This is a genomic window from Streptomyces sp. NPDC104202 (assembly GCF_055584185.1).
On the sequence record NZ_JBVJMN010000023.1, the window covers coordinates 1 to 57,388 of the forward strand.

The 57,388-nt window shown below is 73.4% G+C and carries 49 protein-coding genes and 2 riboswitches (1 of these 51 cut by a window edge); of the genes, 29 read left to right on the forward strand and 20 right to left on the reverse strand.

Features of this window, described 5'->3' with window-relative positions; genetic code table 11:
- The first annotated feature begins 192 nt into the window (after positions 1-192).
- Both ACZ60W_RS16965 and ACZ60W_RS16970 read left to right on the forward strand, forming a co-directional pair.
- Positions 193-3,297 carry a DEAD/DEAH box helicase gene (locus ACZ60W_RS16965; protein WP_469756102.1) on the forward strand — a complete coding sequence of 1,035 codons (3,105 nt, stop codon included), beginning with the start codon at positions 193-195 and terminating at the stop codon, positions 3,295-3,297.
- On the forward strand, positions 3,294-4,799 hold the full coding sequence (locus ACZ60W_RS16970) for an SWIM zinc finger family protein (RefSeq protein ID WP_469756103.1): 1,506 nt from the start codon (positions 3,294-3,296) through the stop codon (positions 4,797-4,799). The genes ACZ60W_RS16965 and ACZ60W_RS16970 overlap by 4 nt, the downstream gene beginning before the upstream one ends.
- 241 nt (positions 4,800-5,040) lie before the next feature.
- Here the strand turns inward: ACZ60W_RS16970 and ACZ60W_RS16975 are convergent, their stop codons facing one another.
- A complete protein-coding gene (locus tag ACZ60W_RS16975; RefSeq protein WP_469756104.1) occupies positions 5,041-5,895 on the reverse strand; it encodes a bifunctional 5,10-methylenetetrahydrofolate dehydrogenase/5,10-methenyltetrahydrofolate cyclohydrolase in 855 nt (284 codons plus the stop codon).
- A 28-nt stretch (positions 5,896-5,923) separates the two neighbouring features.
- Positions 5,924-6,031, reverse strand: a riboswitch (ZMP/ZTP riboswitch).
- A 92-nt stretch (positions 6,032-6,123) separates the two neighbouring features.
- On the opposite strand from ACZ60W_RS16975, the gene ACZ60W_RS16980 reads away from it, so the two are divergent.
- From ACZ60W_RS16980 to ACZ60W_RS17010, 7 genes are all read left to right on the forward strand, one after another.
- Positions 6,124-7,518: a GAF domain-containing protein gene (locus ACZ60W_RS16980; protein ID WP_469756179.1), complete on the forward strand. Its 1,395-nt coding sequence runs from the start codon at positions 6,124-6,126 to the stop codon at positions 7,516-7,518.
- 44 nt (positions 7,519-7,562) lie between these two features.
- A complete protein-coding gene (gene exaC, locus ACZ60W_RS16985; protein WP_469756105.1) occupies positions 7,563-9,086 on the forward strand; it encodes an acetaldehyde dehydrogenase ExaC in 1,524 nt (507 codons plus the stop codon).
- Positions 9,087-9,508: 422 nt separating this feature from the next.
- Positions 9,509-10,388 (forward strand): IS5 family transposase gene (locus ACZ60W_RS16990; RefSeq protein WP_469756180.1). Its coding sequence is split into 2 segments (ribosomal slippage): positions 9,509-10,153 and positions 10,155-10,388, totalling 879 coding nucleotides; the frame shifts between segments, so codons are not numbered across the junction.
- 1,689 nt (positions 10,389-12,077) lie between these two features.
- Positions 12,078-13,298: a chitosanase gene (locus tag ACZ60W_RS16995; RefSeq protein ID WP_469756106.1), complete on the forward strand. Its 1,221-nt coding sequence runs from the start codon at positions 12,078-12,080 to the stop codon at positions 13,296-13,298.
- A gap of 1,385 nt (positions 13,299-14,683) precedes the next feature.
- A complete protein-coding gene (locus ACZ60W_RS17000; protein WP_469756107.1) occupies positions 14,684-16,867 on the forward strand; it encodes an alpha/beta fold hydrolase in 2,184 nt (727 codons plus the stop codon).
- Between the two features lie 432 nt (positions 16,868-17,299).
- Positions 17,300-18,142 carry a PP2C family protein-serine/threonine phosphatase gene (locus ACZ60W_RS17005; protein WP_469756108.1) on the forward strand — a complete coding sequence of 281 codons (843 nt, stop codon included), beginning with the start codon at positions 17,300-17,302 and terminating at the stop codon, positions 18,140-18,142.
- Between the two features lie 166 nt (positions 18,143-18,308).
- Complete coding sequence (locus tag ACZ60W_RS17010; RefSeq protein ID WP_469756109.1) at positions 18,309-19,274, forward strand: MASE1 domain-containing protein; 966 nt, start codon at positions 18,309-18,311, stop codon at positions 19,272-19,274.
- Between the two features lie 131 nt (positions 19,275-19,405).
- Here the strand turns inward: ACZ60W_RS17010 and ACZ60W_RS17015 are convergent, their stop codons facing one another.
- Both ACZ60W_RS17015 and ACZ60W_RS17020 read right to left on the reverse strand, forming a co-directional pair.
- Complete coding sequence (locus tag ACZ60W_RS17015) at positions 19,406-20,170, reverse strand: D-Ala-D-Ala carboxypeptidase family metallohydrolase (protein ID WP_469756110.1); 765 nt, start codon at positions 20,168-20,170, stop codon at positions 19,406-19,408.
- 17 nt (positions 20,171-20,187) lie between these two features.
- Entirely contained in the window at positions 20,188-20,934 is a 747-nt protein-coding gene (locus ACZ60W_RS17020; protein WP_469756111.1) for a peptidoglycan-binding domain-containing protein, read from the reverse strand.
- A 324-nt stretch (positions 20,935-21,258) separates the two neighbouring features.
- On the opposite strand from ACZ60W_RS17020, the gene ACZ60W_RS17025 reads away from it, so the two are divergent.
- Positions 21,259-22,506 (forward strand): helix-turn-helix domain-containing protein, encoded by a 1,248-nt coding sequence (locus tag ACZ60W_RS17025; protein ID WP_469756112.1) that lies wholly within the window; start codon positions 21,259-21,261, stop codon positions 22,504-22,506.
- Positions 22,507-22,661: 155 nt separating this feature from the next.
- Positions 22,662-23,750: a peptidoglycan recognition protein family protein gene (locus tag ACZ60W_RS17030; RefSeq protein ID WP_469756113.1), complete on the forward strand. Its 1,089-nt coding sequence runs from the start codon at positions 22,662-22,664 to the stop codon at positions 23,748-23,750.
- A 130-nt stretch (positions 23,751-23,880) separates the two neighbouring features.
- Here the strand turns inward: ACZ60W_RS17030 and cobC are convergent, their stop codons facing one another.
- Entirely contained in the window at positions 23,881-25,464 is a 1,584-nt protein-coding gene (gene cobC / locus ACZ60W_RS17035; protein WP_469756114.1) for an Rv2231c family pyridoxal phosphate-dependent protein CobC, read from the reverse strand.
- 6 nt (positions 25,465-25,470) lie between these two features.
- Here cobC and ACZ60W_RS17040 point away from each other — a divergent pair, with 6 nt between their 5' ends.
- Positions 25,471-26,199, forward strand: coding sequence for a ZIP family metal transporter (locus ACZ60W_RS17040; protein WP_469756115.1), 729 nt, complete (start codon positions 25,471-25,473; stop codon positions 26,197-26,199).
- 2 nt (positions 26,200-26,201) lie between these two features.
- Here ACZ60W_RS17040 and ACZ60W_RS17045 read toward each other — a convergent pair whose 3' ends face one another.
- The 7 genes from ACZ60W_RS17045 to ACZ60W_RS17075 all read right to left on the reverse strand — a co-directional run bounded on the left by ACZ60W_RS17045 (position 26,202) and on the right by ACZ60W_RS17075 (position 34,584).
- Positions 26,202-27,557, reverse strand: a complete 1,356-nt coding sequence (locus tag ACZ60W_RS17045) for a cobyrinate a,c-diamide synthase (RefSeq protein WP_469756116.1) — start codon at positions 27,555-27,557, stop codon at positions 26,202-26,204.
- Positions 27,551-28,159, reverse strand: a complete 609-nt coding sequence (cobO, locus tag ACZ60W_RS17050; RefSeq protein WP_355964920.1) for a cob(I)yrinic acid a,c-diamide adenosyltransferase — start codon at positions 28,157-28,159, stop codon at positions 27,551-27,553. Before cobO ends, ACZ60W_RS17045 begins: the two co-directional genes overlap by 7 nt.
- Positions 28,159-30,258, reverse strand: a complete 2,100-nt coding sequence (locus tag ACZ60W_RS17055; RefSeq protein WP_469756117.1) for a putative cobaltochelatase — start codon at positions 30,256-30,258, stop codon at positions 28,159-28,161. Before ACZ60W_RS17055 ends, cobO begins: the two co-directional genes overlap by 1 nt.
- Positions 30,259-30,313: 55 nt before the next feature.
- The gene (locus ACZ60W_RS17060; protein ID WP_469756118.1) at positions 30,314-31,822 is read right to left on the reverse strand and encodes a cobyric acid synthase; all 1,509 of its coding nucleotides are present in this window, start codon (positions 31,820-31,822) and stop codon (positions 30,314-30,316) included.
- A complete protein-coding gene (locus ACZ60W_RS17065; RefSeq protein ID WP_469756119.1) occupies positions 31,819-32,793 on the reverse strand; it encodes a cobalamin biosynthesis protein in 975 nt (324 codons plus the stop codon). The genes ACZ60W_RS17060 and ACZ60W_RS17065 overlap by 4 nt, the downstream gene beginning before the upstream one ends.
- Positions 32,794-32,828: 35 nt before the next feature.
- Positions 32,829-32,968: riboswitch (cobalamin riboswitch) on the reverse strand.
- A 113-nt stretch (positions 32,969-33,081) separates the two neighbouring features.
- Positions 33,082-33,303 carry a hypothetical protein gene (locus ACZ60W_RS17070; RefSeq protein WP_469756120.1) on the reverse strand — a complete coding sequence of 74 codons (222 nt, stop codon included), beginning with the start codon at positions 33,301-33,303 and terminating at the stop codon, positions 33,082-33,084.
- 12 nt (positions 33,304-33,315) lie between these two features.
- Complete coding sequence (locus tag ACZ60W_RS17075) at positions 33,316-34,584, reverse strand: inorganic phosphate transporter (RefSeq protein WP_469756121.1); 1,269 nt, start codon at positions 34,582-34,584, stop codon at positions 33,316-33,318.
- Positions 34,585-34,971: 387 nt separating this feature from the next.
- On the opposite strand from ACZ60W_RS17075, the gene ACZ60W_RS17080 reads away from it, so the two are divergent.
- Both ACZ60W_RS17080 and ACZ60W_RS17085 read left to right on the forward strand, forming a co-directional pair.
- A complete protein-coding gene (locus ACZ60W_RS17080; protein WP_469756122.1) occupies positions 34,972-36,099 on the forward strand; it encodes an alpha/beta hydrolase in 1,128 nt (375 codons plus the stop codon).
- 148 nt (positions 36,100-36,247) lie between these two features.
- Complete coding sequence (locus tag ACZ60W_RS17085; protein WP_469756123.1) at positions 36,248-37,657, forward strand: hypothetical protein; 1,410 nt, start codon at positions 36,248-36,250, stop codon at positions 37,655-37,657.
- 104 nt (positions 37,658-37,761) lie between these two features.
- Here ACZ60W_RS17085 and ACZ60W_RS17090 read toward each other — a convergent pair whose 3' ends face one another.
- Both ACZ60W_RS17090 and ypfJ read right to left on the reverse strand, forming a co-directional pair.
- A complete protein-coding gene (locus ACZ60W_RS17090; RefSeq protein ID WP_469756124.1) occupies positions 37,762-38,163 on the reverse strand; it encodes a VOC family protein in 402 nt (133 codons plus the stop codon).
- A gap of 69 nt (positions 38,164-38,232) precedes the next feature.
- The gene (gene ypfJ, locus ACZ60W_RS17095) at positions 38,233-39,123 is read right to left on the reverse strand and encodes a KPN_02809 family neutral zinc metallopeptidase (protein WP_469756125.1); all 891 of its coding nucleotides are present in this window, start codon (positions 39,121-39,123) and stop codon (positions 38,233-38,235) included.
- Positions 39,124-39,391: 268 nt separating this feature from the next.
- On the opposite strand from ypfJ, the gene ACZ60W_RS17100 reads away from it, so the two are divergent.
- The 3 genes from ACZ60W_RS17100 (at position 39,392) to ACZ60W_RS17110 (ending at position 42,524) form a co-directional block, all read left to right on the forward strand.
- Entirely contained in the window at positions 39,392-40,990 is a 1,599-nt protein-coding gene (locus ACZ60W_RS17100) for an ABC-F family ATP-binding cassette domain-containing protein (RefSeq protein ID WP_366301958.1), read from the forward strand.
- A 378-nt stretch (positions 40,991-41,368) separates the two neighbouring features.
- Positions 41,369-41,590: a helix-turn-helix domain-containing protein gene (locus ACZ60W_RS17105; RefSeq protein ID WP_024756249.1), complete on the forward strand. Its 222-nt coding sequence runs from the start codon at positions 41,369-41,371 to the stop codon at positions 41,588-41,590.
- Between the two features lie 133 nt (positions 41,591-41,723).
- Entirely contained in the window at positions 41,724-42,524 is an 801-nt protein-coding gene (locus tag ACZ60W_RS17110; RefSeq protein WP_469756126.1) for an enoyl-CoA hydratase/isomerase family protein, read from the forward strand.
- Positions 42,525-42,658: 134 nt separating this feature from the next.
- Here ACZ60W_RS17110 and ACZ60W_RS17115 read toward each other — a convergent pair whose 3' ends face one another.
- Positions 42,659-43,342, reverse strand: a complete 684-nt coding sequence (locus tag ACZ60W_RS17115; RefSeq protein ID WP_469756127.1) for a hypothetical protein — start codon at positions 43,340-43,342, stop codon at positions 42,659-42,661.
- A gap of 93 nt (positions 43,343-43,435) precedes the next feature.
- On the opposite strand from ACZ60W_RS17115, the gene ACZ60W_RS17120 reads away from it, so the two are divergent.
- From ACZ60W_RS17120 to amaP, 5 genes are read left to right on the forward strand one after another with little or no spacing between them, the layout of a single operon-like run.
- Entirely contained in the window at positions 43,436-43,912 is a 477-nt protein-coding gene (locus ACZ60W_RS17120; RefSeq protein ID WP_469756128.1) for an Asp23/Gls24 family envelope stress response protein, read from the forward strand.
- A gap of 42 nt (positions 43,913-43,954) precedes the next feature.
- Positions 43,955-44,146: a hypothetical protein gene (locus ACZ60W_RS17125; protein ID WP_366301951.1), complete on the forward strand. Its 192-nt coding sequence runs from the start codon at positions 43,955-43,957 to the stop codon at positions 44,144-44,146.
- 6 nt (positions 44,147-44,152) lie between these two features.
- Positions 44,153-44,497: an Asp23/Gls24 family envelope stress response protein gene (locus ACZ60W_RS17130; RefSeq protein ID WP_469756129.1), complete on the forward strand. Its 345-nt coding sequence runs from the start codon at positions 44,153-44,155 to the stop codon at positions 44,495-44,497.
- Complete coding sequence (locus ACZ60W_RS17135) at positions 44,494-45,153, forward strand: DUF6286 domain-containing protein (protein WP_469756130.1); 660 nt, start codon at positions 44,494-44,496, stop codon at positions 45,151-45,153. Before ACZ60W_RS17130 ends, ACZ60W_RS17135 begins: the two co-directional genes overlap by 4 nt.
- Before the next feature lie 36 nt (positions 45,154-45,189).
- Positions 45,190-45,777, forward strand: coding sequence for an alkaline shock response membrane anchor protein AmaP (gene amaP / locus ACZ60W_RS17140; RefSeq protein WP_469756131.1), 588 nt, complete (start codon positions 45,190-45,192; stop codon positions 45,775-45,777).
- 24 nt (positions 45,778-45,801) lie between these two features.
- On the opposite strand, the gene ACZ60W_RS17145 is transcribed toward amaP, so the two are convergent.
- From ACZ60W_RS17145 to ACZ60W_RS17170, 6 genes are all read right to left on the reverse strand, one after another.
- Positions 45,802-46,557, reverse strand: coding sequence for an SDR family oxidoreductase (locus ACZ60W_RS17145; RefSeq protein ID WP_469756132.1), 756 nt, complete (start codon positions 46,555-46,557; stop codon positions 45,802-45,804).
- Between the two features lie 4 nt (positions 46,558-46,561).
- Complete coding sequence (locus tag ACZ60W_RS17150) at positions 46,562-48,346, reverse strand: glycoside hydrolase family 15 protein (RefSeq protein ID WP_469756133.1); 1,785 nt, start codon at positions 48,344-48,346, stop codon at positions 46,562-46,564.
- Positions 48,347-48,380: 34 nt separating this feature from the next.
- Positions 48,381-49,196 carry an SURF1 family cytochrome oxidase biogenesis protein gene (locus ACZ60W_RS17155; RefSeq protein ID WP_469756134.1) on the reverse strand — a complete coding sequence of 272 codons (816 nt, stop codon included), beginning with the start codon at positions 49,194-49,196 and terminating at the stop codon, positions 48,381-48,383.
- 95 nt (positions 49,197-49,291) lie between these two features.
- Positions 49,292-49,525: a hypothetical protein gene (locus tag ACZ60W_RS17160; protein WP_366301940.1), complete on the reverse strand. Its 234-nt coding sequence runs from the start codon at positions 49,523-49,525 to the stop codon at positions 49,292-49,294.
- A gap of 64 nt (positions 49,526-49,589) precedes the next feature.
- Positions 49,590-50,576 (reverse strand): DEDDh family exonuclease, encoded by a 987-nt coding sequence (locus ACZ60W_RS17165; protein WP_469756135.1) that lies wholly within the window; start codon positions 50,574-50,576, stop codon positions 49,590-49,592.
- A complete protein-coding gene (locus tag ACZ60W_RS17170; RefSeq protein ID WP_469756136.1) occupies positions 50,573-51,241 on the reverse strand; it encodes a TetR/AcrR family transcriptional regulator in 669 nt (222 codons plus the stop codon). Before ACZ60W_RS17170 ends, ACZ60W_RS17165 begins: the two co-directional genes overlap by 4 nt.
- A gap of 96 nt (positions 51,242-51,337) precedes the next feature.
- Here ACZ60W_RS17170 and ACZ60W_RS17175 point away from each other — a divergent pair, with 96 nt between their 5' ends.
- From ACZ60W_RS17175 to ACZ60W_RS17205, 7 genes are all read left to right on the forward strand, one after another.
- Positions 51,338-52,135 (forward strand): acetoacetate decarboxylase family protein, encoded by a 798-nt coding sequence (locus ACZ60W_RS17175; protein WP_469756137.1) that lies wholly within the window; start codon positions 51,338-51,340, stop codon positions 52,133-52,135.
- Complete coding sequence (locus ACZ60W_RS17180) at positions 52,135-53,019, forward strand: SDR family NAD(P)-dependent oxidoreductase (protein WP_469756138.1); 885 nt, start codon at positions 52,135-52,137, stop codon at positions 53,017-53,019. Before ACZ60W_RS17175 ends, ACZ60W_RS17180 begins: the two co-directional genes overlap by 1 nt.
- Positions 53,020-53,037: 18 nt before the next feature.
- Entirely contained in the window at positions 53,038-54,318 is a 1,281-nt protein-coding gene (locus ACZ60W_RS17185; protein WP_469756139.1) for an amidohydrolase family protein, read from the forward strand.
- Entirely contained in the window at positions 54,318-55,541 is a 1,224-nt protein-coding gene (locus tag ACZ60W_RS17190) for an amidohydrolase family protein (protein ID WP_469756140.1), read from the forward strand. The genes ACZ60W_RS17185 and ACZ60W_RS17190 overlap by 1 nt, the downstream gene beginning before the upstream one ends.
- Before the next feature lie 24 nt (positions 55,542-55,565).
- Positions 55,566-56,288: a VIT1/CCC1 transporter family protein gene (locus ACZ60W_RS17195; RefSeq protein WP_469756141.1), complete on the forward strand. Its 723-nt coding sequence runs from the start codon at positions 55,566-55,568 to the stop codon at positions 56,286-56,288.
- A gap of 125 nt (positions 56,289-56,413) precedes the next feature.
- Positions 56,414-57,301: a sterol desaturase family protein gene (locus ACZ60W_RS17200; RefSeq protein WP_469756142.1), complete on the forward strand. Its 888-nt coding sequence runs from the start codon at positions 56,414-56,416 to the stop codon at positions 57,299-57,301.
- Positions 57,298-57,388 carry the 5' portion of a lysoplasmalogenase gene (locus tag ACZ60W_RS17205; protein WP_469756143.1) on the forward strand. The gene runs 575 nt beyond the window's last position, so only the first 91 of its 666 coding nucleotides appear in the window; the start codon lies at positions 57,298-57,300; its stop codon lies beyond the right edge, outside the window. The genes ACZ60W_RS17200 and ACZ60W_RS17205 overlap by 4 nt, the downstream gene beginning before the upstream one ends.

Here is a 57,388-nt window from a genome sequence, read left to right on the forward strand (position 1 = left end):
AACAAAAAATGGGCGGATCTGGGGTCGTCTAGGCCCAGGGCCCCACCCCCCCTCCGGGGGGGGGGTGGGCCGGGGGGGGGGGGGGGGGCCCACCCCCACCCCCGCACCTGTGAGCCGGATCACGGGGGTTGATGGCACGTCAGGCGCATGGCGTGAGGTAGCCTCGGCGGCTCGGTCCCCCGGTAGTCAAATTTGAGGAATGCGTTGTCGCTGTCGCACGGACCCGATGACTCGGCCCGCGAACCTGCTCCCCCGTCCGTCCGAGAACCCGCACCCGAGACCGCATCGGAACCCGCGCCCGGGTTCCCCCTCTCGCTCGCCCGCCACGCCGCCGTCTTCCTTCCGGCGGACCCGCCCCGGGCCGGCCGGATCGCCTTCTGGTCGCCGGACGGGGAAGCCCTGCCCGAAGGCGGCCCCCCCGAAGGCTCCGCCCTGCGGAACTGGCCCGCCGATGCCTCCGACGTCTCAGAGGTCTCAGAGGTCTCAGAGGCATCCGACACCTCCGAGGTCCTCGCGTCTCCGCGCGGCGAGGCATCGCCGCACGTCGAGATCACGGTCGTGGACGGGGACGGCCTCCAGACCGTGGCCGTGCCCGCCTACAGCGTCTCCCTCCGCGAGGCCCTCCCGCTGCTCGCCCACGCGCGGTTCTCGGAGTCCGCCTCCCCCGCGGCGGCGTTCTGGGGCGCCGCGTCGCTCCTCGCGCTCGACCTCGTCTCGCGCGGACTCCTCCTGCCCGGCCTCACCACCGGCGACCACGACGCATGGCGGGTCGGCCCCCTCGGCCCGGACGAGCTCGCGGGACTCCGCACCCTCGCCGCGTCCATGCCGCCCGACGCCCACGCCGTCCCGCTCACGTCGGACGAACCGCTGCTGCTCCCCGATCCCGAGGCGCTGCTCCGGGCCTTCGCCGACGCCGTCGCGGACACCCTGCCCCGTACCCCGGCGGCTCCCCTCGCGGCCGGTGGCCCCGCCTTCGCCGCGGACGAGCCGCGGCGGATCCCCGAACAGCGGGCGTGGGCCGCCGACGTCGCCGCCGTCCACGACGCGGGCGTCCGGCTGTCCCTCCGGCTCGAACTGCCCGGTTTCAGCCCCGAGGCAGCGGACGCGCCGGCCTTCCGCGCCGTGCTCCAGCTGCACGGCGTCGCCGACCCGACCCTGGTCGCGGACGCGGCGCAGGTGTGGGCGGGTGCGGGTCCGACGGGAGCGGCGTTCGGCCCGCGGGCCCGCATGGACGCCCTGCTCGCCCTGCGGCGCGCCGCGCGCGCCTGGCCGCCGCTCGCCCCGCTGCTCGCGGCGGCCGTCCCCGACACGGTCGAACTCGCCGACGAGGAGGTCGCCGAGCTCCTGGGCCCGGCCGCACGCGCCCTCGCGGCGGTCGGCGTGCAGATCCACTGGCCGCGCGAGCTGGCCGACCGGCTGACGGCCCGCGCGGCGATCGGTCCGATCGGTGCCGAGCCGGGCGGAAGCGCGCCCTCGTTCGCAGCCGACGCTGGGGGAACGAGCTCGGGTGCCGGCACCTCGGCCCTTCCGTCCTTCCTCTCCGCCGACGCCCTGCTCGGGTTCCACTGGCGCTTCGCCGTCGGCGACCACGAGCTGACCAGGGCCGAGCTCGACGCCCTCGCCGAGGCAGGCAGGCCGCTCGTCCGGCTGCGCGACCGGTGGGTGCTCGTCGACCCCGCCGAGGTGCGGGAGGCGACCGCCCGGCAGGACCACAAGGTGACCCCGGTCGACGCCCTCGCCGCCGTACTCACCGGCACGACGGAGATCGGCGGGCGCACCGTCGAGGTGGCGGCGACGGGCTGGCTGGAACGGCTGCGCGAGCGGCTGGCCGACCCGGAGGGTGGCCGGCCCGAGATCGCCCAGCCCGCCGCGCTCACCGCGACGCTGCGCGACTACCAACTGCGCGGCCTCGACTGGCTGCACCGCATGACCTCGCTCGGACTCGGCGGCTGCCTCGCCGACGACATGGGTCTGGGCAAGACGATCACCGTCATCGCCCTCCATCTGCACCGGCAGACCGACCCGGAGGCCGCCGGACCGACGCTGGTGGTCTGCCCCACCTCCCTCATGGGCAACTGGCAGCGGGAGATCGAGAAGTTCGCACCCGGCACACCGGTACGGCGCTTCCACGGCGCGACCCGCGACCTGGACGCTCTCCCCGAGGGCGGCTTCGTCCTCACCACCTACGGCACCATGCGCCGCGACGCCGAGCGGCTCGCCGCGCGGAGCTGGGGACTCGTCGTGGCGGACGAGGCCCAGCACGTCAAGAACCCGTACTCGGCGACGGCACGGCAGCTGCGGACCATCGGGGCACGCGCACGCGTAGCCCTGTCCGGCACCCCGGTCGAGAACAACCTCTCGGAGCTGTGGGCGATCCTCGACTGGACCACGCCGGGACTGCTCGGCAGCCTGGGCACGTTCCGGACCCGCTTCGCCACCGCCGTCGAGGGCGGCACGGACCCGGCCGCCGCCGAGCGGCTGGCCGCCCTCGTCCGCCCGTTCCTGCTGCGCCGCCGCAAGTCCGACCCCGGTATCGCGCCCGAACTGCCGCCGAAGACCGAGACCGACCGGGCCGTCTCCCTGACGCCCGAACAGGCCGGACTGTACGAAGCGGTGGTACGGGAGACCCTGGCCGCGATCGCCGACGCCGACGGCATGGAGCGCCGGGGACTGGTCATGCAGCTCCTGACGGCCCTCAAGCAGATCTGCAACCACCCCGCCCAGTACCTCAAGGAGGAGCGACCGCGCGTCGAGGGACGCTCGGGCAAGCTGGAACTGCTCGACGAACTCCTCGACACCATCCTCGCCGAGGGCGCGCGGACCCTGGTCTTCACCCAGTACGTGGCGATGGCCCGGCTCCTGGAGACGCATCTGGGGGCGCGCGGCGTGCGGACGCAGTTCCTGCACGGCGGCACGCCCGTCGCCGACCGGGAGGCGATGGTCGCCCGCTTCCAGGAGGGCGAGGTGCCCGTCTTCCTGCTCTCCCTCAAGGCCGCCGGGACGGGGCTCAACCTCACCCGGGCCGAGCACGTCGTCCACTACGACCGCTGGTGGAACCCGGCCGTCGAGGCCCAGGCCACGGACCGCGCCTACCGGATCGGACAGGACCGGCCGGTGCAGGTCCACCGGCTGATCGCCGAGGGCACCGTCGAGGACCGGATCGCGGCCATGCTGGACCGCAAGAAGGAGCTCGCGGACAGCGTCCTCGGCACCGACGCCGACGCTCCGCGCGAGCTGACCGAACTCACCGACGCCGAACTGGCGGAGCTGGTGCGACTGCGAGGGGACGGACGATGAGCGCGACCGGGCGAGGCCACGGCGACGGAACCCCGGGCGGACGCGGACACGCTGGGGGCGGCGGACACGGCGACGAGCGGACGTTCGCGGCACTGCCGCCGACGCAGGGCACGTCGTTCGCCCGGACCTGGTGGGGCCGGTCGTGGCTCAAGGCCCTGGAGGACACCGCGCTCGACAACGTGCAGCTCAAGGCCGGACGGCGGCACGCGCGCGCGGGAGCGGTGGGCGCCGTGACCGTGCGGCCCGGACGGCTGACGGCGATCGTCAAGGACCGCGACGGCACGGCGTACCGCAGCGACGTCCTGGTGCGAGAGCTGTCCGTGGACGAGTGGGAGCGGCTGCTCGACCTCGCGGTGGACAGCGCGGGGCACATCGCGGCGCTCCTCGACCGCGAGATGCCGCCCCACCTGGTGGAGGACGCGGCGGCCGTCGGGCTCGACCTGCTGCCGGGTGTCGGCGACCTCGACCCCGAGTGCGGCTGTGACGCCTGGGACCACTGCCCGCACACGTCGGCGCTCTGCTACCAGGTGGCGCGTCTGCTCGACGAGGACCCCTTCGTGCTGCTGCTGATGCGCGGGCGCGGCGAGCGCACCCTGCTGGACCAGCTCCAGGCGCGCAGCGCCGCGCGTGCCTCCGCGCCCGCGTCACGTGGCGGGCGGGGCGGGGACGGCCCGCAGGACACGGACGCCCCGGTGGGTGCCGGCGGCATGCCGGGCGTGCCGGCGGCCGAGGCGTACGCCGAGGGGTTCCTGCTGCCTCCGCTGCCGGCGCCTCCGACCGCCGCCACCGCTCCGGGGCAGTCGCCCGCCCTGGACACGGAGACGGACCCGGAGCCCGGAGTCGATCCGACGGCGCTGGAGTTCCTGGCGACGGACGCGGCGGCCCGCGCCCATCGCCTGCTCGCCGCCGTACTCGGCGCCTCCTCGGAAGCTCACCGGGCACCCGGGGCCACCGCCACGCCCGACGCCCCCACCGTGAGCGCGGCGAGCAACGGCAGCACCTTCGCGGGCGGTAGCGCCTTCGCGGGCGGCACGCTCGCCGGAGCGGCCACGACCGAGGCACAACTGACGGCCGCTCAGGACGCCGTGCGGCTCGCGGTGGACTCCCCCGCCCCATGGATCACGGCACGGCTCGCGTCCGGCTCCGGCCGCACACCGGCGGAGCTGGACCTGGCCACGCGCGCGTGGCGGCTGGGCGGCGCCGCCGCACTGTCCGTCCTGGAGGACCCGTGGGACCCGGACTCCGAGACCCTCACCCGGGCGGGCGCCCGGCTGTCCGAGGCGTGGGAGGACGACGAACGGCCCGTGCTGCTGCGGTCGGGTTCCCACTGGTCGGCCGAGGGAACCGACGCACAGCTCCGGCTCGGCGCCGACGGCCGCTGGTGGCCGTACGCCCGCGCGCATGCGGTCTGGGCCCCGGCGGGACCGGCGGACCGTGACCCGGCGGTGGCGCTGGCGACGGCGCTGACGGCCGGTGGGGCGGACGGGGCAGCGGGCGCATAGGTAGAACGGGTATCCGGTCCCTTCCGACCTGCCTGGCCCGTCCTGGCCTGCCCGGTCCGCTCTGACCTGCCCGGTCCGCTCTGGCCTGCCCGGTCCCCTCGGATCAGAGCGATCGGACAGGCCAGGCAGGGAAGGAGGGCGGCAGGCCAGGCAGGGCAGGAGGGCGGCAGGCCAGGCAGGCAGGCAGGACGGACGGAAGCGTCAGGACCGAAGCGTCAGGGCGGACGGACCGCGGCCGGTCCTACAGACCCAGCTGGCGCTCCGCGCCCTCCACCGTCTGCGCGAGGAGGACGGCGATCGTCATGGGGCCGACGCCGCCCGGCACGGGGGTGATCAGCGAGGCGCGCTCGGCGGCCGACGCGAAGTCGACGTCGCCGACGTTGCCCGGGTTGTAGCCGGCGTCGATGACGACGGCGCCCGGCTTGATGTCCTCGCCCTTGATGAACTGGGGCTTGCCGACGGCCGCGACCAGGATGTCGGCCTCGCGCACGACGGAGGAGAGGTCCTCGGTGCGCGAGTGGCAGTAGGTGACGGTGGCGTCGCGGCCGAGGAGCAGCAGGCCCGCCGGCTTGCCGAGGATCGCGCTGCGGCCGACGACGACGGCCCGCTTGCCGCTGAGCTCGACGTCGTACGCGTCGAGGAGGCGCATGATGCCGCCGGGGGTGCAGGAGACGAAGCCGGGCAGGCCGAAGCCCATGGCGGCGAAGGACGCCATGGTCACCCCGTCGACGTCCTTCTCGGGCGCGATGGCCTCGAACGCGGCGCGCTCGTCGATGTGCGGGCCGACCGGGTGCTGGAGGAGGATGCCGTGGACCTCGGGGTCCTCGGACAGGGCCGTGATCGCGGCGACGAGTTCCTCGGTGGTCGTCTCGGCGGGCAGCTCGACGTGGCGGGAGCGGATTCCGGCCTTCGCGCAGCGGTTCTGCTTCATCTTCACGTACGTCACGGAGGCGGGGTCCGCGCCGACGAGGACGGTCGCGAGGCACGGCGTGACGCCGGTGCGACGGGTGATCTCCGCGGCGCGCGCGGCGGTCTCCTCGACCGTGCGGCGGGCGAGGGCCGTGCCGTCCATGAGGGTGGCGGTGCTGGTGGACATGGCAACTCCTGGGCGTCGTCTCTGACCGGTGTCTCGCCCAGGCGCACGGCATCGGCGGCACCGCGCCTTCAGGACGCGGCCCACCGGGCCGCTCCCCGGTGGTGATCCACCTCAAGCGCCAGTCACGGCCCGAGCCCCACTCTACGTGAGGGGTCCGGGGCACGTCCCGGACAGGGTGCGCCGACGGCGGCGTCCGGCCGCTTGTCGGCTGCCCGCGCGGCGGCCACGATGGGCCGGACGGGCCGTGACGACCTCGACGAGGAGGCCGAGTTGAGCGACGGATGGGTGACCGGAGGACCGGGACCGGCGCGGGGGCCGGACGAGCGGCCCGGTGCGGACCCGGGCCCCGAACCCGACCCCGACCCGCGCCGCCGCGAGCCGGGTCCCCCGCCCGGACAGCAGCGGGGCCCGCTGGAGGACCGGACGGCCGACGGGGCGGCGAGGCCACTGGTCGCCGCCTCCTGGCGGCGTTCCGCACGCGCGTGCGTGAGCCGGGACGGAGCGGCCCGGGTGGAACTGGACGAGGAGGAACTCGCCGCGTACCGGGACGGCCATCCGCTGGCGGCGGCGATGCCGGTGATCCGGGAGCTGATGGGGACGTACGCGACGGACGGGGAGCACCTGCTCGCCGTCTGCGACGCGGCCGGCCGGATGCTGTGGGTCGAGGGGCACCCGTCCACGCTGCGGAAGGCCCGGGGCATGAACTTCGTGGCCGGGGCCCGCTGGTCGGAGGCGGCGGCGGGGACGAACGCGCCGGGCACCGCCCTCGCCGTCGACCGGCCGGTGCAGGTCGTCGCCGCCGAGCACTTCCGGCGCACCGTCCGCGCGTGGACCTGCGCCGCCGCTCCCGTCCACGACCCGCGCACGGGGCGCGTCCTGGGCGCGGTCGACATCACGGGCGGCGCCCGGCTGGCGCACCCGCACAGCCTCGGTTTCGTCCAGGCAGTGGCGCGGGCGGCCGAGTCCCAGCTGGCCCTGCTCGCGCCGGCACCCCAGCCGGGACGGATCACGCTGTCGGCGCTCGGCCGTGACGAGGCCGTGCTGTCGGTCGACGGGCGGCGGACGCGGCTCGGCCGCCGGCACAGCGAGATCCTGGTGATCCTCGCGCACCGGCCGGACGGCGTGGGCGGCGACGAGCTCCTCACCCTGCTCTACGAGGACGAGTCCGTCACTCCCGTGACCCTGCGCGCGGAGCTCTCCCGGCTGCGCTCGCTGCTGGGCCCCGACGTGCTGCCGTCCCGCCCGTACCGGCTCGCGGACACCGTCGACGCGGACTTCGCCGCGGTGGACCGGCGCCTGGCGTCCGGGGCGGTCGCGGCCGCGGCCGCGGAGTATCCGGGCCCGCTGCTCCCCTCGTCGACGGCGCCGGGCGTCGTGCGGCTGAGGGAGCGGCTCGCGGGGCGGCTGCGGGCGGCCCTGGTCGACCGGGGTGATCCCGGCCTGCTCGCCGACTGGGCGTACAGCGGCTGGGGCGAGGACGACGTGGTGGTCTGGCGGGCCCTGTGCGCCGCCGTTCCGACGTCCCAGCTGGCGCCCGTACAGGCCAGGCTGCACGCGCTGGAGGCGGAACTGTCGGCCGGTGCAACGGGGTTGCAACGTACGGGTCGCCACACTCGCCGGTGAGCGCCGGCCAGGGACGGCCGGCGCGCCCCAGGGAGGCCATGCCCATGACCCGTTACTCCGCACCCGGTACCGAGGGCGCGCTCATGTCGTACCAGGCCCGCTACGACCACTGGATCGGCGGCGCGTACGTCGCTCCGGCGGGCGGGCGCTACTTCGAGAACCCGAGCCCGGTCGACGGCCGCCCGTTCACGGAGATCGCCCGGGGCACCGCCGAGGACGTGGAGCGCGCGCTGGACGCGGCGCACGCCGCGGCCCCGGCGTGGGGGCGCACGGCGCCGGCCGAGCGCGCCGCCGTCCTGCTGCGGATCGCGGACCGCATGGAGAGCAACCTGGAGGCGCTCGCGGTCGCCGAGACATGGGACAACGGCAAGCCGGTCCGCGAGACCCTCGCCGCGGACATCCCGCTCGCGGTCGACCACTTCCGCTACTTCGCGGGGGCGCTGCGGGCCCAGGAGGGCACGCTCAGCGAGATCGACGACGACACCGTCGCGTACCACTTCCACGAGCCGCTCGGCGTGGTCGCGCAGATCATCCCCTGGAACTTCCCGATCCTCATGGCGGTCTGGAAACTGGCACCGGCGCTGGCCGCCGGCAACGCCGTCGTCCTCAAGCCCGCCGAACAGACCCCGGCCTCCGTCCACTTCTGGCTGAGCCTCGTCGCCGACCTCCTGCCGCCGGGCGTCCTCAACGTCGTCAACGGCTTCGGCGAGGAGGCCGGCAAACCCCTCGCCTCCTCCCCGCGCGTCGCCAAGATCGCCTTCACCGGCGAGACGAGCACGGGCCGCCTGATCATGGGGTACGCCTCCGAGCACCTGAAGCCGGTGACCCTCGAACTCGGCGGCAAGTCGCCGAACATCTTCTTCGACGACGTCTGGGCCGCCGACGACGCCTTCCGCGACAAGGCCCTCGAAGGCTTCACCATGTTCGCCCTCAACCAGGGCGAGGTCTGCACCTGCCCCTCCCGGGCCCTCGTCCAGCGCGGCCACTACGCCGACTTCCTCGCGGCGGCCGTCGCCCGCACGGAGAAGATCGTCCCCGGTCACCCCCTCGACACCGACACCATGATCGGCGCCCAGGCCTCCGCCGAGCAGCTCAGGAAGATCCTCTCCTACCTGGAGATCGGCCAGAACGAAGGCGCCAAGATCCTCACGGGCGGCCAGATCGTCGAGCACGGCGGCGACCTCGCCGGCGGCTACTACGTCCAGCCCACGATCTTCGAGGGCGACAACCGCATGCGCGTCTTCCAGGAGGAGATCTTCGGCCCCGTCGTCGCCGTCACCTCCTTCACCGACTTCGACGACGCCGTGCGCACCGCCAACGACACCCTCTACGGCCTCGGCGCCGGCGTCTGGACCCGCGACACCAACACCGCCTACCGGGCCGGCCGCGCCATCCAGGCCGGCCGCGTCTGGACCAACTGCTACCACGCCTACCCCGCCCACGCCGCCTTCGGCGGCTACAAGCAGTCCGGCATCGGCCGCGAGACCCACCGCATGATGCTCGACCACTACCAGCAGACGAAGAATCTACTGGTCAGCTACTCGCCGAAGAAGCTCGGCTTCTTCTGAGCGTCTCCCGTCAGGCGCTCTCCAGGAGACGCTGGGCGGCCGAGATCGCGAGCCACAGGACGGCGCTCCAGCGGTCGGCACGTGATACCTCTCCCTCGCAAAGCCTCTGCGGCCCACCACCGGAACGGGCCAAAACCCGACCTGTCACGGTCTCCCATCGGTCAGGTCCGTTCCGGTTTGCCGAAGCCAGGGTGACACGAGGGCGTACTGCCCGGTCTGCACCTCAGAAGAGCGCCTCTTCCTTCGTCGGCTCGTCCTCCTCGAAGGGCAAGAACACGACACCGCCCAGCTCGACCTCCTGCTCTGACCCGTGACACAGAACCAGGTCCAAGGCGCGCTCGCGAGGCCGCGGGTGCTTGTGATCGGCGATCCGCCTGGTGCCAGGGTTCACGGCGACGGAGCGGCGGCAGACGTGGCAGGTGATACGCGGCCATGCAGACACGACGAACGTCCCTTCACAGAAGGAATGGTGTGGACGTACGCGTCCCGAGAACCGGGGCTGTGCCTGGAGGGTACGGGCGCCGGCTGACAGCGGCGAGGATGCGATGCGGAAACCGCCAGGCCGGCCATCACCGAAGGTGAAAGACCATGAAACATGGGGGAAGTCCAACTACGACCTGTTCCGCCGCTGGCAGCGGAACGGCACCTGGCAGCGGATCCTCACCCGGCTCCAGTCCCTGGCCGACGCGAAGGGGGCGATCACGTGGGATCTGAGCGTCGACTCCACAGTGTGCCGCGCCCATCAGCACGCGGCCGGGGCCCGGAGACGGGGTGACCTGCAGAAGGAACCACCGGGCGGCATCTTCACCGAGCCCCGTGATCACGGGCTGGGACGGTCGCGCGGCGGATTCACCACCAAGCTCCACCTGGCCGTCGAGCAGGGCCAGAAGCCCATGTCGATCGTGATCACGGCCGGGCAGCGCGGGGACTCGCCGCAGTTCGAACCCGTGCTGGAGAAGGTCCGTGTGCCCCGCCTCGGGCCGGGCCGGCCACGCGTCCGCCCCGACCGTGTGCGGGCCGACAAGGCGTACGCCTCCCGCAGGAACCGCGCCTACCTGCGCCGACGCGGGGATTCGCTGCACCATCCCGGACAAGGCCGACCAGGCGCGCAACCGCCGGAAGCGCGGCCCCCGCGGCGGCCGGCCGCCGCATTTCGACCCGGCCGACTACCGCGAGCGCCACGCGGTCGAGTGCGGGATCAACCGCCTCAAGAGACACCGGGCGGTCGCCACCCGGTACGACAAGCTCGCGGTCCGCTACGAGGCGACCGTCCTCATCGCGGCCATCAACGAATTGCTGTGACCAGGGCCTTCAAGACTCATATGGGCCACCCCGGAAGTACATACTCCTGTGCTCTCGGGGACGGTCACCGCGCCCGTGCGCGGCGTCGGAGCGGTCGGCAGGTGCCATCCGTTCGGCCAGCGCCCGCAGCGTCTCCAGGCCGACCAGCACCTCTGCGCGATTGTCCGACACCTTCATCCACGCCGGTAGCCGAGCGAACATCGACATTGTCGGCCGCGCTCCGCCACGCTCTCGCAATCGCGCCCCGACGTAGGCGAACAGCTCGTCGACGTGCTCCTCGTTGTACGCCCACAAGATGTGACCGGCGCAACGGGTCTGCAGCCACAGAGGCCGCTGGAAGAACGGATCCTCACTACCACCCGGCACCGCGCCGACCAGCCCAGCCCCCTGCACTTCAGGTTTCCAGTCGGCGATGGCACCGCACCCTCCACAAGCCAGACGACGCGGCTGGAACAGGAGCTCGCTGAAGTATCTGGGATCAGAAAGGCCAGGCCGGGGAATCACGAGAGCACGGCCCCCGCATCGCGGACAGACCACAAGCATTCGACCCGCGAACCGAGCCAACCAACCCCCTGAGTCATAGTGACGAGCGAGATCAGTGCGCGGCTCGGAATCCATGACGGACACCATCGCAGGTCCGCGGTACGAGCAGCTACAGGATTCTCGAACCTACCCCACAGGTCGCTACCAGCCACTTTCGATACTCGGCCTAACAGCGCATGGGGACGAACTCCGGCTAGATCCTGCTAGGTAGTGGGTCGTCAGGTTGGCCGAATCGATGCGGTGCTGGCCCGAGTTCGGCACGGCCCAGCACCGCCTGCCGGGGCATGGGTTCCGATCCAGCCGGGGGTAGACGGTGGGTTTCAGCGAGTCTCGTCAAGGGCTTCCGGGAGCTGGTGAGACACGGAAGCCTGAACCGGCCCCTCGCGCCCGCAGCGAGCACCGCATGATGCTCGACCACTACCAGCAGACGAAGAACATCCTTTGTAGCTATCCCCCGAAGGCAGTGGGGTTCTTCTAGCACCGCAAGTCTGGATGCCGACACGGAAATCGCGCACCAGGGCCGGCCGAGACAACGGCTCTGGTTCGTCACGTCACGTAGTCGGTTCGGCCGCTCAGCGCACACCTGCGGACCAGTCATGGACCGGCTTTCCGTCCGGCGAGCCAGCGGGCAACCCTCTGACAGGCGTGGCAGTAGATGGAGCGGGACGGTGCAGCTTCCACAGCTCGGCGTCTTCGCCCCGAACCTCCCGGTGGTCCCCGCGTGAGCGGGGGTGATCCGTCTGCAGGGGCCCACCGGGTTGATCCGCGCAGGTGGGCCCCGTGCAGGTGACCTCGCCCTTTGCTGTGCCATTTCGCGGCGCTCTTCAGCCGGGCGCCGACGGCTGGGTCCGGGTCCGCAGGGTCGCCGGTCACCCAGCATCCGGGGCGGGCGTCACCTCGCGTGGGCGGGGTGTCTCCGCGTCGTATGCGTCCCACGTCTCCTACATCGCGACCAACACCTGGGCAACTCGCTGGATCTCACAGGCACTTGGCAAAGAATCCATCGCCCAGTCCTCCGGGCATTGCGGCACGGGGAGGGGCGGCTCTACCATCCCCGCATCGTTAGGAAGCTTTCCTAACGACAGCCGTTTGACTCACGCAAGAAGCCTGGTGACCCGCCCGTCCCTCCACACCGACAGGAATCCCATGCCCCTGAGCAGAACTCGGCGTCGCGCGATCATCGCGGCCGCCGCCGTGACCGCGGGGACGCTGCTGCCCGCGCTCGTCGTCCTCACTCCGGCGACCGCCGCGACCGGCAACCTCGCCCTGACCAAGCCCGTCAACGTCTCCTCCAGCGAGGACGGCACGCTCACCGGTGCCAAGGCCGTCGACGGCTCGACGTCGACCCGCTGGGCCAGCGCCGAAGGCGTGGACAACCAGTGGATCCGGATCGACCTCGGCGCGGGCACCGCGCTGAGCCGGGTGGTCCTCAAGTGGGAGGCCGCCTACGCCAAGGCGTACCGAGTCGAGGTGTCGAACGACGGCACCACCTGGACCCAGCTCTACTCGACGACCAGCGGCGACGGTGGCACGGATGACCTGACCGTCAACGGCACCGGGCGTTACCTGCGCGTCTACGGCACCCAGCGGGGTACCTCGTACGGCTACTCGCTCTGGGAGGTCGAGGCGTACGGCGGCGGCTCGACCACCCCGCCGCCCACCACCGGTACGAACCTCGACGACCCGGCGAAGAAGGAGGTCGCCATGAAGCTGGTGTCGACCTTCGAGAACTCCTCCCTCGACTGGCGGGCCCAGTTCTCCTACATCGAGGACATCGGTGACGGTCGGGGTTACACCGCCGGGATCATCGGCTTCTGTTCCGGCACCGGCGACATGCTCGACCTCGTCGAGCGGTACACCGCGAAGAAGCCGAGCAACCCGCTGGCGCCCTACCTGCCGGCCCTGCGCAACGTCAACGGCACGGACTCCCACGCCGGTCTGGGCACCTCGTTCGAGAATGCCTGGCGCCAGGCCGCCCAGGACTCGGTGTTCCAGCAGACACAGGAGGAGGAGCGCGACCGGGTGTACTTCAACCCGGCGGTGTCCCAGGCCAAGCTGGACGGCCTCAAGGCGCTCGGCCAGTTCGCCTACTACGACGCGGCCGTGATGCACGGCGAGGACGGCTTCCGCAGCATCCGCCAGGTGGCGCTGTCGCGGGCGACCCCGCCCTCCCGTGGCGGCAACGAGACCACCTACCTGCACGCGTTCCTCGACGCCCGCGAAGAGGAGATGCGCAAGGAGGAAGCGCACAGCGACACCACCCGCGTCAGCACCGCACAGCGCAAGTTCCTCAACGAGGGCAACCTCCACCTCAACACTCCTCTGTCGTGGAGTGTCTACGGCGAGTCGTTCTCGATCTCGCGCTGACCGGACGACGGAAGGGCCGCCGGGCACCGCGCCCGGCGGCCTCTCCCCATGCCGTACCGCGAACCCGAGAACATGTACGGAAGGTTTCCCAAGCCTGCAGGCTGCCCGAGCGAAGCGCCACGTGACCTGACATGCCTGCGGAGGGCGAGTGACCGAGCGCGTCAGCGGGACCCCGCGCCTCGTGCGGGCCATCAACGACCGCAAGGAACTTGCGGGTGGCGACGCCGTGTGCTCACTCCTCCGCACGTACGGCGTGGCGGGCGCCGACTTCCCCGGCGTGGACCCGCCGGCCCGCCCGTCGTTTGCGTGCCGACCGGCCGCCACCACGGGCCAATCGGCCGAAAGGCCACCCCGTGCCGACCAAGATCCGGGCCATACGCGGACCAGCCGCCTGCAGCTTGGCTGAGTCGTGGCCGTTTCCGCTGTTCAGCGGCCGCGCGAGGCGTGCACCGCCAGTACACGGAGAACCTTTTGGTGAGCTACTCGCCGAAGAAGCTGGGATTCTTCTAGAGCACCAAGTCGATCTCCCGGGAGGGCACTTACTCTCCCGGGAGCAGCCCCGGCGCGTCGCCCACCGGTATGACGTCACCACACCAAGTGCGGCACGCACCCACTCAGTCGCGCCTCCCGGACCGGTCACCGACCGGATTCCCGCCCGGAGCGAGGCAAGCGATCCCCCTCTGACACGCGTGGTGGCACGACGCGGCTTGACGGCTCGACTCCGCAGAGCGCTGTGCGCGCGGCCCCAGGGTCTGCCTCGGGAGGTTTACCCACTGATCCCGTTCCGCGTCCGGCAACGTCGGCCACACACCTGTATCCATCACGCGATGATCGCCTACCCGGTTCTCGTCCCCTGCACCCGGCGGTGGCGGACGAGTGGCCGGGAGGGTGACGCGGATCATGACCGACCATGACCGTTCGCAGGGCGACTGGGGTCGAACTCGTGGTGGCTGCTGGGGTGTCGGCCCGACGCGTGTGGCGATCCTCCTCGCCGGGCCGACCTGCATCCTCTTGCGGGCGGCGTCCGGCTCCGCTTGAACGGCGTCGCCAAGGGCACGCGTGGCGGCCCGCGGTGCGGAGTGGGCGCCAGGGCGGCGCTCATGGGGGCGCGGATCCAGTTCCTCAGCGTCTCGGTGTCCGCCCCGAGGTCACCAGCGACCGACGTGATGTCGCTGCCGGCCTCGACCGAAAAAACATGATCGAGTGCCGGCTGAAACATTTCCGACGGACGACGGCAGCTTTCGGAGACGAGTCTTTGTCCAGCAGCGGTGCAGGAGGGCGCACCTCCTGCCGACCGTCCTGTTCGGCCCCGTCCCGAGTGCCGTCACCACGAGCACTCGCCGGACCGCATACGTACGACCAGGTTGCCGTTTCCCACCGAAGAGGTGCAGATCATCTTGCGGTATTTGACCGTCCCATCGATTGCATCAGGAATCAGCGTTGCCGCCTCGCTGATCACCCTGTCAGCCGTTCCCGCCGACGCAGCGTCCACCACGGTCCCGGAAGGCGTGCGGTGGGAACTCTGTCGGGATGCGGTGTCGGACTGGAATCGCAACGACAACCTCAGCGAATGCGCACTCATCCCCGTCCCGGTGGACTACTCCAGGCCCGAGGGCAGGAAAATAGACATCGCCGTGAGCAGGGTCAAGGCCACCGGTAAGCGCACCGGCGCTCTCTTCGGCAACCCCGGAGGACCCGGTCTGGCCGGCACCCCGTCCGCCCGGGAACTCCTCAGCAGCCGTCTGGCGCCGCTGAACGAGACATTGGACTTCATCGGCATCGACACCCGCGGGACCGGCTACAGCGCCCAGATCTCCTGTGATGAGCCTGAGTTCCAAGGGAGTGAAACAGAAGAAGAGATGTTCGAGATGCAGGCGGATGCGAAGCGCGCATGCATCGCCAAGGACCCGGCACTGGCACTCTCCATCAGCATGGAGAATGCCGCCCGGGACATGGACCGCATCCGGCAGGTGCTGGGCTTCGACAAGATAAACTTCTACGGAAATTCCGGCGGGACGGCGCTGGGCGCAGTCTATCGCTCTATTTTCGACGAGCGCGTCGACCGTATGTGGCTGGACTCGGTCATGTCCCCGGTCGGTCAGAGTGCAGCGGTCGAAGCGGAAGTAGCCGCCTACGATGCCGGATACCGACGGTTCTTCAAGTGGCTGGCCGGAAAGGACTCCACCTATGGGTTCGGAACCTCGCCCAAGAAGGTCGAATCCGCATTGAAGGAGCTGCAGAAGAAGGTCGGACGGGAGGGATTCGCCGCCCTCCTGGATACCAACCTGGAAGCCCTACCGGACCGGTGGGAGCGATCAGCCGCGAAGTTGACGGAGGTCCGGGACGGCGGAGCAGAGGTGACCTCCACACAGCAGAATGCGGACCGGAAGTCTTTCGGCTTCGGAGAGATGGGGCGTAATTACGGATTCACCCACGACGCCTTCATGTGCAACGCCAGCCCCGACGGCCGGACGTATGCCGATCTCGTCCGGATAAGGAAGGAACGACAGGCGAAGTACCCGTTTTCCACCGACTTCAACAACGAGCCCGTCGCGAACTGCGCCGGCTGGCCCGCGGGCAAGCCGTGGGACTTGAAGCCCGGAAAGAGCCGGCTGCAGCTGTCCGGCCACAAGTTCGAAACCATCACGCCTTACGTATGGGCCAAGATGATGCACAAGAAGGTCGGCGGATCGCTGCTGACCGTCATGGACGCGGAGCACTCCACCATGAAGTCGAAGGACCTCGCGTGCGGCTCCAAGGTGCTCGACTTCTTCCGGGACGGCACACCCGCGAAGGGCAGCTGCGCCGGTTTCCCCGCCGACCGGACGGGCCCCCCGGGACCGGCCGGCAACATGGCGGGAACCGTGAAACTCCCGTACTGCTCCGCTTCGCTGGTCCGCCCCCGCACCGCCCGCGACCAGGACAAGGCGCTCCTTCTCACGAACGGGCACTGCCACCCTGCGGGACGGCCGAAGCCGGGTGAAGTGATCACCGACAAGAACACACCCATCGAAGGCACCGTCATGAGCCCGGCGGGCCGCGAACTCGGCCCGGTGACCGGACGGGTCCTCTACGCCACGATGACCGGAACCGACATCACGCTGGCACAACTGGACTCCACGTACGCGGAGATCCAGCAGAGGTACAAGGTTGAGGCATTCCCGCTGGCCTCGTCCTCTCCCGTGCCCGGGCAGAAGATCAAGGTGGCGTCCAGCTTCCTGGAGAGCGTCTGGTCGTGCCAGGCCGAGGCCGTGGTACCGACCCTCAAGGAGGGCGACTACACATCGACCCATGCCATCCGCTACGCGAAGGAATGCGACACCCGGCCCGGTAGCTCCGGCTCGCCCGTCATCGACGCCGAGACCCGGGAGCTCGTCGCCGTGAACAGCACCAGCAACCGCGACGGCAAGGAGTGCGAACTGAACAACCCCTGCGAGGTCGACGGGGCGGTCACGACCGTCCACCAGGGACGTGGGTACGCCACCCAGACCACGGCGATCGGCGCGTGCATCGGAGACGACAACACCCTGGACCTCAAGCGCCAGGAGTGCACCCTGCCGAAGCCCTGACCTGAGCCAGCACGACCTCACCCCCTCCCCTTCCGCCCCTCTGCCCACGGTGCCCTCCCGAAGAGAGCCCGGGGCGGGAGGGGCGGACCCCGTGCGTGCACGATCCTCGGCCATCCCTCATCGGTCCGCGCCCGAACCGCGAGGCGGCCGACTCGGGCCGACCGGGGCCGGTGCCGTCGCGCAGGTGCGAGGTGTTCCCGCGCGAGCGGACGCCGTTCCCGGGCCGTCGGTCAGGGGCCACTCCGCACCGACCAAGATCCGGGCCATGCGGACGCAGGCGACGACACGCTGCCCCTCCGCCCATGAGATGCGGACGCCGTCCCCTCCGGGCAGAGTGGGAGGGACCTGTTCGTACCGAGGTGGTCCCCCGTGGTCCCGCGTGCGGGAGAGGGACGGAGTGATGCGAGGATCGTCGTGACGTCGGAGTGATCGATGTTCAGGAGACGGCCGGCCGACAGCGGCGAGGACCTTCTGGTCCGGCTCGGGTCGCTGACCGCCAGGGCGCGGGAGCTGGCCGAGACGCAGCGCTCGCGTGTCGAGCTCGCCGTGGCCCTGCAGCGCGACATGCTGCCCTCGGACCTGCCCAGTTTTCCGGGCGCCCGGCTGGCCGTCCGCTACGAGCCCGCCAACCACGGGCTCAACGTCGGCGGTGACTGGTACGACGCGTTCTCCCTGCCCGGGGGGCGGATCGGGATGTCCATCGGTGACGTGCAGGGGCACAACATCGAGGCCGCCGCCTTCATGGGACAGGTCCGGGTGGCACTGCGCGCGCTGGCCTCGGTCACCGAAGACCCGGGAGAGCTGCTCGGCCGCACCAACGACCTGCTCGTCTCGCTGGACGCCGACCTCTTCGCCACCTGCACCTTCCTGCGGCTCGACCCCGCTGCCGGCACCCTGGAGTGCGCCCGGGCCGGTCACATCCCCCACATCTGGGCCACCACCGACGGCCGCTCCGGCATCGACGACAGCGAGGGCGGGCCTCCTCTCGGTGTGCTGCGGGGCGTCGACTATCCGGCCACGCGCCACCGGCTCACCGCCGACGGTGTCTTCGTCCTCCTGACCGACGGGGTGGTGGAGGGGCCCTCGCTCCACATCGACGAGGGCCTGGACCGGGTGACGAGGCTCGCCGGGATCGCCGCCGTCGCCGGACTGGACGTCGACGCGCTCGCCACCGCCGTCATGAAGCTGGCGGCCACCGTGGGGCACGAGGACGACGCGGCCGTCCTGGTCGTCGGCTATGACGGCGGTCCGGCCCGGTCGGCGGCCGAGCAGTGAGGGAAGGGGCTCGCTTCGCGCGGGTCGGTCCCCCGGGCCCGCCCGGGCTGCCGGACGGCGGCGCCCGACACGCAGGGGCCTTGCACGGTCGTGGCGGCCCGGCCGGTGTCTGATGGCTGACGTGTGGGAAATTCGGCAGTACCGGACCTCCACGGAGGCGGCTCTGATGTCGCTGGCCGTGGCCGTTTGCTACTACGCGGCCGGACGGCTCGGCCTGATGGGACGCCTCGTCGTCGAAGGCGTGGTGGTCACCCCCATCTGGCCCCCCACCGGCGTCGCCGTCGCCGCCCTGTTGCTGCTCGGCGCGCGGGTCTGGCCCGGTATCGCCCTCGGCTCCTTCCTCGTCATCGCCTCCCTCACCACTCCGGGTCCCACCACCGTGATCACCGTGGTCAGCAACACCGTCGCGCCGCTCTGCGCCTTCCTGCTGCTGCGGCGGGCCGGCTTCCGGCGCGACATGGCACGGCTGCGGGACGGACTCGCCCTGGTCTTCCTCGGCGGGTTCGGCGCCATGACGATCAGCGCGACCGCGGGGGTCGGACTGCAGGTGGCGAAGAGCTCCCTGGACGCGAGCGAGTTCTGGCCCGTCTGGCTGGCCTGGTGGGTGGGCGACACGATGGGGGTGCTCCTCGTCGCCCCCCTGGTGCTCGTCCTCGCGGAGCCGGCCGGACGGTTCCGGATGCGACGCTGGAAGGAGGCCGCCTTTCTGGGGCTGACGACCCTGCTCCTCATGCCCATGGTCGTCCTCAGCTCGATGAGCATGCTCTTCCTCGTCTTCCCCCTGCTGGTCTGGGCGGCGCTCCGCTTCGAGCTCGCCGGAAGCATGCTGTGCGCGCTCTACGCCTCCGTGCTCACGACCTTCGAGGCGACCTCCGGGCAGGGGGCGTTCCTCCACCTCACGGACGTCGAGATCATGGCCAAGCTCCAGGCGTTCAACGGTTCCGCCGCGCTGACCGCCCTGCTGCTCGCCTCCGTCATCACCGAGCAGCGCGCGACCCGGCGGTCGGTGCGCCGCGCCTGCCAGGAACTGGCGGAGGTCCTGGAGCACCTCGCGGCGGGCGAGCCCTCACCGGATCCACCCGGCGCCGCCGAGAGCCGGGCGGCGCCACCCGGCGGGCACCGGAATCCGTGATCCCCGCGCCGGTTCCGGCGCGGGGATCGTCGAGCTGCGCCGCGGCCGGGAGCCGACCCGCGTCCCCGGCGGCGGCGTGTCGCGGGCCTGCCACGCAGCCCACGCGGCCGCTGCCGGACACGCGTCCGGGCTCAGGCCACGCCGTCCTCCCACCACCACGACTGCGAGCCGTAGGCGTACTCGACCCGGGAGTCCACGTGCTGCCACGACACCGTGTACGTCTCCAGACCCGAGTACCCGCAGGTCTCGGCCTGCTGGTAGATGCTCTTCGTGGACAGCCCGGAGATGGCGACGTCCGCGGCGATGCCGTACAGGTGCATGGAGTTCGAGGCGCCGCCCACCGAGGAGTTGTGGGAGATGCTGCGGAAGCCGGAGTTGATCGTGACGGCCCGGTCGCCGCACTTCTTGCGCAGCGCCTCCAGTTTGTACATGGTGCGGCGGACGTTCTCCTTCACGGTCGCCGCGCCCACCTTGCCGCCCGAGAAGCCCGAGCCGTCCTTGCTCTGGAACTCGGAGAAGTCGAAGTGCGCGGTCGATCCGTCGGAGCTCTCCAGCGCGTTGAGACGGCTGAAGGTCTGGGGCCCGGCCACCCCGTCGGCGGAGAGCCCGTACGCCGCCTGGAAGCGGCGCAGCGCCGCGCCGGTGCCGGGGCCGAACTGACCGTCGACGGTGACGTACGTCTGCTGGGCCGAGCTCGCCGCCCATCCGGCGATCCGGATCTGGAGCTCCGTGACGGCCGCGCCGCTCGCGCCCTGGGCGAGCTGCGAGGGCCAGCCGTACGCGGCGGCCGGGGAAGCCAGGACCAGACCGCCGCCGACGGCCAGCCCGGTGGCCGCGGCCGCGCCGGCACCGAGGCGCAGCAGGGAGCGGCGGGACAGGTCGGATGCCGATGTCATGGTGAACTCCTCTTTTCCTAGTACCAGTTGTGGGACTGCCAGAAGGACCATGCCCCGCACGGCGTGCTGTAGCGGGACTTGATGTAGTCGAGTCCCCACTCGATCTGGGTGGCCGGGTTGGTCTGCCAGTCGGGGCCCGCCGCGGCCATCTTGTCGCCGGGCAGGGACTGCGGGATGCCGTAGGCGCCGGACGAGGGGTTCGTCGCGTACACCTTCCACGTGCTCTCGCGGATCCAGAGGTTGTCGAGGCAGCCGAACTGGCCGCTCACGGACCAGCCGTGCTCGGCGATCTTCCACTGTGCGGTGATCTTCACCGTACGGGCCACCCGCATCGCGTTCATGGTCGCGGAGCCCGCGACACCGTCGGCGGACAGGCCGTTCGCCTGCTGCCAGGACGTCACCTTGGACTTGGTGCCGTCGCCGTAGGCACCGTCGGCCGTGGCGCCGGCCTTGCGCTGCACCTCCTTCACCTTGTTGTGCAGGGCGAGTTCGGTGCGGCTTCCGTAGTCGCCGTCCTCGGCGAGCCCGTTGTCATGCTGGAAGGAGCGGACCGCGGCGGTGGTCTGCGCGCCGTAGACGCCGTCGATCCCGCCGGCCGGCAGATAGCCGATGCCCGCGAGGTTGCGCTGGATCCAGGTGGTGGAGTCCAGGGCGTGCGCGGGGACGGAGGGCGCCAGTACGGCGAGCAGGGCGGCGGCCAGCACGAGCGCCGCCTGGGCGAGCGGGAGGCGGCGCCGGAGGTCCGGCGTTCGGGTGGGTATCACTCGGAGTCCTTGTCTTCGCGGTGGAGCGGGAGCAGCCGAAGTCATGCTGCTGCCGGGGCAGTTGCTTCGGAGCCTCTCGCGAGCGATACGGGACGGGATCGGGACGCGCGGGACGCCCGGGGGCGTGCGAGACGGGATGGGATGGGGCGGGACGACTCGCGTCACGAGGCTTGTGGCGCAGATCACTCGCGCGGGCCCCGGAGGTCTGTGAGTCCGCCGTGTCGCGGGTGTCCCGTTGTGACAAAGTCCTGCCGCAGGCAGCGGCACGTTGTTCGTGAACTCCCTTTCCTGCAAAGGGAGTTCATTACGGGGGAGAGACTTCGAATGACTGCTCTCGAGAAGCAGACGCAGGACGAGCGCGGTCGGCGGGACGCCGAGCTCAGGGCCGTCCGCGCCCGGGTCCTGGCGGGGATGCGCCGGATCAAGGAGGAGTTCGGCCTCAGCTATGGCCGGCTCGCCGAGAAGACGCACTACAGCCGCTCCTCCTGGGAGCGCTTCCTCAACGGGAAGCAGTGGCCGAGCCGCGCCGCCATCCAGCAGCTCGCGGACGTGGTCGGACAGGACCCCACGCCCCTGATCACCCTCTGGGAACACGCCGAGAAGCTGGCCCGCAGGAGCAGACGCGAGGGGGCCGGGCCAGAAGTCCGGGACGAGCAGGAGCCGGAGCGGGGAGAGCGAGTGGGGACGGGCCGCCTGGGCCCGGAGGCCCCGAGCGAGGCCCTCGGCGAGGGGCGGGACGAGGGTCGGGACGCGACGGCGCCGGGGCCGGAGGAGCAGGCGGTCCGGGGGAGGCACGTACGGGGTGGAGAGGCCGAACGGGAGAGGGGACCCGTACGGGAGGAGCGGCCCGCGCCGGGTGACGCGCCGGCCTCGTCCCGAGGGGCCGACGGCGCCGACGGGTCCGCGCGGGGCGGGGGCGGTCCCGGCGCGGAGCCCGCCGGTGACGCGGCCACGGCCACCGGGGCCCCGTCGGATCCGCACCGGTCCGGCGGGCCCGGGACGAGGCCCCGACCCGCCGGACGGGTGCGGCCCCTTGTCCACATGGCGATCGGCGCGGTCGTGGGCGCCCTGATCGTGATCGCCGTCCTCGGAGTGAAGTCCGCTCCGGAAGGCACACGGTCGGACGCGGGCAAGCCGACGGCGGGCGCCGAGAGTTCGGGGGTGACGGCGCAGGCCGCGGCCGAGCGCACGCCCGGCGCCGAGTCCGACCACCCCCTGCCCGGCTGCTCCGGGGAGTCGTGCCTGGGGCGCGAACCGCAGACGATGAACTGCCAGTGGGACGCGAAGACCGTCCGGCTCCTGTACCTGCGAGGGCTCCGGATCCAGCTCCGGCACAGCCCCGCCTGCCAGGCGGTCTGGGGGCGGCTGGAGAACGGGGCGATCGGCGACGGCGTGATCATCACCGACAAGGGCAGCCGGACGGAGGAGTCCACCATCCGGGTGGACCGCGACACCTACACGCGGATGCTGTCGGTGGCCGAGTACCCCCTGTCGACCATCTCCCTCTGCGGAGTGATCCCGAAGGTCAAGGAGCAGGAGTGCGACCCCCCGCAGGACGCCCCGCAGCCCTGAGGCGGTGACGCCGGGCGGATCCCGGGGCGTCCCGAGAAGCCGACGCGCCCAAGTCTGAGGTGCGGGACTCGCTGATGGGACAGGGGGGTTGCTCATAGCATTCGGCCGCCGCTCCGCGTCGTGCGGGGCGGCTTCCGAACACATGGGGAGAGACGATGAGCGACCTGCCGATGCCGCGTCCACGACGGCGCGCGCTGCTGTCCGGGGCCTTCGCCCTCGGTGCCGGAGCGGTCCTGGGGACCGCGCTGCCGGGGACCGCGCGCGCCGCCGCGGGGGCCGCGCTCGCCGGACCGGTGATCTCCGGGTGCGCGGCCTGGGGCGCCCGACAGCCGAGCACCCCGGTGAAGCTGCTGGCCACCGGGCCGCAGAAGATCATCGTCCATCACACCGCGACCCCGAACAGCACCGACTACTCGCAGGTGCACGCCTTCGAGCTGTCCCGGTCGATCCAGGCCGACCACATGGACGCGCGGGGCTGGATCGACTCGGGCCAGCACTTCACGATCAGCCGCGGCGGCTGGATCACCGAGGGCCGGCACTCCAGCGTCGCCGCGCTCGCCGCCGGGACCCAGCAGGTCGAGTCGGCGCACTGCACCGGCCAGAACACCGTCGCCGTCGGCATCGAGAACGAGGGCACGTACACGTCGGTGGACCCGCGGTCGGCGCAGTACGCGAAGCTGGTCGACCTCTGCGCGTACATCTGCTCCCAGTACGGGCTGCGGGCCTACCAGATCTTCGGGCACCGGGACTTCAACAACACCGAGTGCCCCGGCGACCGGCTGTACGCGCTGCTGCCGCAGCTCCGGGCCGACGTCGCCGCCCGGATCGGCGGCAGCCCGGCGTGGGGCGGCTGGCCGGTGGCGCGGCTCGGCGACTCGGGTGAGCGCGTCAGGTCGCTGCAGTACCTGCTCGACTCCCGGGGCGCCACGGTCGTGGCCGACGGCTCGTTCGGGCCGGCGACCGAGGGCGCGGTGCGGACGTTCCAGACGACCAACCGGGCCGGGGTCGACGGCGTGGCCGGAAACCAGACCTGGCACCAGCTCGCCCACCCGCTCGCGCGCGGGGCGCAGGGCGACGCCGTGAAGGCGTTGCAGGGCCAGCTCAACGCGCGCGGTCAGGCGCTGGTCGTCGACGGCAGCTTCGGCCCGGGCACCGAGGCGGGAATGCGGGCGTTCCAGACCTCGGCGAGCCTGCCGGCCGACGGCGTGGCGGACGCCCGCACCTGGAGCCGGCTGCTGGCCTGAGCGGTCGGGATCCCGCTACGGGAGAGGGGGGGGGGGGGGGGGGGGGGGGGGGGGAGCCCCCCCCCCCCCCCCCCCCCCCCCCCCTTCCGCGCGGCGACGGCCGCCCCTGGAGGCGGCCGTCCGGGCCGGCTCAGCCGCCGATCAGGAGCGCCTGGTCCAGGGCCTGGAGAAAACGGTTCGTCGTCGCCCGGTCCCGCACCGCGAGCCGCAGCCAGTGCCGGTCGAGCCCCGGGAAGGTGTCGCCCCGGCGGGCCGCGAACCCCAGTGACCGCAGCCGCTCCCGCACCGCGTCCGCGCCGTCGATCCGCACCAGCACGAAGGGGCCCTCCGCCTCCGCGACCGTACGCACCTCGTCGAACTCCGCCAGCCCGGCCAGCAGATGGGCCCGCTCCACGCCGATCCGGTGCGCCGCGTGCTCGGCCTCCGCGAGCGCCGCCCGCGACATGCACGCCTCCGCCGCCACCAGGGCGGGCGTCGACACCGGCCACAGCGGCTGCGCGCGCTCCAGGGCCGTGACCGTCTCCGGCTCCGCGAGGACGTAGCCGATCCGCAGCCCGGCGAGCCCCCAGGTCTTGGTGAGGCTGCGCAGCACCACCAGCCCCGGCACGTCGGTCCGCCCGGCCAGCGACTCCCGCTCGCCCGGCACCGCGTCGATGAACGCCTCGTCGACCACCAGCGTCCGACCCGGCCGGGCGAGCGCCGCGATCGACGCGGCCGGGTGCAGCACCGAGGTCGGGTTCGTGGGGTTCCCGATCACCACCAGGTCCGCGTCCTCCGGCACCAGCGCCGGATCCAGCCGGAAGCCGTCCGCCTCGCGCAGCAGCACCCGGCCCACCTCGTGCCCGGCGTCCCGCAGCGCCGCCTCCGGCTCGGTGAACTGCGGGTGCACCACCACCGGCCGGCGCACCTCCAGCGCCCGCGCGAGCAGGACGAACGCCTCGGCGGCCCCGGCCGTGAGCAGGACCCGGTGCGCGGTCAGGTCGTGCCGCTCGGCGACCGCGGCCCGCGCGGCCCGGCCGTCGGGGTAGGCGGCGAGGCCGGCCAGCGAGTCGGCGATGCGCGCCCGCAGCCACTCCGGAGGGGTGTTCGTCCGGACGTTGACCGCCAGGTCGATCAGTTTCTCGTCCCGGACCTCGGCGTCACCGTGGTGGCGCAGGTCGTGGGCGTCGGTATCCGTATGGGTGTCCATGGCCGCCGTCGTGTGGGGGGTGGGGATCGTGGGGGGTGATCCGGGCTCGCCAGCGATGTACCCGTGAGCCCGGGGCAACAACCGTACGCCCGGGGCGTCTTCGTTCGGAAGAAACGGGACGGAAAGGGCCGCGGCGCACGTTGCGCCCCGTGATTTCCGTTTCGGTACGAGAAGGATGGAACCGCCACCCGCGGCCGCCCCCCGCCCCGCGGCCAGCAGCGCCGCCGCCTCCGCCACCGACGCCGTCCCCGTCGCCGCCAGCGGCGGCGCCGACGGATGCGGCACGGACACGGCCGCCAGCTCCCCGGCCGGGAAGGCGCGCACCGGCACCCCCAGCGCCGCCGCCGCCCCCGCGATCCCCGGCTCGGCCGCCCGCCGGTCCAGCGTGGCCAGCGACCGGACGGCCGCCCGCGTCAGCCCCGCCTCCCGCAGCACGGCGTCCACCAGCGCGAGGACCTCCGTCACCGGCACGCCGGACCGCGCCCCGACGCCGAGGTGCGCGGACGCCGTCCCATCCGATAGCAAAGGCGCATGGCTGTGGTCGTCGCGCTCGGCGCGTTCCTGATGACGCTCTTCGGCGGCTGGGTCGCGCAACGCGTCACCGACCGCCGCCACCTCGTCCTCGGACTCGCCGGCGGACTCATGCTCGGCGTCGTCGGACTCGACCTCCTGCCGGAGGCCCTGGAGACCGCGGGCGAGGACGTCTTCGGAGTGCCGCAGGCGCTGCTGCTCTTCGTCGGCGGCTTCCTCTTCGCCCACGTCATGGAGCGCCTCCTCGCCGTCCGCAGCGCCGCGCACGGCGTCGGGCCCGGCGACCGGGCGCCGCAGGTGGGCCTCACCGCCGCCGCCGCGATGGTCGGCCACAGCCTCATGGACGGCATCGCCCTGGGCGCCGCCTTCCAGGTCGGCGGCGGCATGGGCGCCACCGTCGCCCTCGCCGTCATCACCCACGACTTCGCCGACGGCTTCAACACCTACACGATCACGAGCCTCTACGGGAACGCCCGCCGCAAGGCCCTCGCCATGCTCGTCGCGGACGCCGTCGCCCCGCTCGTCGGCGCCGCCTCCACCCTGCTGTTCACCCTTCCGGAGGAACTCCTCGGCAGCTATCTCGGGTTCTTCGGCGGCGCCCTGCTCTACCTCGCCGCGGCCGAGATCCTGCCCGAGGCCCACCACGACCACCCCGCCCGCTCCACCCTGCTGTGCACGGCGGGGGGCGTGGGCTTCATCTGGCTCGTCGTGGGCCTCTCCGGCGGCTGAACTCACCCGCAGTGCCCCACGAACCGCGCGGCGACCTCCGGGGCCCCCGCCCAGTGGGTGTGCACGTAACTCGCGTGCACCCCGCCCTGGACGAACCCCTCCACCCGCCGCTCAGGCTGCCGCAGCCCCCAGGCGGGGGTCGACCCCGCGCCCGGCTCGATCACCGTCCGGTGGAACTCGTGCCCCCGCATCCGCGCCCCGGCCGGGGCGAGGACGCCGTCGCTCACCGCGACGGCGTCGCGGTATCCGAGCGTGAGCCGCTCCGACATCCGCGCGTCGGCGTCGAGCACCCCGCACATCGGCGTGCCGTCGAGCGACCGCGCCAGGTACAGCAGCCCGGCGCACTCGGCGGCGACGGGCGCGCCCGACGCGGCGAGCCCGGCCACGGCCTTCCGCAGCGGCTCGTTGGCGGACAGCTCGGGGCCGTACATCTCGGGGAACCCACCCCCTATGACGAGCCCGTCCGTCCCCTCGGGGAGGGTCTCGTCCCGCAGCGGGTCGAACGTGACGACCTCCGCGCCCGCGGCGGTCAGCAGCTCCGTGTGCTCGGCGTACGAGAACGTGAACGCGGCCCCGCCCGCGACGGCGATCACCGGTCCGCGGCCTGACACGGCCCGCCCGGCGCCCGTCCACGGCCCGTGCGGCTGCCACGGCTCGGCGTCCAGCGGCGGAGCCGACCGCGCGAGCGCCAGCAGCGCCTCCAGGTCGCACCCGGCCCGCACCTGCTCCGCCTGCGCCGCCACCGCCTCCACGGCCTGCGCCTGCCGCTCGGCGACCGGCACGAGACCGAGGTGCCGGGACGGCGTCGCCACCGCGGGCGCCCGCCGCAGCACCCCGAGCACCGGGACGCCGGACTCCCCGAGGGCCTCCCGCAGCAGGTGCTCGTGGCGGTCGGTCGCGACCTTGTTGAGGATCACCCCGCCGATCCGCACCTCCGGGTCCCAGGACGCGAAGCCGTGCACCAGCGCCGCCACCGACCGCGACTGCGAGGACGCGTCGACGACGAGGACCACCGGCGCCTTGAGGAGCTTCGCCACCTGGGCGGTGGACGCCAGCTCGCCCTGGTCGGCGGCGCCGTCGTACAGGCCCATGACCCCCTCGACCACGGCCAGGTCGCAGCCGCGCGCGCCGTGCAGGAAGAGCGGCGCGACCAGCCCCGTCCCGCACATGTAGGAGTCGAGGTTGCGGCCCGGCCGGCCGGTGGCCAGGGCGTGGTAGCCGGGGTCGATGTAGTCGGGCCCGACCTTGTGCGGCGAGACGGCCAGACCACGGCCGGCGAACGCGGCCATGAGGCCGGTCGCGACCGTGGTCTTGCCCGCGCCCGAGGAGGGCGCGGCGATGACGAGACGTGCTACCACTCGATGCCCCGCTGGCCCTTCTGACCGGCGTCCATCGGGTGCTTGACCTTGGACATGTCGGTGACGAGGTCGGCGAAGTCGACCAGCTCCCGGGGCGCGTTGCGGCCGGTGATGACGACGTGCTGGTGCCCCGGGCGGTCCCGGAGCACCTGGACGACCTCCGCGGTGTCTATCCAGCCCCAGTGCAGCAGGTAGGCGAACTCGTCCAGCACGTAGAACGTGTACTTCTCCTCGGCGAGGTCCCGCTTGACCTGCTCCCAGCCCTCCCGCGCCTTCTCCTCGTGGGACTGCTCGCCCTCGGCGACCTCGCGCTGGATCCAGGACCAGCCCTCGCCCATCTTGTTCCAGGTGACCGTGCCGCCCTTGCCGGTCTCGCCGAGCGCCTTGAGGGCGTTCTCCTCGCCGACCCGCCACTTGGCGGACTTGACGAACTGGAACACCCCGATCGGCCAGCCCTGGTTCCAGGCGCGCAGCGCCATGCCGAACGCGGCGGTCGACTTCCCCTTGCCGACGCCCGTGTGCACCATCACCAGCGCCCGGTTGCGGCGCTGACGGGTGGTGAGACCGTCGTCGGGCACGACGGTCGGCTGTCCCTGCGGCATTAAGCGGCCCTCCATGCTGTCTGCGGTGTCTGTCCTGCTGCCTGTACGTCCCGGACGAGGCCGGCGATCGAGTCCGCCCGCAGCTCGTCCAAGGTCACTGCGGTGCCCGCGAGTTCACCCGCGAGCCGGCCGGCGAGCCCCAGCCGCACCGGCCCGGTCTCGCAGTCCACGACCACGCTCGCCGTCCCCTCGGCGGCGTGCAGCCGCGCGGCCCGGGAGGCGAGCGCCAGCGGGTCCCCGCCGGCCCGCCCGCCGGTCGCCCGGCCGTCGGTGACGACGACCAGCAGCGGGCGCCGCGAGGGGTCCCGCAGCCGCTCGACGCGCAGCACGTCGTGGGCCTTGAGCAGACCGGCCGAGAGCGGCGTGCGGCCGCCGGTGGGGAGCTGCTCCAGGCGGGCCGCGGCCGCGTCCACGGACGACGTCGGCGGCAGCGCCACCTCGGCGTCCCGGCCCCGGAAGGTCACCAGGCCGACCTTGTCGCGCCGCTGGTAGGCGTCGAGCAGCAGCGACAGGACCGCGCCCTTGACCGCGCTCATCCGCTGCCGGGCCGCCATCGAACCGGAGGCGTCCACCACGAAGAGCACCAGGTTCCCCTCGCGCCCCTCCCGGGTCGCCTGCCGCAGGTCGTCCCGGCGGACCACCAGACCGGGTCCGGACCGCCCGCGCGCCTTCTGGTGCGGCGCGGCGGCCCGCACCGTCGCCGACAGGTGCAGCTTGGTCAGCGCGCCCCGGGGGCGCACCGACCCGGTGGTCCTGCCGTGCTCGGTGCGGGCCCGGGAACGGCGCCCGGCCGCGCCCTCGCCGAGCCCCGGGACGCTCAGCGTCCGCGTACGGAACGGCTCGGCGGCCCGGACGGCGGCGCGCTCGCCCGCGCCGGACCCGGAGGGCGCCCCCGGCGCCGGCGCGGGGGTCTCCTCGGGCGCCGGGGCCTCCTCGGGCTCCGCCCGGTCCTCGGACGCCGGGAGCTCCTCGGAGGCCGGACCCTCGCCCTGCGGCGGAATGCCGCCCCCGTCGGGACCGCCGCCGGGGCCTCCGTCGGGACCGCCGTCGCCGGGGCCGTCGGGCTCCGGGTCCTCGTCGGGGTCCTCGCCCGCGAACTGCTCCAGCGTCTCGTCGAGCTTGTCCTCGTCGAGGCCGGGCGCGTCGAACGGCGAGCGCCGGCGGCGGTGGGGGAGGGCCAGCAGCGCGGCCTGGCGCACGTCCTCCGAGGTGACCTCGGTCCGTCCCGCCCAGGCGGCGAGCGCGGTCGCCGTCCTGGCCATCACGAGGTCGGCGCGCATGCCGTCCACCTCGAACGCGGCGCAGGTCGCGGCGATCTGGAGCAGCACCGCGTCCCCGAGGACCACCCGGGGGAGCAGCTCCCGCGCGGCGGCGATCCGTCCGCGCAGCCCGGCCTCCTCGTCCGCCCAGCGCGCGGCGAAGGCGGCCGGGTCGTCCTCGAAGGAGAGCCGCCGCCGCACGACCTCCACCCGCTGCTCGGGCACGCGCGAGGCGGCGACCTCGACGGTCAGCCCGAAGCGGTCGAGCAGCTGCGGCCGCAGCTCGCCCTCCTCCGGGTTCATCGTCCCGACCAGCAGGAAGCGGGCGGCGTGCCGCACCGAGACGCCTTCGCGCTCGACGTACGAGGAGCCCATCGCGGCCGCGTCGAGGAGCAGGTCGATCAGGTGGTCGTGGAGGAGGTTGACCTCGTCGACGTAGAGGATGCCCCGGTGGGCGTCGGCGAGGAGCCCCGGCTCGAACGCCTTCACCCCGTCGGCGAGCGCCTTCTCGATGTCGAGCGCGCCGACGAGCCGGTCCTCCGAGGCGCCGACGGGCAGCTCGACCATCCGGGCCGGCCGCGCCCCGGACTCCAGGACCTCGTGCGGCCCGTCCGGGCAGCCGGGGTCGGGCGCGCCCGGGTCGCAGCTGAACCGGCAGCCGGTGACCACCGGGACCTCCGGCAGCAGGGCGGCGAGCGCGCGGACGGCGGTGGACTTCGCGGTGCCCTTCTCGCCCCGCACGAGGACTCCGCCGACGGCCGGGCTGACGGCGTTCAACAACAGCGCGAGCCGCAGGTCGTCCATGCCGACGACGGCGGTGAACGGATAGCGGGTGCTCATCGGGTGGTCCTCTCCTCGGGTTCGGTCGGCTCGTGCCCCGCGGGGCGGACCCGCGTCACGGCGCACCCGGCGGGACGAACGGCAGTCCCGCCGGCGCGCCCCGCTCGATCAGCCGCAGCAGCGCGTCGGTGTCCGCGTGTTCCTCGATCAGGTCGCCGAGCCGGTCCAGCTGCTCCTCGCGCAGGGTGCCGAAGGACGTGTCGGGCGCCGGGACGAACCGCCGTCCCGAGGCCGCCGCGACCTCCCGCAGGAACGCCCTGCGGAAGCCGTCGCTCTCCAGGGAGCCGTGCCAGTGAGTGCCCCACACGGCGCCGACCCGGCAGCCGTCGAGGAACGGCTCCCCGCCCTCCACGGTCGCGACGCCGTGGTGGATCTCGTAGCCCTCGACGCGTTCGCCGAGGGCCTCGCCGACCGGCCGGGCGAGGGTCTTCTCGCGGGCGAACCGGACGCGCACGGGCAGCAGGCCGAGGCCCTCGACGGCTCCGGCCCGGGACTCCACCTCGTCGTCGATGTGGGCGCCGAGGACCTGGAAGCCGCCGCAGATGCCGAGCACCGGCCGCCCCCCGGCCGCGCGCCGGGCCAGCTCGTCGGCGAGCCCGCGCTCCCGGAGCCAGGCCAGGGCCTTGACCGTCCCGCGGGTGCCGGGGACGACGACCAGGTCGGCGTCGACCAGTTCCTCCGGCCGGTCCACGAACCGGACGACGACGCCCGGCTCGGCGGCCAGCGCGTCGACGTCGGTGAAGTTCGACATCAGCGGCACGGCGCAGACGGCGACCCGCAGCACGTCGGCGCCGACGGGCGGCGCGACGACGGACTCGCGGACGGTGCCGCGCAGCGAGACCCGCAGGCCGTCCTCCTCGTCGATGCCGAGCCCGTGCGCGTACGGCAGGACGCCGAAGGTCGGCCGGCCGGTCAGGCCGTGGAGCATGTCGAGGCCGGGTTCGAGCAGGGTGACGTCGCCCCGGAACTTGTTCACCAGGTAGCCGGCGACGAGGGACTGGTCCTCGGGGCCGAGCAGCGCCGTCGTGCCGAAGAACTGGGCGAAGACCCCGCCCCGGTCGATGTCGCCGACCACCACGACGGGCAGCCGCGCGGCCCGCGCGATGCCCATGTTCACGATGTCCGTGCGCCGCAGGTTGATCTCGGCCGGACTGCCCGCCCCCTCGCAGATCACGGCGTCGTACATGCCCCGGAGTTCCTCCAGGCACGCCAGGACGGGCTCGAGGAGTTCCTTCTGCCGTCCCCCGTGGTAGCCGCGGGCGCTCAGTTCGCCGACGGGCCTGCCCATCAGGACGACCTGGCTGGAGCGGTCGCTGCCGGGCTTGAGCAGCACCGGGTTCATCAGCGCGGTCGGCTCCACGCGGGCGGCCTGGGCCTGCATGGCCTGGGCCCGCCCGATCTCGGCGCCCTCGCGGGTGACGAAGGAGTTGAGGGACATGTTCTGTCCCTTGAACGGCGCCACCTTCAGGCCCCGGCGGACCAGCCAGCGGCAGATTCCGGCCGTCACCACGCTCTTGCCGGCGTCGGACGTGGTCCCGGCGACGAGCAGTCCGCCACCCCTCATGCGTTCCTCCGCTTCAGCGCGCTCACGATCAGCCGGCCGCCCACGCAGGCGGCCAGGGTCAGTCCGGTGACCCGGCGGGACAGCCGGACCGCCCGCTCGATGTCGGCGACCTCGACCGGCCGCCCCTCCCCGTTGAGCACGGGCCGGTGCTCGACCCGCCCCCCGTAGGCGAGGGTTCCGCCGAGCCGTACGCCGAGGGCGCCCGCGAAGGCGGACTCGACCGGGCCCGCGTTGGGGCTGGGGTGCCGTGCCGCGTCCGCGCGCCAGGCCCGTGCGGCCCCGCGCGGATCGCCGCCCGCGACGGTGGCGAGGGCGGCGGTCAGCCGCGCGCCGGGCCAGCCGGCCACGTCGTCGAGCCGCGCCGAGGCCCAGCCGAACCGGCGGTGGCGGGGGGACTTGTGGCCGACCATCGCGTCGAGGGTGTTGACGGCCCGGAAGCCCACCAGCCCCGGCACGCCCGCGACGGCGCCCCAGAAGAGGGCGCCGACCACGGCGTCGGAGGTGTTCTCGGCGACGGACTCCACGACCGCGCGGGCCATCGCGGGCCCGTCCAGGGCCTGTGGGTCGCGGCCGCAGAGGTGGGGCAGCCGCTCCCGGGCCACCTCCAGGTCCCCGGCCTCCAGCGCCCCGCCGATCGCGCGGGCCTCGCGGCCCAGGGTCGTCCCGCCGACCACGGCCCACACGGCGGCGGCGGTCAGGGCGACGGAGGCGGCCCGGCTGTCCCGGACCGCGCGGGCGGCCAGGGCTCCGGCCGCGGCGGTGGCGCCGGCGCAGACGGCGGTGTGCAGCGCGCCCCAGCCCCGGTGGTCGTGGTGGAGGCGCTCCTCGACGGCGGCGGCCGCCCGTCCGAAGGCGGCGACGGGATGCCCGCGACGGGGGTCGCCGACCAGCCGGTCGACGGCGAGGCCGAGGGTCGCTCCGTACGCGAAGACACGGGTGGCTCTGGAAACGCTGCGGCTGCGGCCGGGCATGGCGCAATGTCCTCACTCAGGGTCCGCGCCCTGGATCGACGTGACCGGCGGCGAGAGTTCCTGACTCCCGGACCCTGGGGATCCGGTCACAGTGGCGGGACCGCGCCGGATTCGCACCGGACTTCCTCTGCTGCCGCCGTAATGGCCTCGGCAGTCCACCACGGCCCGAGAACAGCCGTCAACTCACCCTTGACCTGCGTCGCGTCACTGTGCGGAGCACCACAAACACGACGGCCGGGCGGCCCGCACCCGAAGGTGCGGACCGCCCGGCCGAGGTACCGGGGACCGTCAGACGACGATCAGGTAGATGCCGTACGCCACGGCCGCCAGGCACAGGGCGAAGCAGGCATAGGCGCCGGTGCGGGCCAGGGCGGCGGAACCGCCCTGGGCGGCGGCCTGCTCCTGCTTGGAGAGGCCGATGACGCCGAGGGTGAAGAGGCCCACCAGGGCGACGGTCGCCACGAGGCTGACTCCGAAGACGGAGCCGAGGGCTGCCCAGTCGATCTTCATGTCGTTGGTTCCTTACACCGCGGCCGCGGGGGCGGGGGGAGCGGCCGGGTCCGTGGGAGCCGGCGCGGGGATGGTGGTCTTGAGGTCCTCGTCCGCGACGGCGGCGACGGAACCGGCCGGCGGCGGGGTGACGGCGGCGATCGCCGTGGTCACCACGCCCGCGGGCTCGGGGGCGTCGAGGTCGTCGGCGGTGACGTTGTGCTGGTCGACCGGCTTGCGGCGGGAGAGCGCCCAGATGACGGCCGAGCCGGCCACCAGCAGGACCGCGACGGCGGCGATGCCCCAGGTGCCCTGCTTGGTAAGGAACTCGGCGCCGGCGCCCACCAGGCCCGCGGCGGGCAGGGTCAGGCCCCAGGCGACGAACATCCGGGTCGCGGTCGACCAGCGGACGACGCCGCCCTTGCGGCCGAGGCCGGCGCCCATCACGGCACCCGAGCAGGACTGGGTGGTCGAGAGGGAGAAGCCGAGGTGCGAGGAGGCCAGGATGACCGTGGCGGCGCTGGTCTGGGCGGCGAAGCCCTGCTGCGGCTTGAGGTCGGTGAGGCCCTTGCCCATGGTGCGGATGATGCGCCAGCCGCCGAGGTAGGTGCCGAGCGCGATGGCGACACCGGCGGAGACGACGACCCACAGCGGGGGGTTCGAGCCGGGGCTGACGACGCCCTGCGTGACCAGGGCGAGGGTGATGATGCCCATCGTCTTCTGGGCGTCGTTGGTGCCGTGGGCGAGGGAGACGAGACCGGCGGAGGCGATCTGGCCGACGCGGTAGCCCTTGGCGGTGTGCTTCTCGTCGGTCCTGGCGCCGATCTTGAACGTCAGCCGGGTGGCCAGCATCGCGGCGAGGCCGGCGACGATCGGCGCGGCGACGGCCGGGATCAGGACCTTGGTGACGATGGTCGGGGCGTTCACGGCGGACCAGCCGGCCGACATGACCGCGGCGCCGATGAGACCGCCGAAGAGCGCGTGGGAGGAGCTGGACGGCAGGCCCAGGAGCCAGGTCAGCAGGTTCCACAGGATGGCGCCCACGAGCGCCGCGAAGATCACTTCTGTACGAATGCCCTCTTCGTTGATGATCCCGCCGGAGATCGTCTTGGCGACCTCCACCGACAGGAACGCTCCGACGAGGTTCAGCACGGCGGACATGGCCACCGCCGTCTTGGGCTTGAGAGCACCGGTCGAGATGGTCGTGGCCATCGCGTTGGCGGTGTCGTGGAAACCGTTCGTGAAATCGAACACGAGAGCTGTCACGACCACAATGGCGAGCAGCAGCGTGATGTGTTCCATTTACCCAGGCAATCGTTTGACGTCAGTGGCTCGACGAACGTAGGCAACCTGGGTGAACGGAAGATGAACTGGGGCGGGCGGCGTGGTGTCCCTATCCGGTGTCAAGAGATTCCGCTTCGTGCCCGGCGGGGGTGGCTGTCCACGATGCGGTCACCCCGCGACCCGGGGTAATCCGGGCGTTCCCGGGGCACGTGCGACCTGCCCCGGTTCCTCCGGTGCCGCCCCGTTCCGCTCCCCGGACGGAACCATCCGACCGGGGGACCCCGCCGAGGAGACCCATGTCACTCCCCGGGGTGAGCCTCCGGCGGACCCCGCGCGCCCGCCCCCCGACCCCCGCCCGGGTCCGTCCGGTGGCACTCCGCCCGCACCCTGCCGACACTGGAGAGCGTGCGCCCGGCTACAGCGACGGCAGTGGCCGTCACCACCCTGATCGGTGTCGGCGCGGCCGCGGTGGCGGCCGGCCGGTACGCCAGCGACGTCGCCCTCAAGGTGCCGTCCGGACGTCCCCTCCCCGGGGACCCACGTCTGACCGTGCACGCCACGGGCCCGGACCGGATCACCCTCACCCGCAGCCTCGCCTCGCTGCGCCCCGGCACGTACGGCATCGAGGCCCCCGGCCTGCACGCCGTCGTCGGCCCCGTCCTCGACCGCGTCCCGCACACCGCCGACACCGTCGTCCGGCGCCTGGAACGCGTCGAGCTCGGCACCCCCGCCCCCGGCAGCCGCGTCCGCCTCACCCCCCAGCTGCACCGGGGCACCCCGGCCACCGCCCTCGGTCTGGACCACGAGGACGTCGAGATCCCCGGCGAACTCGGCCCGCTGCCCGGCTGGCTCGTGCACGGCCCGCGCAGCACCTGGGTGATCGCCCTGCACGGCCTCGGCACCACCCGCGAGCACCCGCTGAACGTGGTCCCCTTCTTCCACCGCCGCAAGATCCCGGTCCTCGTCCCCGCCTACCGCGGCGACGAGGGCGCGCCGCCCTCCCCGGACGGCCTCGCCCACCTCGGCGACTCCGAGTGGCGCGACGTCGACGCCGCCATCCGCTACGCCGTCCGCCGCGGCGCCTCCCAGGTCGTCCTGCACGGCTGGGGGACCGGCGCCTCGATGGCCCTGCGGGCCGCCGCCGAGTCCGGGGTCCGCGACCGGATCGCCGGCCTCGTCCTCGACTCCCCGGTCCTCGACCCGGAGGCCACCCTGCGCAACCTCGCCGCGGCCCACCACGTCCCCGGACCGCTGCTGCCGCTCGCCGTCCGCGCCGCCCAGGGCAGGACCGGCGCGCACGGCGGCCGCGTCGGGGCCGTCGCCGACCCGGACGCCCTGCGCGTCCCGGTCCTCCTCGTGCACGGCCCCGACGACACGATCGCCCCCTGGGGGCCGTCGGTGGAGCTCGCCGCCCGCCGCCCCGACCTGGTCGGCCTGCGGACCGTCCGGCAGGCGCCGCACGCGGCGATGTGGAACGCCGACCCCGTCGGGTACGAGGAGTCCCTGCGCCGCTTCCTCACCCCGCTGTTCTGACCCGCCCCCGCGAGGCCCTTGGGACCGGCCGCGCGCAGGGCCCCGGGGGCCGCACGGGTGCCGCCCCGGAGAGGCGTTCCGGCGGCAGTTGTGACGGGGCAGCGGATTCCGATTGGGCTTTCGGGCCGTCAGCGGGAAGACTGCCCCCGTGACGTCTCGAAAGCCCGATGAACCATTGGCGCGCAACTCCAGACTCCGACTCGTCCGCCCCCGGGCGCTGGCCACCGCCCGACGGGCCGTGACGACCCGGCGCACGAGGCCGGCGCCGCGGCCGCCCGAGGGCACTCCGCCCCGCGCGGAACTCGCCCGGCAGGCCCGGCAGGTCCTCGCCGACGCCGTACGGATCGCCCGCTGGGCCGCCGTCGAGCACGGCGCCGAGACCACCCTCCGCCCCGGCGCGGGGGCCGACACCGCCCGGGAACGGGCCGCCGTCGCCCTGGCCCTGACGCCCGGCCAGATCGGCGCCGGCTGGGACCGCGCCCGGCTCGCCGGACTCGTCGAGCTGCACGGCGACGCCGTCCGCCCCGGCTGGCGGCTGCACGCCTGGGACCGCGACGACTCCGCCGTGCTGCGCGGCTGGGTCGCCCTCTTCGACGCCTGGTCCCTGGTCCACCCGGCCCCCGAGGGGGTCGCGCCGGGCGCCGTCGCCGAGGTCGTCGAGGCCGTCCCGCAGGTCCTCTCGCTGCTCCAGCTCTCCCAGGGCCCGGTGCTCGTCCCCGCCCTCCTCGACCTCCTCGTCCAGCGCGTCGAGGAACTCCGCGAGGAGCGCTGCGAGGTGCCCGCCGCCGCACAGTCCCCGGAACCGGCGGAATCCCCCGGTACCGACGGCCTGCCCGCCCTGCTCGACTGGGCGCTCGAAGGGCTGGCCGCCGTCGGCGCGCTCACCCTCGACCCGGGCGCCGCCGAGCGCCACGCCACCCTGACCCCGCTCGGCAACTGGGCGGTCTGGGTCAAGCTGGAGCAGATCTGCGTCGCCGCGCAGAGCCCCGCCGGGAACATCGAGCAGTCGGCCGGCGCCATGCTCCGCGGCTGCGCCCGGCTCACCCCCGGCCCGGCCCGCGACGAGTACCGCGCCTGGCTCGCGGCCCGCACCCTGACCAGCGCGGTGACCGAGCTGCTCGCGGTCGCCCGGGGCGAGGACGCCCTGCTGCGCGGGCTCGCCTTCGAGGCGCTCCGCGTCGTCGGGGCGCCCGCCGAGGCCGAGGTCAGGGCCACCCTCGCGGAGCCGTCGCTGCGCCCGTACGCGCTGCTCTGGCTGGCGGAGTACGACGGCGCCGACCCGGACGACGCCCAGGAGGTGCTGAGCCGCGAGGAGGCGACCTGGCTGTGGGTGGACACCGCGGCCGCCGTCGCCGACCACGGCGAGAGCGCGCTGCTCGTCCGCCACCTCGACTCCGCGGTGCAGGGCACGGTCCCCGCGCTGCTCGACGAGGTCAGGGCGGTCGGCCATCCCCGGACCGTCCAGGTGCTGGTCGCCCTCGCCGCGGCCCACCCGGACCCGGCGCTCGCCAAGGCGGTCCGCCGGGCCGCCTTCCAGGTCCACACCGGCGGCGCGTGACGGCGGGACCGCCCCGGACCGGCTCCGGAGCCTCCCGTCCGGCCCGCGCCGGCAGGCCCCCCGGTCGGGCCCGGTCGGGCCCGGTCGGGCCCGGTCGGGACGGTCTAGTCGGCCGCGCCGGGGGTGTAGGTCCCGAAGCTCCAGATGTTGCCCTCGGCGTCCCGGGCCGTGTAGTCCCGGGAGCCGTACTCCTGGTCCGTCGGCGGCAGCACGATCTCGACGCCGTGGGCGGCCGCGCGGGCGTGGTGCTCGTCGACGTCGTCCACGTGCACGAAGACGCCCACCGGGCCGCCGCCGGCCATCAGCTTGTCGAACTCGCTGCCGGTGCCCTTGCTGCCCAGCATCACCATGCCGTTGCCGAAGGACAGTTCGGCGTGCGCGATCCGGCCGTCCTCGGCCTCGTACACGGCGGTCGCCGTGAAGCCGAAGCCCTCCGTGAGCTGGCGGATCGCCGCCTTGGCGTCCTGGTACGTCAGCGTCGGACAGATGTGCGGCGCCTCGGTCATCCCGTCACTCTCCCTCTCGATGCGGCCGAATGTGATCCGGATCTCAGTCTGGCAGTCGCCTCCGGCAACTCAGCGGAAGGTGTTGCACTGGGCCATGTCGCCCGTCCGGTAGCCCTGGTAGAACCACTGCTGCCGCTGCGCCGCCGAGCCGTGCGTCCAGTTCTCCGGCGTCACCCGCCCCTGGAAACGCTCCTGGATCCGGTCGTCGCCCACCGCGGCCGCCGCGTCCAGGCCGTCCCGGATGTCGTCGTCGGTGAGCCGGGTCAGCACCGGCCGGCCGGTCCGTTCGTCCGGGGTGGTCGTCGCGTGCCGCGCCCACACCCCGGCGTAGCAGTCCGCCTGGAGCTCGACCCGGACGGCGTTCGAGTTCGCGCCGGTCCGCCCGTCCTGGGCCCGGCTCAGGGTCCCCATCAGGTTCTGGATGTGGTGGCCGTACTCGTGCGCCACCACGTACGCCTGGGCGAAGGGACCGCCGGTCGACCCGAACTTCGTGCGCAGCTCGTCGAAGAAGCCCAGGTCCAGGTAGACCTGCCGGTCGCCGGGGCAGTAGAACGGGCCGACCGCGGAGGTCGCCGAGCCGCACGCGGTGCCGACCCGCTGGGCGAACATGACGGTGGAGGCGTTCCCGTAGGTCCCGCCGCGGCGGGCGTACTCGCTCCGCCAGAAGTCCTGGACGCTGTTGACGACGGCGACGATCCGGCAGTCCTCGCGGGTGTTGGCGTCCGAGCCCTTGCGGCACGTCTGGCCGACCTGGCCCGCCGAGGAGGCGCTCGCGGCCGGCTCGTCGCCGCCGCCGGAGAGGCCGAGCTGCTCGGGGCCGACGCCGAAGAGCACCCCCAGGACGAGGGCGATGAGGCCGATGATGCCGCCGCCGACGGTCGCCCTGCCGCCCGGGATGCGGCTGCCGCGGACGTCCCGCACCTCCGAGGTGTCCAGGTCGGCGTCGTCGTCGAACTGCACGGTCCACCACCCTCCGCGTCACTGCCGCGGCAGGGGCCGCCGCCTTGCGCCGAGTATCGAACGATCTACCGGCTTTCGCCCCTTTTGGTACTCATCGGCGGGAATGTGAGAAAACTCCGATCGGGCCCCCGTGCCCCACATGGCCGAAAACCAGTTGCAGACGCCCGTTAGACTGGCCGCATGGCCATTCTCCCTCGGGTGCATTAGCGGCGTCGAAGCCCGCCACCAGTCGTCCTTCCGCCGTTTCCCACCGCCCTGGAGTCTGTCCGTGATCACCGCTTCCGGCATCGAGCTGCGCGCCGGCGCCCGCGTCCTCATCGAATCCGCTTCCTTCCGCATCGCCAAGGGCGACCGCATCGGCCTCGTCGGCCGCAACGGAGCGGGCAAGACCACCCTCACCAAGTGCCTGGCCGGCGAGGGCCAGCCCGCCGCCGGCGCCATCGCGCGCTCCGGCGAGGTCGGCTACCTTCCGCAGGACCCGCGCACCGGCGACCTCGACGTCCTGGCCCGCGACCGCATCCTCTCCGCCCGCGGCCTCGACACCCTGCTCAAGAAGATGCGGGCGAACGAGGAGCGCATCGCGACCGGCTCCGGCGCCACCCGCGACAAGGCCATGCGGCAGTACGAGCGCCAGGAGACCGAGTTCCTCACCAAGGGCGGCTACGCGGCCGAGGCCGAGGCCTCCACCATCGCCGCCGCCCTCGGCCTGCCCGACCGGGTCATGGGCCAGCCGCTGCACACCCTCTCCGGTGGTCAGCGCCGCCGCGTCGAGCTCGCCCGGATCCTCTTCTCGGACGCCGACACCCTGCTCCTCGACGAGCCGACCAACCACCTCGACGCCGACTCCATCATCTGGCTGCGCGACTACCTGAAGACCTACCGCGGCGGCTTCATCGTGATCTCCCACGACGTCGACCTCGTCGAGACCGTGGTCAACAAGGTCTTCTACCTGGACGCCAACCGCTCCACGATCGACGTCTACAACATGGGCTGGAAGCTCTACCAGCAGCAGCGCGAGGCCGACGAGAAGCGCCGCAAGCGCGAGCGGCAGAACGCCGAGAAGAAGGCCGCCGCCCTCAACTCGCAGGCCGACAAGATGCGCGCCAAGGCCACCAAGACGGTCGCCGCGCAGAACATGGCCAAGCGTGCCGAGCGGCTGCTCTCCGGCCTGGAGGCCGTCCGCGCCTCCGACAAGGTCGCCAAGCTCCGCTTCCCGGACCCGGCGCCCTGCGGCAAGACCCCGCTCACCGCCGAGGGGCTCTCCAAGTCGTACGGCTCGCTGGAGATCTTCACCGACGTGGACCTCGCCATCGACAAGGGCTCCCGCGTCGTCATCCTCGGCCTCAACGGCGCCGGCAAGACGACCCTGCTGCGCCTCCTCGGCGGCGTCGAGCAGCCCGACACCGGCGAGGTCACCCCCGGCCACGGCCTCAAGCTCGGCTACTACGCCCAGGAGCACGAGACGCTCGACCCCGAGCGGACCGTCCTGGAGAACATGCGCTCGGCCGCGCCCGACCTCGACCTGGTGGACGTCCGCAAGACGCTCGGCTCGTTCCTGTTCTCCGGCGACGACGTCGACAAGCCGGCCGGCGTGCTCTCCGGCGGCGAGAAGACCCGGCTCGCCCTCGCGACCCTGGTCGTCTCCTCGGCGAACGTGCTGCTCCTCGACGAGCCCACCAACAACCTGGACCCGGCCAGCCGCGAGGAGATCCTCGGCGCGCTGCGCACGTACAAGGGCGCCGTCGTCCTGGTCACCCACGACGAGGGGGCCGTGGAGGCGCTCGACCCGGAGCGGATCATCCTGCTCCCCGACGGCGTCGAGGACCTGTGGGGCGCGGACTACGCGGACCTGGTGTCCCTGGCCTGACCCGCTCGCGCGGCTCCGGATGTGCCCGAGGGGCCCGGTCCGGAGCCGGAAGTGATCATGCGGAGCTGGATCATTCGGCTCATCGGTGATCCTTCATCTGAGTGAGGGTCTCTCGTACATCCCGGCGCGGTGCGCTGCCGAATCCTTCCGGCAGTCCCGCGCCGCACGTGTGTTCCCTTGTCGCCGCTGACCTGGCACTTCCCGTTCCGACCGGTACGGATGTGCCGTTCGAACCCACCGGAATGATGGATTCCGTCTGTGACGACGACGTACCCCTCCGCAAACCCGGCGGCACGGACCTTGTCGAATGGGTGGCCAGGACGCCGGAGAGGGGTGATCATGAGAAGTCCAGAGCGCACTTCCCATGAGGAGGCACGGGTGGCCGAGACTCTGAAGAAGGGCAGCCGGGTGACCGGCGCCGCGCGCGACAAGCTCGCGGCAGACCTGAAGAAGAAGTACGACTCCGGTGCGAGCATCCGGGCGCTGGCCGAGGAAACCGGCCGCTCCTACGGATTCGTCCACCGGATGCTCAGCGAGTCCGGAGTCACGCTGCGTGGACGCGGCGGAGCGACACGGGGCAAGAAAGCCGCCTCGGTCTGATCATCGGGGCGGCTCGACCGGGCCACCGGGTCTCTCGGTGGCCACCCGGTCGGCCCTGCGGCCGGCCAGGTGGTTACTGTGCAGTCACTTAGCACGTTCGCATGCAGTGCTGCACCGGAACCGGAGGCGCCCCATGACTACGCTCGCAGACTCTGAGCCCGTATTCGACAAGGACGGTGTACGGCTCACCGTCGAAGACGCCGTTGCCACGGTGACCCTGACCAACCCGGCGAAGCGCAACGCTCAGTCTCCCGCTCTGTGGCGGGCGTTGACGGAAGCCGGCCGGTCTCTGCCGGGCAGCGTGCGGGTCGTCGTCCTGCGCGGTGAGGGCCAGTCCTTCTCCGCCGGACTCGACCGGCAGGCGTTCACCCCCGAGGGCTTCGACGGGGAGCCGTCCTTCCTCGACCTCGCGCGCGGTTCCGACGCGGACCTCGACGCGGTCATCGCCGAGTACCAGGAGGCGTTCACCTGGTGGCGCCGCGGCGACCTCGTGTCGATCGCCGCCGTCCAGGGCCACGCCATCGGCGCCGGCTTCCAGCTCGCCCTCGCCTGCGACCTGCGGGTCGTCGCCGAGGACGTGCAGTTCGCCATGCGCGAGACCAGCCTGGGCCTCGTCCCGGACCTCACCGGGACCCACCCCCTCGTCTCCCTCGTCGGCTACGCCCGCGCGCTGGAGATCTGCGCCACCGGCCGCTTCGTCCAGGCGGAGGAGGCCGAGCGGATCGGGCTCGCCAACCTCGCCGTGCCCGCCGACGAGCTCGACGCCGCCGTACGGGACCTCGCCGGCGCCCTGCTCGCCGCGCCCCGCGACGCCGTCACCGAGACCAAGGCCCTCCTCCAGGGCGTCGCCGGACGCTCCTACGAGGAGCAGCGCGTCGCCGAGCGCGCCGCCCAGGCCCGCCGCCTGCGCGACCTCGCCGGCCTCGGCGACTGAAGCACGCGCTCTCGCCGCGCCGGGCGAAAGCGCGAGTACGTCCCGTACGAGCACTTCCACCCGGCACACCGAGAGCACGCACCGGACGCCGCAGGGCCGCCCTTCGGGCAACGAGGGGATGGTGACGACACCCCCTAGCGCAGCTCCGTGACCAGAACCGTGACCGCGGCCGCCCCGGAGGTGGCTGCGGCCACGGCGCTCCGGGCGGCCCGCGCGACGTCGAGGGGGCGCCGCCCCGCGGTCACGGCCAGTTCCACCCGGACGAGCTCGCCGGGCCCCCGGTGCACCGGGGGCCCCAGGACGTCCGTCACGCCCGCCACGCCCTCGACCCGCAGCACCGCGAGGGCGACCGGGTCGTCGGTCGCCGGCGAGGTCCGCCCCGGCGGGGGAGCGGCCGGTCCGGCCGGCGGCGCCGCGTCGAGCAGCTCCGTCACCCGCAGGTCCACATCGGCCACCGGCAGCCCGATCCCGTCGTCCGCCGCGACCAGCAGGGTCGTCCGCACCTCCTCGGCCAGCTCCGGCAGTGGCCGCCCCAGCAGCGCCCCGAACTCCGCCGTGACCCTGAGCGGCCCGTGCGGAAGGCCGCCCGGCGGCACCGGGAGCGGCGGCGCGGCCGTCTCCGTCCCGCTCCCGGGGAGGGGGCCGATCCGCAGCGCGCCCGGCGCCACCCCCCGAACGGCGGCAGCCGCCCGGCCGAGTACCTCCCGCGCCGCCCGCTCCGTGATCCACGCGCCGTCCTCCGCCGTTCCCAGCGGCAGCAGCCTGCCCGGCGCGAGGCGGTCGCGCACCGCCGCCGTCCAACCTTCAGCCGTCGTCATTCCCCCAGCCTGCCGCATCCCCGGGGCGAATAGGGGCAACCGCCCTTAGTGTGGGCGAGGAACCCCGAACTATCACAGAAGGGGCGATACCCGATGACTGACACCACTCCCTCCGGAAACCCCGCGTCGGACGAGAACCGCCGCACCTCCGTCACCAAGCGCGGTGGCGGCGCTCCGGCCGCCCGGGGCCGGACCACCATCGCCGACGGCGTGGTCGAGAAGATCGCCGGCCTCGCCGCACGGGACGTCGTCGGCGTCCACGCCATGGGCAGCGGGCTCTCCCGCACCTTCGGCGCCGTGCGCGACAAGGTCCCCGGCGGAGGCGGCGGAAAGGCGAGCGTCACCCGGGGCGTCAAGGCCGAGGTCGGCGAGGTCCAGACCGCGCTCGACCTGGAGATCGTCGTCGACTACGGCGTCTCCATCGCCGACGTCGCCGGCGACGTCCGGGAGAACGTCATCGCCGCCGTGGAGCGGATGACGGGCCTCGAGGTCGTCGAGGTCAACATCGCGGTCAGCGACGTGAAGCTGCCCGACGAAGAGGACGAAGAGCCGGAGTCCCGGCTTCAGTAGCCGTCGGCACCCCGGCGGTACGGGCACGGAAAGGGGCTCAGGATGAGCATGGCGGTGGTCGGCCTGCTGGCCGGCATGGCCCTCGGCTTCGCCGGATACTTCGGCGGCTTCGGGGCGTTTCTCCTGGTCGCGGCCTTGGGCGCGGTCGGCTTCGTCGCCGGCCGCTTCCTCGACGGCGACCTCGAACCCGGCGATCTGCTGCGCGGCCGCGACCGCGGCGACCGGCGGCGGTGACGCGGGGTGGTGACCGACCCGGCGCGGGACCGGGGGGCGACGAAGGTCGCCGACCGGGTCTTCGCGAAGATCGCAGCCCAGGCTGCCAGGGAGGCCCTGGACGCCGTGCCCGAGGGCGGCTCGCGGCCGCACGCCTCCGTCGTCGTCCACCGTGACGTCGCCCGGGTCTCGGTCAGCCTCGACCTCGACTACCCCTCCGACATCGGCCGCCGGTGCGGGGCCGTCCGGAGCCGGGTCCGCACCCGCATGGAGGAGCTCGCCGGCCTGGAGGTCCACGAGGTGGCCGTCCACGTCGAACGCCTGCACTCGCCCCTCACCCGGCAGGCCGCACACCGGGAGCGCCTCGCATGAGCCCCGCCGCCGACCCGTCCCGCCCCGGCGCGGAGCCGGTCGCCCTCGCGCCGGGCGACCCCGGCACCGGTGCCCCGGGTCCCGTGCCGGTCCTCGCCGACGCCCCCGCGCGCCGCGTCCGGCGCTTCTGGTCCGTGCGCCGCATCCCCGCCGCCCTCGTGGCGGCGGTCGTCCTCGGCGCCACCGGACTGCTCCTGTACGACGTGGCCGCCGTGCGGGCGGACCACTCCGCCATGGCCTGGCGGCGGGAGCTAGCCGACGGCCTGGCGACCCGGCCCCTCGACAGCACGGCGGTCGTCGCCGGCGCCGCCGTCGCCGTCGCCGTCGGGATCTGGCTCCTCGTCCTGGCCGTCACGCCGGGGCTGCGCGCGGTGCTCCCCATGCGCCGCGAGCACCCCGACGTGCGGGCCTGCCTCGACCGCGAGGCGGCCGCCCTCGCCCTGCGCGACCGCGTCATGGAGGTGTCCGGGGTGCAGTCCGTCGACGTGCGCGTCGGCCGGTCCAAGGCCGCCGTCCGCGCGGTCTCGCACTTCCGGGCGCTCGACGAGGTCCGCGCCGACGTCGAGAGCGTCCTCGCCGCCGGCGTCGAGGAGCTCGGCCTCGCCCACCCGCCCGCGCTGACGGTACGGGTGGCCCGCCCCCGCAAGAAGGGATGAGCCGATGAACCATCGGGACCAGCGGGGGAGGGGCCGGTGACCGTCGTCCTGCGGCGCGTCAACCGCGCCCTGCTCGGACTCGCCGGGGTCGTCCTCGTCCTCCTCGGCGGCGGGGTCCTCGCCGCCGCCCTCGACCTGGCCGTGCCGTCCTGGTGGCCCTGGTCGGGCCCCTCCGACGTCCTGCTCTCCACCGCCGACCGGCACCGCGGCCAGGAACACGGCTGGTGGTGGCCGGTGGTCATCGCCGTCCTCGGGGTCGTGGTCCTGCTTGCCCTGTGGTGGCTGCTTGTCCAGTTCCGCCGGGCCCGGCTCGCCGAGGTCCTCGTCGACACCGGCGACGGTGAGGGGGCGCTCGTCCGCGGCCGGACGCTGGAAGGCGTCCTGGAGGCCGACGCCACCGCCCAGGAGGGCGTGTCCAAGGCGCGCGTCGCCCTCACCGGCCGCCGCACCGCCCCCCGTACCCGCGTCGCGCTCCTCCTGGAGCCGTACGCCTCCCCGGGGGCCGCCCTGGACACGCTCAGCACCCGGGCGCTCGCCCACGCCCGGACGTCGGCCGGGCTGCCCGCGCTGCCCACCGAGGCGCGGCTGCGCGCGGTGAAGCACCGGGCCCGCCGGGTCAACTGACGGCGGACCCGGTGCGACGGGGCCTCAGAAGCCGCCGCGCGCCCCGCCGTCCACCGGGAGCATCAGCCCCGTCAGGTACGAGGCGGCGGGCGACAGCAGGAACGCCGCCGTCCGGCCGAACTCCTCCGGGGTGCCGTAGCGGCGCAGCGGGATGGCCGCCTCGTTCGCCGCGCGGGCCGCGTCGGCGTCGCCGGAGAGCGCGTCGAGCGAGCGGACCCGGTCCGTGTCGATCCGGCTCGGCAGCAGCCCGATCACCCGGATGCCGCGCGGTCCCAGGTCGTTGGAGAGCGACTTGGCGAAGCCGGCGAGGCCGGGGCGCAGCCCGTTGGAGATCGTCAGGCCGGGGATGGGCTCGTGCACCGATCCGGAGAGCACGAAGCCGATCACCCCGCCCTCGGTGAGGGTCTCGGCCGCCGCGCGGGCCAGCCGCACGGCGCCGAGGAAGACCGTGTCGAAGGCGGCCGACCACTGCTCGTCGGTGTTGTCCGCCGCGAAGCCCGGCGCCGGACCGCCGACGCTGATCAGGATGCCGTCGAAGCCGCCGAACCGGGACCGCGCCTCGGCGATCAGCCGGGCCGGGGTCGCCGGGTCGTCGTTGTCGGCCGCGAGGCCGGCCGCGCCCTCGCCCAGTTCGGCCACCGCGTCGGCGACGGTCTTCTCCTCGCGCCCGGTGATCAGCACACGGGCGCCCTCCGCGAGCAGCGCCTCGGCGGAGGCCCGTCCGAGCCCCCGCGTCGCGCCGGTCACCACGTACACACGGTCCTTCAGTCCCAGATCCATGGCCCTATCCTGCCGCCTTCTCGGCGGCGAGGGCGAAGGCGGTCCCCACCAGGCCGATGTGGCTGAAGGCCTGCGGGAAGTTCCCCAGCTGGCGGCCGGCCACCGGGTCGTACTCCTCGGCGAGGAGCCCCACGTCGCTGCGGAGCGCGACCAGCCGGTCGAAGAGGGCGCGCGCCTCCTCGGTCCGCCCGATCAGCCGCAGCGCGTCGGCCAGCCAGAACGAACAGACCAGGAAGGTCCCCTCCTGGCCCGGCAGCCCGTCCACCGTGCCCGAGTCGACGCTGTAGCGGCGGACGAAGCCGCCGTGGGTCAGCTCCGCCTGCACCGCGTCGACGGTCCCCACCACCCGGGGGTCGTCCGGCGGCAGGAAGCCGACCTGGGGGATGAGCAGCGTGGCGGCGTCCAGCTCCCGGGAGCCGTACGACTGCGTGAAGGTGTTGCGCACCGGGTCGAAGGCCCGGGCGCACACCTGGGCGTGGATCTCGTCCCGCATGGCCCGCCAGCGCGTCGCGTCCCCCGGCAGAGTGCGGTCGGCCTCCAGGGTGCGCACGGCGCGGTCGGCGGCCACCCACGCCATCACCTTGGAGTGGGTGAAGTGGCGGCGCGGCCCGCGGACCTCCCACAGCCCCTCGTCCGGCTCCCGCCAGGTCGACTCCAGGAAGCCGAGCAGGCTGAGCTGGAGGTTCCAGGCGTGCCGCTCGGCCGGGATGCCGGCCTCGCGGGCGCGGCTGAGCGAGTCCATGACCTCGCCGTACACGTCGAGCTGGAACTGGTCCACGGCCGCGTTCCCGGTCCGCACGGGCGCCGAGTCGGCGTAGCCGCGCAGCCACGGCAGGCTCGTCTCGGGGAGCCGCCGTTCCCCGGCGGGGCCGTACATGATCTGGAGGTCGGCGGGGTCGCCGGCGACGGAGCGCAGCAGCCAGTCCCGCCAGGCCGCCGCCTCGTCGACGTATCCGGCGGCGAGCAGCGCGCCGAGGGTGAGGGAGGAGTCGCGCAGCCAGCAGGCGCGGTAGTCCCAGTTGCGCACCCCGCCGAGCTCCTCCGGCAGCGAGGTGGTGGGGGCCGCCATGATGCCGCCGGTCGGCGCGTAGGTGAGCGCCTTCAGGGTGATCAGGGAGCGCACCACCGCCTCGCGGTGCGGGCCCTCGTAGGTGCAGCGGGCGGTCCACTCCCGCCAGTCGGCCAGGCACTGCTCCAGGGCCTCGTGGGGGTCGACCAGCGCGGGGCGCGGCTCGTGCGAGGGGTGCCAGGTGAGGACGAAGGCGACCTTCTCGCCGGCGGAGACGGTGAAGGAGGAGCAGGTGGCGAACTGCTGCCCCCAGGTCTTCACGTGCGGCTCGCTGCGCAGCCAGACGGAGTCCGGTCCGGCGACCGCGACCCGGTGGTCGTCGGCGCGGCGCACCCAGGGCACGATCGAGCCGTAGTCGAAGCGCAGCCGCAGGACGGCGCTCATCTCGACGGTGCCGCTGACCCCCTCGACGATCCGCATGAGGTCGGGGGACCTGTCCCGCTGGGGCATGAAGTCGACGACCTTCACGGTGCCGGTGCGGGTCTCCCAGAGGGTCTCCAGGACCAGGGAGTCCTCGGTGTAGCGCCGGCTGGTGCAGGTCGTCGCTCCCTGGGGGGCGATCCGCCAGTGGCCGTTGTTCTCGTCGCCGAGGATGGCGGCGAAGCAGGCCGCCGAGTCGAAGCGGGGCAGACACAGCCAGTCGACCGATCCGTCGCGGCCGACGAGCGCGGCCGTCTGGAGATCGCCGATGAGGGCGTAGTCGTCGATACGTTGCGTCACGCTTTGGGCTGTTCCCGGAAGCGGCGCCGGTCAATCAGCGGGACGGGGCCGCCTCGGCCGGCGCGGGCTCGTCCTCGGGGGATCCGGGGACGTCGGAGGCCCGTGCGGCCTGTCGGTCGTGCTTCTCGCGCCGGACGAGGATCACCCACCCGACGGGTACCCCGGCCGCGAAGAGCCACCACTGCACGGCGTACGCCATGTGGGAGCCGATCGAGTCGTGGTCGGGTTCCGGGATCTGCTCGGGGGTGCCGTTCGCGGGGGCGGGCGCGATCTGCTCGATGTAGCCGCCGAGCACCTCGCGGCCGATCAGCTCGGCCTGCTGCCGGCTGTCGATCAGCATCACCTGGCGGTCCGGCAGGCCCTTCAGGTCCTTGATGCCGCTGGCGCCGGTCGTCTCGTCGGCCTTGAGGCGGCCGGTGACGGTGACCTCGCCGCGGGGGGCGGGCGGCACCGCGGGGTAGGCGTGCTGGTCGGCTGCGGCCGGCACCCAGCCCCGGTTGACCAGGACGATCCGGCCGTCCCTCAGGACCAGCGGGGTCAGGACGTGGACGCCCACCCGGTCGTCGGCGGAGGTGCGGCGGCGGACGACCACCTCGTGCGCGGTGTCGAAGGTGCCGGTCGCGGTGACCGGGCGCCAGTAGTCGGCGCGCGGGACGGTGTGACCGGGGGAGGTGAGCCGTTCCACCGGGACCGGCTTCGCCGCGATGCTGTCCTCGATCAGGGAGTTCTGGGCCACCCGGCGCTCGTGCCGGTGGAACTGCCAGAAGCCCAGCTCGATCATGGTCGGGACGAGCACGAGGGCGACGAGGGTGAGGATCACCCACTGCCGGGACAACAGGAAGCGGTACACCCCATGACCGTACCTCTGGGCCGACGGGGTGCACGCAGGGGGGTTCGGCTCGCCCGGAGGCGGGCCCAGGATCGTTTCCTCACGTCCTGTTCCGGTCACACCCTGTCGACGATGCCCACCCTCCCCTCGGCGCGGGCGCAGTGGCCGCCGCAGTACCAGCTGCCGTCCACCTCGACGCCCTGTCCGATGATCTGGACCCGGCAGTGCTCGCAGATGGGCGCCATGCGGTGGATGGCGCACGCGAAGCAGTCGAAGACGTGCACCGCGCCCTGCGCGTGCACCTCGAAGGACATGCCGTAATCGTTTCCGCAGACCTCACAACGTGCCATGCGCCACAGGGTGGTGCTCCCCGGCGGGCGCGCGCCGTGCGGCACGCCCGCCGGGGCGGGGGTGTCACCCGTCTGCCGGGCTCACGTCCCGCAGCAGCTGCGTGTAGGCGGCCTCGTCGACGACCGGCGTGCCGAAGGACTTCGCCTTCAGCGTCTTGGAGGTGGCCGAGTCCGGGTCGTTGGTGACGAGCAGGCTCGTCAGCCGGGAGACGCTGGTGGCGACGTGGAGCCCGGCCTCGACCGTGCGGTCCTCCAGCAGCTCGCGGTCGACGGAGGTGTCGCCCGAGAAGGCGATCCGCATGCCCTGTTTGAGTGGTTTGTCCGTCTCGTACCGGCCGGGGTTGGGGTGCGGGCACGCCGGGCGCTTCCGCGACGGGCGCCAGCTGTTCGCCCGGTAGGACGAGCCGTACGAGGCCTGGTGGCCGATCCGGGGCCGCTCCGGCGACGCGGCCCACTCCGTCAGCGGCCGGCACTCCAGCAGCGGCAGCCGCACGTTCCGCTCGGCGGCCGCGTGCAGGCTCGGGCGGAACGCCTCCGCGAGGACCCGCGCGTCGTCCAGCGCGTTGTGCGCCCGCTGCTGCACGACGCCGAAGTGCGCGGCGAGCGACTCCAGCTTGTGGTTGGGCAGCGGGAGCGACAGCTCCTTGGCGAGCGCGATCGTGCAGAGCCGCTGGCGCACCGGCGCGGCGGACTCGGCGCGCGCGTACTCCCGGGCGATCATCTGCCAGTCGAACATCGCGTTGTGCGCGACGAGCACCCGCCCGTCCAGCCGGGCCGCGAACTCCGCCGCGATCTCCGGGAACAGGGGCGCGCCCTCCAGGACGTCGCTGGTCAGTCCGTGGATCCACACCGGACCGGGGTCCCGCTCGGGATTGACCAGCGTGTACCAGTGGTCCTCGACGTTCCCCTGGGCGTCCAGCCGGTAGACGGCAGCCGACACTATCCGGTCGTCGCGGGCGAGTCCGGTGGTCTCCACGTCGACGACCGCGTACCCCTGTGGGTAGGCGGCCGGCCACGTCGCTGCTGTCGTACGGTCCTCGGGCATGGTCAATGAGAATACGGCCCGCGACCGACAGCCCCGTCCCCGGTGTCCCCGGAGGCGTCCGCGAGCAGCCCGGCCACCAGCGCCCGCACGGAGTCGACGAACAGCCGCTCGGTGTCCACCGGGGCGGCCAGCGCCCGGGCCAGGAGGGGGTCGGGGCCCGGATCCTCGGCGCGCCACAGCTCCTCCTCGGCGGGCGACTGCGCCGGGGCGCGCTCGCGGTTGCGTTCGACGAGGACGTAGCCGACGACCTGGAACTGGACCGCCCGGACCGCGCGCGCGGCGGCCGCGCCCCGCAGGCCGGCGGCGTGTGCCTCGTGCACCAGGGCCCGCTGGGCGGGCAGGAACATCCGCTCGGTGAGGCCCCGTTCGTGGACCATCGCGACGAGGTGCGGGCGTTCGCGCAGCGCGCGGCGCATCGCGCGGGCCACGGAGACCATCCGCTCGGCGGGGGTCGTCCCGCGCGGGCGGAGGGTGCCGAGGTCGGCGACGGTGCGCGCCACGAGCGCGTCCAGCAGCGACTCGCGGTTGCCGACGTGCCAGTAGATCGAGGTGACCGCGGTGCCGAGCTCGGCCGCGAGCCTGCGCATGGTCAGGGCGTCGGGCCCGTGCTCCCTCACCAGGGCCGCCGCCGTCTCCAGGACCTCCTCGCGACTCAGCGCCGAGCGTGCCATCACATCCCCCAACTCCACCGCGTGCACGGGTCTTTACCCTTCATCGCCGTCGGTGTAACTGTGTTACAGGCCGACGATCCCGAAGGGTGGTACGTCATGGCACGAGTACGGTACGGGGCGCGCAGCGACGCGGAGGCGGCGGCGGCGCGCGAACGGTCCGCCCGGCTCCCCGACATCTGGTCCACCGGCGTGGTCGCCGTCTGGGAGACCGATCCGGACGTCGTGGCGGCGGTCCTGCCGCCCCCGCTGAAACCCACCGCACGGCCCCTGGTCCGCGCCAACATCAGCAAGGTCGACCTGCCCGGCTACCCCCTCGGCGCCGGCTCGGTCGCCGTCGCCGCCGCCCACGGCGACCGCGAGGGCTGGTACCCGCTCGTCATGCCGATGACCCACGAGCGCGCCCTGATCGGCGGCCGCGAGGTCTTCGGCGAACCCAAGAAGCTCGGCGAGGTGACGGTCGAACGCGACGGCCTCGTCGTCCGCGCGGCGCTCGCCCGGCACGGCATCGCCTTCGTGGAGGTGCGCGGCGCCGTCTCCGGCCCGCTGCCGCTGCCCGAGCCCGTCGAGAAGACCGACTTCTACTTCAAGTTCCTGCCCGGCGTGGAGGGCTCGGGGTTCGACGCCGACCCCGTCCTGGTCCACTGCGTCCGCAACGAGAAGGTGCGCCGGCTGGAACGGATCACCGGCGACGTGGTGCTGCGCGAGTCCATGTACGACCCGGTCGCCGACCTCCCCGTGCGCCGCCTCGTCGAGATCACGATCGGCGAGAAGACCACCGACCAGAAGGGCACGGTCGCCGAACGCGTCTCCGCGAGCGACCTGCTGCCCTACGTCCACCAGCGGTACGACGACCCCCTCCAGATCCTCGACGGACCCCCGGAAGGAAGTGCCTGATGGAGCTGCGCGCGGGACAGGTCGCCGTCGTCACGGGGGCGGCGAGCGGGATCGGCCGCGCCATGGCCCGCCGCTTCGCCGCCGAGGGACTCGCGGTCGTCCTCGGGGACGTCGAGCGGGGCGCCCTGGAGGAGGCCGCGGACGAGCTGACGGCGGACGGGGCACAGGTCCTCGCCCGGACCGTCGACGTCTCCGACCCAGACCAGGTCCGGGCGTTCGCGGACGCCGCGTACGAGACCTTCGGCGCCGTCCACGTCCTCTGCAACAACGCCGGCGTCGGCTCCGGGGCCGAGGGCCGCATGTGGGAACACGAGCCCAACGACTGGAAGTGGGCCTTCTCGGTCAACGTCTGGGGCGTCTTCCACGGCGTCCAGGCCTTCGTCCCGCGCATGATCGCGGGCGGCGAGCCCGGCCACGTCGTCAACACCTCCTCGGGCGACGGCGGCATCGCCCCGCTGCCCACCGCCTCCGTGTACGCGGTCACCAAGGCGGCCGTCGTCACCCTCACCGAGTCGCTCTACGCCCACCTCAGGGCCGAGCACGCGCGCGTGGGCGCGTCCGTGCTCTTCCCCGGACCCCACATGCTCCGCACCGGCCTGTGGGAGTCGCACCGCAACCGGCCCGAGCGGTACGCCAAGCAGCGGCCGCGCCGGACCCCGTACCGCAGCCTCGACCAGTGGGAGGCCGCCATGAAGGAGGCCGGGCACGAGGTGGCCTTCACCCCGGTGGAGGAGGTCGCCGAGCACGTCGTCGACGGCATCCGCGCCGACCGCTTCTGGATGCTGCCGCGGAGCGAGCACAGCGACCGCCAGATCAGGGCGCGCTCGCAGTCGATGCTCGACCGCGCCAACCCCGCGTACCTGGAGAGCTTCATCCTCGACTGACCGGCCAAGGAGCCCGACGTGAGCTTCGAAGACCCGTACCTGATCATCTCCTCCGACTGCCATGCCGGGCTCCCCACCGAGGAGTACCGGCCCTACCTGGAATCCCGGCACCACCGCGCCTTCGACGAGTTCCTCGCCGGCCGCGAGGCCCGCCGGGAGGCCATGACCCGGCTCGGCGTCCGCAACGAGGCCTTCGCCGACAAGTGGTTCCACGACAACGAGGAGGGCCTGCGCGGCGGCTGGGACGCCGCGCAGCGGCTCAAGGAGCTCGACGGCGACGGCGTGGCGGGCGAGGTCGTCTTCCCCGACGCGGACGCCGTCGACAGCCGCACCGCCGCCCCCTTCGGCGTCGGCCTCGGCCTCTCCGGCGACCAGGACCCCGTCCTCGGCATGGCGGGCGCCAAGGCGCACAACCGCTGGCTCGCCGAGTTCGTCGGACGCCACCCCGAACGGCACTGCGGCGTCGCCCTGCTCCCCGTCACCGCCGACCCCCGCGAGGTCGTCGCCGAGATCCACCGCGCCAAGGAGTCCGGACTCGGCGCCCTCATGATCCCCTCCATGTGGGTGGACCAGGCCCCCTACCACGACCGCCGCTACGACCCGGTGTGGGCGGCCGCCGCCGAGACCGCCATGCCGGTCGTCACCCACTCCGGCGCCGCGCCCCGCGAGGAGTACGGCGACCACCTCGGCATCTACGTCTCCGAGGTCACCTGGTGGCCCGCCCGGCCGCTGTGGTTCCTGCTCTGGTCCGGGGCCTTCGAGCGCCACCCCGGACTCCGCTTCGGCGTCGCCGAGTCCGGCTGCTGGTGGCTGCCGAACCTGCTCTGGTTCATGGACCGGCTCTACCTCGGCGCGCACGGCGGCAAGAAGCTCTCGCCGTTCGCCGAGCTGAAGCGGCCGCCGAGCGAGTACCTGGACCGGCAGGTCTTCGTCTGCGCCACCAACACCAAGCGGCGCGAACTGGCCCAGCGCTACGAGATCGGCGTCGACAACATCCTGTGGGGCTCCGACTTCCCCCACCCCGAGGGCACCTGGCCCGACACGCGCGCGTGGCTGCGGAGGACCTTCCACGACATCCCCGTCGAGGAGACCCGGCGGATGCTCGGCCTCGCGGCCGCCGAGGTCTTCGGCTTCGACCTCGCCGCCCTCGCGCCGATCGCCCGCCGGATCGGCCCCACCCCGGCCGACCTCGGCCAGCCCGTCGACCAGAGCGCCGTCGAGGCGTCCTGGGCCCGCTCCCGCGAGGTCGGCCGCCACTGGCTGACCGACCACGACTTCCCGGTCCTGGGGGCGAGCTGATGGACCGCTACACCGTCATCTCCGCGGACTGCCACGCCGGCGCCGACCTCCTCGACTACCGGCCCTACCTGGAGCGCCGGCACCACGAGGCCTTCGACGCGTGGGCGGCCGGCTACGTCAACCCGTACGAGGACCTGCTCGCCGACACCGCCGACCGGAACTGGAACTCCCGCCGCCGGCTGGCCGAGCTGGAGGCGGACGGCATCGTCGCCGAGGTCGTCTTCCCGAACACCGTCCCGCCGTTCTTCCCCTCCGCCTCCCTGATGGCCCCGCCGCCCACCCGCGAGGAGTACGAGCTCCGCTGGGCCGGGCTGCGCGCCCACAACCGCTGGCTCGCCGACTTCTGCGCCGACGCCCCGGGCCGCCGCGCGGGCGTGGCGCAGATCCTCCTCAACGACGTCGACGAGGCGGTCCGGGAGATCCGCCGCACCAAGGAGGCGGGCCTGACCGGCGGGATCCTGCTGCCCGGCGCCCCGCCGGGGTCCGGCGTCCCCGAGCTGCACGCGGAGTCCTACGACCCGATCTGGGCGGTCTGCGCGGAACTCGGCGTGCCCGTCAACCACCACGGCGGCTCGGCCTCGCCGCCGCTCGGCGACGAACCCGCCGCCCGCGCCGTCTTCATGGTGGAGACCACCTGGTTCTCCCACCGGGCACTGTGGCACCTGATCTTCGGCGGTGCCTTCCGCCGCCACCCCGACCTCGTGCTCGTCCTGACGGAACAGGGCTCCGGCTGGATCCCCGGCGTGCTCGACATGCTGGAGTACTACCACCGGCGCCTGGTGTCGGCCGCGACGCGGGCCGCCACCGCCGAGTCCAGGTTCGGCGCCGGCCTCGCCGCCTCCATGGGCAAGGGCCCCAAGGAGGTCTGGCGGGACAACTGCTTCGTCGGCGCGAGCTTCATGCGCCCCCACGAGGTGCCGCTGCGCGACCGGATCGGTCTCGACAAGATCATGTGGGGAAGCGACTACCCGCACGACGAGGGCACCACCCCGTACTCCCGGGAGGGCCTGCGGATCGCCTACGCCGGCCTGCCCCGCGACGAGGTCGCCGCCATGGTCGGCGGCAACGCCGCCCGCGTCTACGGCTTCGACCTCGCCCTCCTCGACCCGATCGCCGCCGTCCACGGCCCGACCGTCGAGGAGATCGCCGAACCGCTCAAGGAGGTGCCCGAGGGAGCCACCAGTCCGGCGTTCGCGCCGGGCGGGTCGGTCCGCGTCTGGTGAGCCGCCGGGTGCGACGCTCCTGACGTGACCGCACCCGACGCACCGGACACCGCCCACGGCGAGGACCACGGAGGTCTCGGCTCCCGTCTCAACTGGCTCCGGGCCGCCGTGCTCGGAGCCAACGACGGGGTCGTCTCCACCGCCGGCCTCGTCGTCGGCGTGGCCGGCGCCACCCAGTCCCAGGCCGCCCTGCTCACCGCGGGCCTCTCGGGGCTGCTCGCCGGCTCGATGTCGATGGCGGCGGGGGAGTACGTCTCGGTCTCCACCCAGCGCGACTCCGAGAAGGCCGCGCTGGCCCAGGAGAAGCGCGAGCTGCGCGAGGACCCGGAGGCGGAGCTGGCCGAGCTGACCGGCCTCCTGGCCGCCCGCGGCCTCTCGCCCGACGTGGCCCGGGAGGCCGCCGAGCAGCTCACCGAGCGCGACGCCCTGCGCGCCCACGCGCGCGTGGAGCTGGGCATCGACCCCGACGCCCTCACCGTCCCCTGGCACGCGGCGGGCGCCAGCTTCCTCGCCTTCACCGTGGGCGCCCTGCTGCCCCTCCTCGCGATCGTCCTGCCGCCGGCCTCCGCCCGCCTCTGGGTCACCGTGCTGTCCGTCCTCGCCGCGCTCACCCTCACCGGCTGGTGGAGCGCCCGCCTCGGCGGCGCCTCGCCCGGCCCCGCCATCCTCCGCAACGTGGCCGGCGGCGCCCTCGCCATGGCCGTCACCTACGCCGCGGGCTCGCTGCTGGGGGCGTCAGGGGTCTGACGCGTGCCCTGACCGGCCGGGAAGCCGCTTGTCGGAAGGTTCCAAAGGCCGCCGCCACGCCGTCTCCCATACTTGTTGGTAACCACGTCTAGCCCTGCCCGCCCCCTGCCCCTACCGTCATCCGCATGCCGAACCTCCCCGATGTCGTGCTCTGGTCCATACCGGCGTTCGTCCTGCTCACCGTCGTGGAGATGGCCGTCCACCGCCTCCATCCCGACGAGGACGCCGCCGGCTACGAGGCGAAGGACGCCGCCACGAGCATCGGCATGGGCCTCGGGAGCCTCTTCTTCGACTTCCTGTGGAAGATCCCGATCGTCGCGCTCTACGCGGCCGTCCACGAACTGACCCCGCTGCGCGTCCCCGTCCTGTGGTGGACGATCCCGCTGATGCTGCTCGCCCAGGACTTCTTCTACTACTGGTCGCACCGCGGGCACCACGTCATCCGCATCCTGTGGGCCTGCCACGTCGTGCACCACAGCAGCCGGAAGTTCAACCTCTCCACCGCGCTGCGCCAGCCGTGGACCGGCCTGACGTCCTGGCCGTTCTACTTGCCGCTGATCGCGCTCGGCGTCCACCCGGCCGCCCTGGCCTTCTGCTCCTCGGTCAACCTCGTCTACCAGTTCTGGATCCACACCGAGCGGGTCGACCGGCTGCCGAGGCCCTTCGAGTACCTCTTCAACACCCCCTCGCACCACCGGGTCCACCACGCCTCCCAGGGCGGCTACCTGGACCGGAACTTCGGCGGCATCCTCATCGTCTGGGACCGGGTCTTCGGGTCGTGGGTCGGCGAGACCGAACGGCCCGTCTACGGGCTGACCAAGAACATCGAGACGTACAACCCGCTGCGCGTCGCCACCCACGAGTACGCCGCCATCGCCCGCGACGTCCGAGCCGCCGGCGACTGGCGCGAGCGCGCCGGACGGATCTTCCGCGGTCCCGGCTGGCAGCCGGCCCCGGTCACCCGCGCGGAGACCCCCGCCCCGGCCGCCCCCGCGGCGGAGGCCGCCGCGTGAGCGCCGTCCCCGCGGCCGTCCGCGCCGTCCCCACCACCGCCTCCCGCCTGCTGCTCGCCGCCTTCGCGGCCGCCGCCGCCGTCGACC

Coding starts and splice junctions, on each gene's coding strand:
- ACZ60W_RS16970 (WP_469756103.1), top strand. CDS start 3,294: ATGAGCGCGACCGGGCGAGGCCACGGCGACGGAACCCCGGGCGGACGC.
- ACZ60W_RS16975 (WP_469756104.1), bottom strand. CDS start 5,895: ATGTCCACCAGCACCGCCACCCTCATGGACGGCACGGCCCTCGCCCGC.
- ACZ60W_RS16980 (WP_469756179.1), top strand. CDS start 6,124: ATGGGCCGGACGGGCCGTGACGACCTCGACGAGGAGGCCGAGTTGAGC.
- exaC (WP_469756105.1), top strand. CDS start 7,563: ATGACCCGTTACTCCGCACCCGGTACCGAGGGCGCGCTCATGTCGTAC.
- ACZ60W_RS16995 (WP_469756106.1), top strand. CDS start 12,078: ATGCCCCTGAGCAGAACTCGGCGTCGCGCGATCATCGCGGCCGCCGCC.
- ACZ60W_RS17005 (WP_469756108.1), top strand. CDS start 17,300: ATGTTCAGGAGACGGCCGGCCGACAGCGGCGAGGACCTTCTGGTCCGG.
- ACZ60W_RS17010 (WP_469756109.1), top strand. CDS start 18,309: ATGTCGCTGGCCGTGGCCGTTTGCTACTACGCGGCCGGACGGCTCGGC.
- ACZ60W_RS17015 (WP_469756110.1), bottom strand. CDS start 20,170: ATGACATCGGCATCCGACCTGTCCCGCCGCTCCCTGCTGCGCCTCGGT.
- ACZ60W_RS17025 (WP_469756112.1), top strand. CDS start 21,259: ATGACTGCTCTCGAGAAGCAGACGCAGGACGAGCGCGGTCGGCGGGAC.
- ACZ60W_RS17030 (WP_469756113.1), top strand. CDS start 22,662: ATGAGCGACCTGCCGATGCCGCGTCCACGACGGCGCGCGCTGCTGTCC.
- ACZ60W_RS17040 (WP_469756115.1), top strand. CDS start 25,471: ATGGCTGTGGTCGTCGCGCTCGGCGCGTTCCTGATGACGCTCTTCGGC.
- cobO (WP_355964920.1), bottom strand. CDS start 28,159: ATGCCGCAGGGACAGCCGACCGTCGTGCCCGACGACGGTCTCACCACC.
- ACZ60W_RS17055 (WP_469756117.1), bottom strand. CDS start 30,258: ATGAGCACCCGCTATCCGTTCACCGCCGTCGTCGGCATGGACGACCTG.
- ACZ60W_RS17060 (WP_469756118.1), bottom strand. CDS start 31,822: ATGAGGGGTGGCGGACTGCTCGTCGCCGGGACCACGTCCGACGCCGGC.
- ACZ60W_RS17065 (WP_469756119.1), bottom strand. CDS start 32,793: ATGCCCGGCCGCAGCCGCAGCGTTTCCAGAGCCACCCGTGTCTTCGCG.
- ACZ60W_RS17070 (WP_469756120.1), bottom strand. CDS start 33,303: ATGAAGATCGACTGGGCAGCCCTCGGCTCCGTCTTCGGAGTCAGCCTC.
- ACZ60W_RS17075 (WP_469756121.1), bottom strand. CDS start 34,584: ATGGAACACATCACGCTGCTGCTCGCCATTGTGGTCGTGACAGCTCTC.
- ACZ60W_RS17090 (WP_469756124.1), bottom strand. CDS start 38,163: ATGACCGAGGCGCCGCACATCTGTCCGACGCTGACGTACCAGGACGCC.
- ACZ60W_RS17110 (WP_469756126.1), top strand. CDS start 41,724: ATGACTACGCTCGCAGACTCTGAGCCCGTATTCGACAAGGACGGTGTA.
- ACZ60W_RS17115 (WP_469756127.1), bottom strand. CDS start 43,342: ATGACGACGGCTGAAGGTTGGACGGCGGCGGTGCGCGACCGCCTCGCG.
- ACZ60W_RS17120 (WP_469756128.1), top strand. CDS start 43,436: ATGACTGACACCACTCCCTCCGGAAACCCCGCGTCGGACGAGAACCGC.
- ACZ60W_RS17125 (WP_366301951.1), top strand. CDS start 43,955: ATGAGCATGGCGGTGGTCGGCCTGCTGGCCGGCATGGCCCTCGGCTTC.
- ACZ60W_RS17135 (WP_469756130.1), top strand. CDS start 44,494: ATGAGCCCCGCCGCCGACCCGTCCCGCCCCGGCGCGGAGCCGGTCGCC.
- ACZ60W_RS17145 (WP_469756132.1), bottom strand. CDS start 46,557: ATGGATCTGGGACTGAAGGACCGTGTGTACGTGGTGACCGGCGCGACG.
- ACZ60W_RS17160 (WP_366301940.1), bottom strand. CDS start 49,525: ATGGCACGTTGTGAGGTCTGCGGAAACGATTACGGCATGTCCTTCGAG.
- ACZ60W_RS17170 (WP_469756136.1), bottom strand. CDS start 51,241: ATGGCACGCTCGGCGCTGAGTCGCGAGGAGGTCCTGGAGACGGCGGCG.
- ACZ60W_RS17175 (WP_469756137.1), top strand. CDS start 51,338: ATGGCACGAGTACGGTACGGGGCGCGCAGCGACGCGGAGGCGGCGGCG.
- ACZ60W_RS17180 (WP_469756138.1), top strand. CDS start 52,135: ATGGAGCTGCGCGCGGGACAGGTCGCCGTCGTCACGGGGGCGGCGAGC.
- ACZ60W_RS17190 (WP_469756140.1), top strand. CDS start 54,318: ATGGACCGCTACACCGTCATCTCCGCGGACTGCCACGCCGGCGCCGAC.
- ACZ60W_RS17200 (WP_469756142.1), top strand. CDS start 56,414: ATGCCGAACCTCCCCGATGTCGTGCTCTGGTCCATACCGGCGTTCGTC.